This is a genomic window from Gemmatimonadota bacterium (assembly GCA_016719105.1).
GTDB lineage: Bacteria > Gemmatimonadota > Gemmatimonadetes > Gemmatimonadales > Gemmatimonadaceae > SCN-70-22.
Genome location: JADKAQ010000013.1, coordinates 288358 through 345172 on the forward strand (window position 1 = coordinate 288358; position 56815 = coordinate 345172).

The window sequence follows — 56815 nt, forward strand, 5'->3', positions numbered from 1 at the left end:
CGGCGAGCCCCTGGGCCTCGAGGATCGCCTTGAGGGCGACGTCCCACGGCTGGTCCTTGATCTCGGCGGTGACGGTCCCGGTCACTTCCTTGCCGACGACGAGCGTGCGGCCGGAGAAGGTGGCGAAGCCGGCGAGCACGTCGCGGATGTCGGCGTCGGACCAGGTGACCGTGATGCGCGGCTGCTGCGACTGGCGCGGCTGCTGCGTGGCCTTGGGCTGGGCCGGCTGGGCCGGCTCAGCGTCGGGTTGCGGCTGGCGGGCTTCCGGGGCCGGGGCCTCGGGGCGCGCCTGGGCGGAGGCGCGGGCGACCGCGGCCTCGACCGACGACGTGTTGCTGTCGGGGGCGACGGGCTCGGGGAGCGCGCCGGCCGACACTTCCGTCGTCACGGCCTGGGCGCGTGGCGCCGGGGCGGCCGGGGCGGCGATCGCTTCGGCGAGCATCGCGCCTGACGAGTGCCAGGCGGCGAACGACGCGTCACCCTTGATGGCGACGCGAATGACGCCGTCACCGCGGGTCACGCTGTAGGCGCGCGGGCCGTCGATGTCGAGGACGATGCGCACCACGTCGGTGCGATACTGCGAGGTCCGGATGTTCGTGATCCCGCCGCGGGCCACGCGATCGTACGTCGTCCCCTGGGCGCCGAGACGGGCGCCCGTGAGGTCGAGGACGATGCGATGGGGGGTGGGGACCGTGAAGTCCTGAACCGCCACGGGTCCGGAGATCGCGATCACCACTTCCGCCTGCCCCTGGCCCGGCACGAGCGAGAGCGCCGTGACCGCGCTGGCGGCGTCGGTCGCGCGGGCGACCGGCGTATCGATGTGCGCGGCGCCTGCGGGCGACGCGCCGACGAACAGCGCGACGGCCGGCAGTGCGGCCAGCGTCCAAACTCGCCTCATTGCTTCCTCTCTTTGTTGGAATCCCCGAGGGCCAGCGTTTCCTGCCGGCTGTACCCGAACTCTTCGATCGTGAACACGATGGTGCGCGGGGTGATGGACGACACCCGCATCCGGCCTAACGACTGGCCCACACGCACGCGGTACTGGTCCTTGGTCCCGATGTCGCGCAGGACGGCGACGGAATTGCGGCCCGACTCATCGTAGGTCACGCCGACAAGGCGCAGGTCCGAGACGAGGGGGCGGAGTTCGCTCGTGGTCATGAGCGAGACGAACGGGTCGCGGCGGCCGCTGCGGTCGTAGGCGAAGGTCTCGCGCTCGAACGCGGCCCCGGCGGCCCCCTTGGCCGACGGCGCCTCGGAGACGGCCGCCGATCCGCCGGCACTGTCGGTGGAGGTCGCCCGTCCCGTCGGGGACGGGGCGTCGGCCTTGCGCTTGGCGCCGGTGTCGGCCGACTCGGCCGGCAGGGTGGAGTTGGCCTCCACCGCCCGGTTGGTCGCCGCGACCGCGCGAGCGGCCGCCTGCTTCGGCTTCATGATGTTGGGGACCGACTGGCCGGACGCCCCGGGGGCGACCGCCAGCAGCAATCCCATCGCGAATGCGACGCGCTTCATGACTTGCCTCCCTTGGCACTCGCCGACGTCTTGGCCACGTAGGTCTGGATCTCGAACTTGGTGTCGAGCGCCGAGCCGCCCATCGGGCGCGACCGCGCGCCGGAGACGCTGCTGGTCGCCGGCGTCAGCGCCAGGTTGACCGGCGCGATGATCCGGGTGAGCGACCCGACGTTCGTGAGGAACTCGGCCACGTTGTGATAGCCACCTGTGACGGTGATCTTGTAGCGATAGGTGTCGAACTGGTCGCCCTCGATGACCGGCTCCGGCTGCACCGTCGCCAGGTCGAGCCCGACGCGACGCGCGGCCGTGGAGACCTGCTCGAGCAGGGCGGGCACCTCGTTCCCCGTGGGGACGAGCTGCCGCATCACCTCGAGGTCGCGCGCATGACGCGCCGCCTCGGCCTTGAGCGCCTCGACGTTGCCCGTCTTGAGCTCGGCGCGCGCCCGCTGGTTGCGCGACTCGAGCGTGTCGACGCGCTCCGTCATGGTGACGATCTCGGTGCCCTTCGGCGAGTAGACGTAGGTCCAGTAGAGACCGACGAGGGCGAGGGCCACGATGCTCACGAGGAGCATGGCCTGCTCACGTTGGGACTTGGGAGGAAAGGCCATGGCTACCTGACCGAGAGGGAAACGGGGGCGGTGGTGAGCGTGCCCTTCTCGGGGCGCTCGTATTCGGCGTCGAGCTGGAACTCGGTCACTTCCTTGCCGTCGACCATGACCAGCTCCGAGCGCGCCAGCTGCACGTTCTGCACGAACGGCGACGTCTCGAGGACCTTCATGAAGCGCGTGAGCGCCTGGATGTCGACCGTGTTGCCGATGACGCGGAAGCGCAGCGGCTCCGTGCTCGGCTGCGGGTCCTGCTTCGTGTTGGCGGCCCCTTCGGCGGCCGGCTTTCCATCCTTGGCGTCCTTCGGCGCCGCGGCCGCGGGCGGCGCGACGGCGGCCGTCTGGGCGATGGACTTGAGCCAGGTGTACGGCGGGAGGGCGCGCGAGACCTCGTCGAGGATGTGCGGCCAGACGAAGCGGTCGTTGTCGATCGACCGGATGATCTCGAGCTGGCGGACCACCGAGTCACGCTTGGCTTCGGCCTTGCGACGTTCCTTGAGGACGACGGCAAAGCGGGCGGAATCGCGCACCGCACCCTGCTCGCGCTCCTCGAGGGTCGACAGCGTGGAGGCCTGCGAGAGGTGCATGCCGCCGATGCCGGCAGCCGCAATGAGGACGCTCGCGACGGCGGACAGGAGATAGGGATCGCGAATGCGCGCCGAGACACCAGCCGCGGCGGCCTTCAGCGAGAACCCCGATCCGCGCCCCTTATGCTTGTCGGCGCCTGGGAGAAGATTGATTTCGATCATCGTGGGAGATCTGCTCGGGATCGCTCAGGCAGCCTTGCGGAGCGCCAGGCCAATGGGAAGCATGAGGAGCGGGGCGACTTCGTCGGTGACGAGGTTGTCGAGCGCGCCTTCGCGGATGCGGATGTTCGCGAGCGGGTTGGCCTGCTCGACCGGGAGGCGCAAGCGCCTGCCTAACGCGTCGGCGAGCCCCGGGACGCGGGCCCCGCCGCCGCAGAGGTACACGGCGCGCATCTGCCCGCCCGATCGCGACGACGACGCGAGGAAGGCCGCGGCGCGCTCGACCCCGACGGCGATTTCCTCGCCGCGGTTCTCGATCACCGCATCCAGGTGCGTCGACCGATCGTAGCCCTGCAGGAGCGACTCGGCCTCGTCGGCGCCCAGTCCGCGCTCCCGCTGCAGGTCCTCGCGGAAGCGACGCGTCCCGACCGTGAGGTCACGGGTCAGGATCGGCACCCCTTCGTCGAGGATGTTGATGTTGGTGACTTCGTGGCCGATGTTGATCAGCCCGACCACACCGCTCATCGCATCCGGGTGGTTGATCTCGAAGGCGTTATGCAGGGCGAAGGCGTCGACGTCGACGATCGCGGTGTGGAGCCCCGCGTCGGTGAGGAGGCGCATCTTCGTCTCGATGAGGTCGCGCTTGGCCGCGACGAGCAGGACGCTCATCTCCATGCCGTCGCCATCCGGATCGAGGATCTGGAAGTCCAGCTCGACCGACTCCATGTCGAAGGGGACGTGCTGCTCCGCCTCCCATCGCATGAGTTCGCGGGCCTGCTGCTCCTTCACGCGCTCGATCTGGATCTTCTTGATGATGACGTCGCGTCCGCCGACGGCGGTGACGACGTCCTTGGTCTTGAGCCCCGCCTGCTCGATGGCGCTGCGGATGGCATCGGTGACGATGCCCGGATCCATGATCTCGCCTTCGACGATGGCGTCAGCGAGCAGCGGCGTGATCACGACCTTCGTGAGTTCGGGCTCGCCGCGGCCGTGGTCGATGACCGCGACTTTGATGAGCCCCGAGCCGACGTCGAGGCCGATCGTCGTCTTCTTGCGACCGAAGAGCGCCATATCGATTTGGAAGGGTGCGGAGGAGGAGCTAAGGGGCGTCGCGCGGCATGCGCGAGACCGACCTGCAGACACTATGACCGAAGCATCGGTCGATTCTGCCATTCACACGACCGCCCATGGCGCGGGGTAACAGCAGAATGCGCTTGCTGTTGCGTTTTTCCCGCCACGTGCGTCAAATCACCGACGCGAGGTGACTCGCCGTCCCGATCCGGGATCCAAACCGGGCGCAGAGGGGAGACCCGCTGCGCCCTCGATGCGTTGGCCCGCCCGGGTTCGGGGGTGCGGCGAGGCGCCGAGGTAACCCCCGCCTCGGCGACCAGGGCGCGCCCTGCGCGCAGCCACCACCGGCGCGCGGCACGCATCGACCGGCTAGCGAAACGGCGCCCACGCGCGCTGGCGCACCGGGACGAGACGGGCCGACCACTCCAGGGCCAGGTCGACGGCGCAGCGCGAGCGCTGCACGAGCGTCGCGCCATCCAGCCGGGTGTGGTCGCCAGGTGCAACATTGGCGTCGCCCGCCAGCACGGCGCCCAGCACCGTCCCGCCGATGCCCTGCGACTGCACGTCGTCGCGCACGATCACGACCCCTGCGAAGCGCGCGCCGTGGCTCACCATGAGGTCGCCCTCGACGAGGAGCACCCCCTGCCCCACGCCGCCGCGCAGCACCACGTCACCGGTGGCCCAGATGAGCGGCGCGTAGGTGCCGCACGCCCCTACTCCACCAGGATCGCCCCAGTTGTCGATCCGCGTGCGATCGCAGCCCCCCGCGGCAACGACCGGCGAAGGGGTCACGACGCTCCCCGGGGGGAGCACGACGCTGGCGTGCGCCGTGAGCGACGCCCACGTCTCACCCCCAAACACCCGATAGCGGGGGGCGAGCGCCGCGGAGGCGTCGACCAGCAGAGGGGGGAACCCGTGGACCCGCCCCCCGACGCTCCCGGAGCCGCAGGTGCCGTCGCAGAGGCGGGTCGTGTCGGCCATGGCGAGCCCCGCCGCCTGCGTGAGCGAGGGGCAGAGTGCCCCCCACGCGGCAAGCGCCGTGTCGCTCCCCACCACGCGCGCCCCCCCGGCGAGCGTGACGCTGTCCCGAACCACGAGCGCCGCATTGGCCACCACGTCAGGGAGCGCAAGCCGATACGCCATCTGCACGGTGCGTCGCGAGAGGGTGCGCTCGGTCGAGTCGCCAGCGCTCCCGGTGCTGACGGTCCACCAGGTCGTGCGCGAGGCGCGGGTGGTACGCGCCACCGCGCTCGCCCCCGTCAGCTGCAGCGAGTCGGGGGGCAACGTCTGGCCGATCGGCGTCGCCTCGTGAGGCGATGTCGCCCACCGCCGGAGCACATCGTACGCGCCGGCATCGGCCACATTGGCCGCTCGGCGCATGGTCCCCTCGTCGCGGGTCCGACGGAAGTCACCGAGCGCGAGGTGCATGGCCCCGATGGACAGCAGCGCCACCAGCAGGATGGCGACGAGTGCGGTCAGGAGCGCGATCCCTCGCCGCGCGCGTGCGGCGCGACGTCGTCGGGTGGCGGCGACGGTCATGGGGAGTTCCGCAGCGCCACGCGGCCCGTGAGCGAATCGCGCCGAGCCCCGCGCGCCAGTCCGTCCATGCGCACGGCGCGGCGTGTGGTGGCGCCCAGGGTGAACGCCACGAGACGAGGAGCGATCCCCGGCGGGGGCGAGAGCGCGGCCCCCAGCGAATCGAACCAGGCGACGCCGAAGCCGCTCGTCGCACCGCCGGCGGCATACGGAAGCAGCGGACCGGCGACGGGTTGGATCACGTTCCACGCCGAGGCGCCCTGATTCCATTCGGTCCACCCCAGCATCCACTCGCCTGACGAGCGGTAGAGGGCGAAGCGCTCCGGGCGACTGACGCGCACGATGGCACCCGCGACGACGGTGGCCGGGAGTGGGGTCGACGTCGTGAGGCGCCATCCCACCGACCCGGCGTCGGCGAGGGAGTCGAGATACGGGGTGTACAGGCAGGCGTCGGTGCGCCCCGAGACGGCGGCGATCATCGTGTGATGCCAGCGATCGTCGGCGGCGGCGAGCGAGTGCCCCTCGTCGAGGATCGCGAGCGAATCGCCTGGCTGCGGTGCGGTGTTCCACCAGGTGATGGTCGCCCCAGCGCTCAGGCGTTGGTCGGCGACGTCGAGCGTCCCCGCGCCGAGGGCACAGGCGATCGCGCTCCCCACGTTCCCCAGGTAGACGACCGACGAGTCGCTCCCCCCGAGCAGGTCGCCATCGCCAGCCGCAACGCCCTGCAGCGCCCCCTCCAGCGCAAAGCCGGCAACCGCGAGTTGCGCGCGCTGGTCGGCGAGGGTGGCAACGCCGCCGGCAAATCGCTGCGCCCGGTCGAGCAGGCGAACGACTGCCGCTCCGAGGACGGCGGTGATGGCGAGCGCCGCCAGCAGCTCGACGAGCGCAAAGCCGGTCGGCACTCCCCTCGTGGGTGGCCCTTGCCTCTGCCGACCGCGTGATGTGGTGCCTAGTCGCATGGGACGAGGGCCTCCTCGACGACGGGGCGGGCGACACGGGGTGAGGTGGGGGTGAGCACGGCACGCAGTTGCCGGACGCCCACGGGCGCCGCGACCGACCATCGCACCGTCCCCGCCGCGGTGCTGGCGGCGCCGGCGCCGAGCGTGGCGCAGGGGACCGCGCGAAGCGAGTCGACCACGTGGGCGGTACTGCGTGTCGCGAGGGCGAGGGCACGCGCGGTGGCCGCGAGCCGCGCAACGAAGGTGGCCGAGGAGGCGACGCCGAGTGCGGCGACGCTGAGGAGGACGACGGCCACGACCACCTCGACCAGCGAGAAGCCGCGACGGCACGGTGTGCGGCGCGCGGCGGAACGCGGGCGTCGGTCAGGGGAGGAACGCAAACGAGGCATGCCAGACGTTAGGCATGCCTCGCGCGAGGTGCAGGACCGAAATCGTGCGGGTCGTACCGGAATCGCGCAGCGATGGCCCTCGAGCGGTGGGCCCGGTGCGATCGTGCGACGCCGGGGAGTACAAAAACATCGAGGGCGGCGCCGGGGAGCGCCGCCCTCGATGTTCGCAGCCGGGAGGAGGTGGCTGCGAAGCCTTAGCTTAGTTGCACTTCGGCTCGGCTTCGACCGTCGCCGGCGAGACCGCCGCGACACCGACAAAGATGGCGCAGGTGCGGGCCGTGGCCGTGTGGGCCGACGTCGCGCTCCAGCCCGTGCCGCCCGAGGCGGACGCGGTCACCGTCACGCCAGCCGACGGAACGAACCCGTAGAGCGAGCTGGTGCCGCCCGTCGTGTTCGCGGCGCTACCGGCAACGTACACCTGGTTGTCAGCGAAGTACGACTCCTGCGTGGTGGCCATGTTGCGGAGGTCAGACTTCATCGACGCGAGGTACGCCTTCTCCTTCGTGTTGGCGAACTTCGGGATCGCGATCGCGGCCAGGATGCCGATGATGACGACAACGATCAGGAGTTCGATCAGCGTGAAGCCCTTGCGAGTCTTGTTCAGCATTGGTTTGGTCTCCGGGGTTGTCCGACAGGGGTGGTGGATCGTGCTAGAGGAGCGGGCCGTTCTCGAGTCTCAGGTAAGGCAAGCGGCGGACCAGAAGCGGATACTCTGTCGAAGTTGCGTATCGACAACGAGTTGGAAGATTCCTTGGACTGCGTGCAGACCGCGAGCGCTTCAGTGTTTTGCACGCTGTCTTGCAGTCTGCCACACGTCCAACATCGTCGCGCGGCGCCCTGCGTCCACTGCCGCCCTGCCCTTCGATCCCGACGTAGCGACCGTCCGGCAAGACACCCGCTAGACGCGGCGGGGACGATGTTCGTAACACGCACGGGGGGCGCAACCTAGGCCCGTCGCGCCAACCGTGCGCTGCATCACGCGCTAGAACACGTTGAACCGCACAATGTGCCAGAACGCCGCCACCCCGTCCTTCCAGCTGATCTTCTTTCCCTCGGCGTAGGTGCGCCCGGCGTACGTGATCGGCACTTCATAGATTCGCGCCTTGGCCTGCGCAAGGCGAGCGGTGATCTCCGGCTCGAAGCCGAACCGGTCGGCCGTGAGCACGAGCTTCCGCGCCACCTCGCCCCGCACCGCCTTGTAGCACGTCTCCATGTCGGTGAGGTTGAGGTTCGTGAACATGTTGCTGACGGTGGTGAGGAGCGAGTTCCCCACCGAGTGCCAGAAGTAGAGGACGCGGTGCGAGCCGCCGAGGAAGCGCGACCCGAAGCAGGCGTCGGCCTTCCCATCGATGATCGGATCGAGCAGGAGCGGCCAGTCGGCCGGGTCATACTCGAGGTCGGCATCCTGCACGATGACGATGTTCCCCGTGCTGGCCTGCATGGCCGTGCGAATCGCCGCCCCCTTCCCGCGGTTGACCGGCTGGTGGATGAGCTTGTCGATGAGCCCCTCGGCGTACAGCCCGTCGAGGATCTCCCGAGTCCCGTCGGTGGAGCAGTCGTTCACGCAGATGATCTCCTTCTTGACCGGGACGGCGTGCACCTGGTCGAGAATGAGCCGGATGGTACTGCGTTCGTTGTAGACCGGGATGAGCACCGAGAGCACGACGTCTTCACGGGCGATCGGCGTGCGACCGCGCATGTAGGGGGTGCTCCCCTCGATCGTACCGGTGAACGATGGGGTGGGATGGCGAGGAAGCGTCATCGGGCGAGGCGTTGGTAGATCATCACGTGAGGCGTCTCCCCCGCCTGGCGCAGCACGGGCGGGGTGCGGGACGCGAACTGTTTGGCCGTGCGGACGCCGGTGGTGCTGCTGACGATGAACCAGTTCGGCTGGAAGGCGTCGAAGATCTCCTCGACGGCTGCCACGTCTTCGGCGTCGGTGAGCGTGCGGACACGTTGGACCGCGGTGAAGGTCGACGTGGGGACGGCCTTGCGACCGCTGTATAGGTAGATGATAAGGTCGTCCTCGGTCGAGACGACGTCGGTGGGAGCGGTGTGCCGCGCGACCCACTCGACCGTGGGACGCGCGCGCACTCCGGCGGTACGTTGCACCGAGACCCACCACTTCTTGGTGTAGCCGATCCCGTTGTACCACACGTAGCCCACCGTCATGAGCAGGACGGTGGCGGCGACCGCGCCGCGCCACGGCAGCGCGACCGGGCGCGGGAGCGTCACGGTCCAGCACGCGACGATACCGTACCAGACCAGCGGGACGAAGAGCGGCCAGATGGCGAGGAAGAAACGATTGGGTTCAAAGGGCCACAGCATGACCACCAGGATGTAGCAGGCGAGGAAGCCCGCCGTCACCGGCGCATTGCGCGTGTACCGTTTCGTTCCCACCAGCATGAAGAAGAGGAGCGAGACGAAGGCGATGGCGCGCGGCCACGCGGTCGTCACCGGGACGAGCATGTAGCTGACGGTGCTGTCGATGTCCTGCGCGTTGCGGATGACGACGGCCTTGGCGAAGTCCCAGCCGCCGGCCTGGTAGCCTTCCACCAGCCAGGCGCCGTACGAGCCGTACTTCCCCACGAGCGGGTGCGCCATCTCGCCCTGGTAGGCGCCCACCCACAGCTGCCACGGGACGAGGAAGAGCATCGCCCCGACGCCTAACGCGATCAGGGCGCCCCACCGCCGGCGGAGGAGCAGGACGAGCCCGGCCCCCGGAAGGGCGAAGACGCCCAGGGTGCGGACCATCGCCAGCACGCCGATCAGGAGCCCCGCCAGGAATGCGGTGCGCACGTCGCCACGCTCGGCGGCGCGCTCGCACAGGATCAGCGTCGGGAAGAGCAGCGCCAGGAAGAGCGGCTCGGAGAGGACGACGCCGGTCACGAGGAGGACGGTGACCGAGAGGGTGCCGACGATCGCCGTCACCGCTGCCTGCCACGGGCGGAAGTCGAGTCGTTCCCTGGTGAAGAGCCAGGTCCCGGCCGCCGCCGCCGCGAGGAAGAAGGCGTTGGCGAACTTGAAGAGGACGATGTTGTCGGGGAACGCCGGCCAGAGCTTCCACAGGGCGGCGAGGACGAGCGGATAGCCCGGCGGGTAGTGCGTGTTGTGCGGCGAGCCGGGGAGGTTGATGAGGCGGAAGCCCTCGCCGGTGGCGAGCGCCTTGGCGAGGACCGTGTAGATGGCGTCGTCCTGGAAGGCGCCGACCGGCCAGGGGGCGATCGTGAGGACGGCGACGACGAGCACGAGAGCGGTGACGGCGAAGAGCGCGAGGCGCTCCTTGCGGAGGTCGATGTCGGTGGGTTCGGCGGCGGCGCTCATCGCGTCACCCGCGTGTCGGTCGCCTGTGGGCTCGCGGCGGCATCGGCCGACGGCGTCGACCGGCTCCCCTGCACCGGCACAAAGATCGCCCCGGTCGGGAGCCTGCGCACCACACGAAGTTCGGGCGGCGTGGCCCGCACGAGTCCCTGCACCGCGTGCGCCCCGTATCGCGCCGAGGCGAGCACGTAGTCGACCCGGTAGGTGGCGAGGATGGTGCGCAGCGACTGCACGGCGAAGGCGGGCGACTGCTCCACGAGATGCTCCTGCGGCGTGAAGGCTGAATTGGGAATCGCCTTGCGCCCGGTGTACAGGTGCATGAGGACATCGTCATCGGTCGCGAGCACGGCGGTGCTGTCGGTGTTGGCCACGACCCACTCGGCGAGCGGACGCGCGCGATTGGCGACCGAGCCCTGCACCACCCCCCACCAGTCGCGCGTGACGCCGAGGTAGTTGTAGCCGGCGTAGCCGACCGCGAGCGCGGTGAGCGAGGCGAGGGCGAGGGGGCGCAGGATGCGCTGAATCGATGACGGTCGCGCGGAAATGATGATGCGCGCGTCGGTCGCCGAGGCGATCGTGTTGTTGGGGGGGGCCCCCCATGCGGCCGGAGGCGACGCCCCGCCATTCCCACACCGTCACCACCGCCATCGTGTACACCAGCCCCACCAACGGCCACACCCCCCAGGTGAAGCGCGCCGGCGCGAAGGGCCAGATCACGACGATCCCGAGGTAGAACAGGAGGAAGAGGGCCACCGACGGCGCGCGCCGTGCGAACGCCCCCAGCCCCAACCCGAAAAAGAAGGCGAGGGCGATCGACGTCGTGTTGCGCACGTACACGTTCAACGTGTCGGTCGCCGTCGAGGCCCATCCCTGCGCCACCAGGCTCTTGAGGTTGGCCCACGCCACGTCGCGCAGGAAGACGATCCCGTCGCGCTGCACCGCGTCCACCAACCACCCCAGGTACGAGCCGTACTTCCCCAGGAAGATCGACGGCACCTCGGCCGCATGCGCCCCGACCCACAGCTGCCACGGGATCGAGAGCAGGATCGTCACCGCCCCGATCGCGAAAGCCGCGCGCCACTGGCGCCGCCAGGCCAGCACCAGCATCGTCGCCGGCACGCAGAGGATGCCTAACGTGCGCACGAGCGACAGCACCGCGGCCGCCGCGCCGGCGATCGCCGCGTCCTTCACCCGCGCGCTCGACGCCGCCCGTTCGCACAGGATCAGCGTCCCGGCCAACGTGCACAGGAACATCGGCTCCGACAGGACCATCACCGTCAGCAGCACAACCGGCGCGCAGGCGCTGAACGCCGCGACCCCGAGCCCCGCCGCCATGCGTCCCAGCTGCAACCGCTCGCGCGCAAAGGCGTAGAACAGCGCCGCCGCGCCCCCCAGCCACGCCGCGTTGGCGAACTTGAAGAGCGCCACGTTCTGCGGGAACGAGGGGCTCACCTTCCACAGGAGCGCGAGCACGGCGGGAAAGAGCGGCGGATAATGTGTCGCGTTCGGCGTCCCGGGGACGTTGAGGTAGCGGTACCCCTCCCCCGTCGCCAGCGACTTGGCCAGCACCATGTAGATGCCGTCGTCCTGGAAGACGCCGACCGGCCACGGGCCGATCGCCGCGACTGCCGCACCGAAGGCGGCGAGCGCCACCATCCACGGCACCAGGCGCGCCAGCGTCAACGTCTCCGCACCCGACACGAGCGGCGTCCGTTCGATGCCCGGCGCGTGCGCCGATCGCCCGACGCTCGCGTCGCCGCCTCCCGGAGCCACCGTCATCCCGCCCCCGGTCAATTCTCGGTCCCGAATCGCTGCAGCTTGCGATGCAGCGTCGATGGATCGATGCCTAACGCCTCGGCCGCCCGCGTCTTGTTCCCCCCTTCCGACTGCAGCACCCAGAGGATGTAGGCGCGCTCGATCACGTCGAGCGGCGGATTCGGGGTCGCGCGGTCCTCCACCAGGCGCTCCGGCGTGTGCGACGAGAGCTTCTCCGGCAGCGCGGCCAGTTCGATCATCGTCCCCTCGGTGAGGATGCACGCGCGCTCCAGCGCATTCTCCAGCTCGCGCACGTTGCCGGGCCAGTTGTAGCGCATCACCATGTCCAGCGCCCCCTCGCTCAGCTGCTTCACCGCTTGTCCGCGCTGCTGCGCGCTGCGCGCCAGGAAGGCGTCGACCAGGAGCGGGATGTCGTCGCGTCGCTCACGCAGCGGAGGGAGGTGGATGGCGATGACGTTGAGGCGATAGTACAGGTCGCGGCGGAACGTCCCGCGCCGGATCTCCTCCTCGAGATCACGGTTGGTCGCCGCCAGCAATCGCGTGTTGATCGGGATGGCCTCGGTGGCCCCCACCGGGATGATCTGCCGTTGCTGCAACACGCGCAGGAGCTTCACCTGGGTCGCCGGCGTGGTCTCGCCGATTTCGTCGAGGAAGAACGTCCCCTTCTCCGCCGAGGCGAACAGGCCGGTCTTGTCCTTCACGGCGCCGGTGAAGGAGCCCTTCACGTGGCCGAACAGTTCGCTCTCCAGCAGGCTCTCGGGGAGCGCGCCGCAGTTGATCGAGAGAAAGGCCCCGTCGACGCGCAGCGACAGGTCGTGAATGTAGCGGGCAATGACTTCCTTGCCCGTCCCCGACTCGCCCTGGATCAGGACGGTCGAGTCGGTGGGGGCGACGGTCTCCGCCAGGCGCAGCACGTCCTGCCAGGCGCGACTCTTCCCGATGGGACGCGCCCCGGTCGACTTGTCGCGCCGCTTGATCTCCTGCTTGAGCGTCTTGTTCTCCACCCGCAGCACGCGGTGCTCGGTGGCACGCCGCAGGATCGCCAGCAGCTCATCGTTGCGGAACGGCTTCTGGATATAGTAGAACGCCCCCTCGTTGACCGCCTGCATCGCCGACTGCAGCGTCGCCTGCGCGGTCATGAGGATCACCGGCATGTCGGGATCCTTCTGGCGCGCGGCGCTCAGGATCTCGAGCCCCCCGACCGCCGGCATGCGGATGTCGCTCAGCACGACGTCCGGCGCCAGCGACTCGATCTGCTCCAGCCCCTGCCGGCCGCCTAACGCGACGTGTGGGGTGAAGCCCTCGTTCTTGAGCAGGATGCGGAGCGATTCGAGGATCCCCGCCTCGTCGTCCACGACGAGGACGCAGGGTCCGTTGGCAGCACGGTCAATCACGCGGCGACTCCGGGTCGGCCTGGAACGTGGGAAGGAGGACGGTGACGCGCGTCCCGCGCGCATCGCTGTCGACAAAGACGAAACCGCGGTGCGACTCGATGGCGCGGTGCACCACCGAGAGCCCCAGCCCGCTCCCGCCAGGCTTCGTCGTGAAGAACGGATCGAACAACCGGTCGCGAATCTCCGAGGGGATCCCCTCCCCCTCGTCCGAGACGCGCAGCGCCACCCCGCCCTGGTCGAACGAGACGCCGGCCGGCGCATCGTCGGAAGTGAGGGGGGCGATCTCCACCCGCACCGTCCCCGGGCGCGTCGACGCCTGCACGGCGTTGAGCGCGAGGTTGAAGACGGCGCGATAGAGCAGGTCCTCATCGCCCTCCACGATCACCTCGCCCTCGGGGACGACGCATTGCACCTGCACCCCCTCGGGACGGTCGGGGTGCGTCGCCACCAGCGACGTCGCCCCGCGCGCCACCGACGCCAGGTCCACCGGCCCGATGCGCGTCACCCGCACACGGGCGAAGTCGAGGAACTCACTCAACAAGCGCGACAGGCGATCGGACTCGCGCACGATGAGCGACGAGAGCGACCGCTCGTCGTCGTTGGCGCGCGGCGAGCGCCCCAACTGCTCCACCGCCGACCGGATCGAGGCCAGCGGATTCTTGATCTCGTGCGCCAGCGACGCGCTCAGCTCGGCCACCGCCTCCAGCCGCTCGGCGCGCATGTGCAGCGTATCGAGCTTCTTCTGGTCGGAGATGTCCTGGAAGATCACCGTCGCGGTGCCGGCGCCGGGCGCCCCGTCGGTCCCGTTAGGCACGGAGACCGTCGTGTTGAGCCCGATGGGGAACGAACGCGTGGCCGTCGCCACCGTCCCCTCGGCGCGTGTCGTGCGCACGCCGTCCACCGCCGCTCGCTCGATGGCGCGCGCCAGCACCGGGGCCACCGGCTCGATGAGCGCCAGCGCCGACTCGCCGATGTGCCCCTCGAGCGGGAGCCCCAGCAACGTGCTGGCGGTCGGGTTGGCGTACAGCAACGTCCCGCGCGCGTCGATCGTGATGATCCCGCTGCGGATGTTGCGGAGGATGTCGCTCGCTTCGAGGCGCACCTTCACCAGCTCGGCGGCCAGCTCCTCGGTCCCGGCGCGCGCCTCGCGCAGGCGCGCCGCGATGTACCACGAGGAGAGCGCGACGACCGCAAAGACGCCGAGCTGCAGCAGCAGGGCGGCGTCGATCGGCGCTTCGGTCAGGAGGATGACGTCGCCGAAGTAGAGGACGCAGGCCAGCGCCGCCGCCAGCAGCGCCCCGGTCGTCGACAGGAGGACGGCGGAGGTGGCGATCACGAGGATGTAGAGGGCCGCGAACTGCGACGCCCCGCCGCCGGTGATGTGGACGACCGCGGTCACCAGGGCAAGGTCGAAGACCGCCTGGAGCGACAGAAAGGTGCGCCCAAGACTCTTCTTCCCGTCCTCGGAGTAGAGCGCCGAGCCGGCGGTGAAGATCATCGCCACCGTGATCGTGAGCGAGGCGACCAGGGTGTCGCCCCGGTCGGCATCACGCCACGCGAAGACGGCGGCGAGGTAGATCGCCGCCGTCATCGCCAAGCGTCCCATATAGATGGAGCGCAGCAGGCGACGCGGGTCTATGAACGATCGCGGTTCGGGATTGATCGCGGTCACGCCGGTTTCGGGGCTGAACTGCCTTGCATCCTGCAACGAACGGGATGCTCGGCGGACACTCGCAAAGTGCCACCCTCAGGACGACTGGAGGCGGAACGCGTTTCCCCGCATGGCGTTGAGCCTGTGGCGAAAAGCCGCGCCCCGGTTAGCGTTGAAAGGGCGCCGGCCTGATTTCGGGGGCGCTGCCGTCAGGCCCCGGCTCGGGAACCTTCGCTCCTCCGTCTCCCTCGTGCACGCACCTTTCGTCAGCACTCACGCCCGCCGCCCTCGGCTCCTGGTCGCCGCCGCCTCATGGGCGGGCGCCCTCCTCGTGGCGCTCACGATGACCGGCTGTGGGGCGAGCAAGGCGTCGCCGCCGCAGCAGTCGCCGGCCGACTCGCAGTGGACGTCGTTCGCCCGCGGCCTCCCGGCCGACTCCTTCCCGGCCCCAAGCCGCCGCTTTTCGCAAATCGTCGCCCCGCGCTGGACCGACGAAACGACGCGGGATGCCGCCAACGAGGCCGAAACGGTCATGGATGCGCTCCAGCTCGTGCCGGGGATGCGCGTCGCCGACGTGGGGGCCGGCGACGGCTACTATGTCGTGCGCATGGCCCAGCGGGTGGGCGCGACCGGCCGGGTGTACGGACAGGACATCGTGCCCGAGTACCTGGCGCTGCTCGCCGACCGGGTGCGGGAGGAGCAGCTCGCCAACGTCGCGGTGGTGCGAGGTGACCCCCACGACCCACGCCTGCCGCGCGACTCGGTCGATGCGGCGATCATGATCCACATGTACCACGAGATCACGGATCCGTATGCGCTGCTCTGGAACCTGGCGCACGCGCTCAGGGACGGGGCGCAGGTGGGGATTCTCGACATGACCTTCCCGACCGACCAGCACGGGACCCCTCCGTGGCTGCTGGAGTGCGAACTGGGGGTCGTGGGCTATCGTCCCGTTCGCACGGTGGCGACCGGCGACGACGAGTACCTCGCGATCTTCCGCGCCCCGGCGGCCGACTCGCTCCCGTCGCCCACCACGATCCGCGCCCGCGTGGGGGCGGGAGCCTGCCGGCAGCGTTAGGCGCTTGCGCGTCGGCTCCCGCTCGATCGCTTCCCTTGCCCTCCCTTCGTGGAACCGCTTTCGCTGTCATCGCTCGGTAGCCGCCTCGCGGCCGTCGTCGTCCTCGTCCTGCTCAACGGCTTCTTCGTCATGGCGGAGTTTGCCCTGGTGGGGGCGCGTCGCTCGAAGCTGGCGGCGATGGCCGAGGCCGGGGATCGCGGCGCCCGCCGGGCACAACGGGCCCTCGCCGACCTCGATCGCTACATCTCGGGGACGCAGCTGGGCATCACCCTGGCTTCGCTCGCGTTAGGGTGGATCGGCGAGCCGGCGCTGGCCGTGGTGGTCGACCGCATGCTGGCGCAGTTCGGCATCGACGTCCCCCCCGGGATGGCGCACACCGCCGCCGGGACGATCACCGCCTTCGCGATCATCACCTTCCTGCACATCGTCCTTGGTGAGCTGGCCCCCAAGTCGGTGGCGCTGGTGATGCCCGAGCGGATCAGCGGGCTCGTGGCCCTCCCGCTCATGGCCTTCTCGAAGGTCATGTCGCCCTTCATCTGGGTGCTCAACGGGGCCGCCAACTGGTTGTTGCGACTGGCGGGTATCCGCCCGATGTCCGAGGCGCACCACGCGCACTCGCCGGAGGAGATCCGCCTCCTCGTGATGCAGGCCCGCGCCGTCGGGACGCTCAACGAGACCGACTCGGCGATGCTCGCCGGCATCTTCGACTTTGCCGCCAAGCGCGTGCACGACGTGATGCGCCCACGCACCGAGATCGTCGCCCTGCACGTCGACTCGGACGAGGCCGAAATCGCCGGCATCGTGCGCCGCGAGCGCTACTCGCGCTATCCGGTGTACGACGAGTCGCTCGACGACATCGTCGGGGTCTTCCTGTCCAAGGACCTCTGGCTGCGCGAGCCCGGTCGCCCCTTCGTGCTGCGCGAACACCTGCGCGACCCGCTCCTGATCCCCGCGTCACGGTCGGCCGAACGCGTCCTTGACGACCTGCGTCGCACCCGGGCACAGATGGCCGTCGTCCTCGACGAGTTCGGGGGGACGGCGGGGATCATCACGATGGAAGACCTGATCGAAGAGGTGATCGGCGACATCGCCGACGAGTACGACATGGCCTCGCGCGACGTGGTCGAGGTGGACGGCGTCCTCGAGCTCTCCGGCTCGCTGTCGCTCGTGGATGTGCGCTCCGACCATCGCCTCCCCATCCCCGAGGGCGAGTGGACCACACTCGGCGGATACGTCTTCGCGCGCCTGGGGCACGTCCCCAAGCTCGGGGAGCGTGCGTCGTACCCGGGAGGCGAGTTGGAGGTGATGGCCATGGACAAACGACGCGTAGCTGCTGTGCGCGTACACCGCACCCCTACCCCACGCTGACGTCCCCCCCATGCCCGCCGCCAAGTCGCCCCGCGATTCGTCTGCCGCCGCCGCGCGCCCGAAGGCACCGTCGCCAAGGCCGCCCAAGCCGCTCACGCCGCCCAAGTCCCCGAGGCCTGCTGCGCCGCGTGCGCCCCGCCCCGGCGACGACACCCCCGACGGCGACCTGGTCATCGACGCGCGCCACGTGATCCCGCGCCGCGAACTGTCGGCGCGCGCCTCGCGGGCCGGCGGGGCCGGCGGACAGCACGTGAACACCTCGTCCACGCGCGTCGAGGTCCTCTGGAACCCCGCCACGTCGCGTGCCCTGGCCGACGACGAGCGGGCCCGCGTGACCGAGAAGCTGGCCGCGCGTCTCGATGCCGAGGGGCGCGTGCGCGTGGTGGCGAGCGACACCAGGAGCCAGAAGCAGAACCGGGAACTGGCCGAGTTGCGCCTGGCGGAGCTCGTGAAGCGTGCGCTCGCCGTCCCGCGCAAGCGCAAGGCGACGCGCCCGACGCGCGCCTCGGAGGAGCGGCGGCTCGACGACAAGCGGCGCGACTCGCACAAGAAGCAGGAGCGCCGGCAACGGAACTGGGACTGAGGCGACGCGGAGGCACGCGCACATGTGCGGACTCTTCACATCGGCGCCCTTCCACGACGACGCGCTCGGTACGTTCGAGCGGTCGGGAGGGCTCTGGGTGGGAGCAGCTGATGCTCGCCCCGCACGGTCGCGTGACGTTGCGGCTGGCCGGCGATCGCAAGGCGCCCCACCCCGAGGCACTGGCCGCCGCGCGCGCGCTCCCCGCGCGCTACGCGACGGCGCTCCCGGTCATCGCCGCTGCCCTCTTCGAGCATCTCGAACCGTACCGCGACGCTGAGGCCCCTGGCGACGACGCGGACTGTGACCTCTCGGCGATTGCTGCCGCTGCCGATGTGTGGCCCCGCGTCGCGGTTCCGTACGTGACTGTCGACCCCAGCGTTCGCGGCTTCGACGCCGACGTGGCGTACCGTGTGCCGTGGGATGAGGAGCACACGCTGGGGGCGCGCCTGGCAGGGGGCGCATTGGTGGAGCTCTGCGGGAGCGTCTAGGCCGCGTGCCTCACGTCGGGTGACTGCGGATCAGTTCGTCCCCTTCGCACTCCGCGTCGACTGCACGAAGCGCGCGATGTCCCCCTTGAGCTGCTTGAGCAGCGCCGGATGGATGTACATCATGTGCCCCCCTTCGTAGTACGTGAGCGACACGCGCGCCCGGTACGACGGCTCCATCCCCAGGTGGTCGAAGGTGTACTCGGTGGCGGCAAAGGGCGTCGCGAAGTCGTAGTAGCCGTTGGCCACCATCACCTTGAGATACGGATTGCGCGCCATCGCCGAGCGCAGGTCCTCCACCATGTTGAGGTAGCGATTGCTGTACGGCGCGTAATCCCACGGTTGCACCTGGCCGCTGGTGTAGTACGGCAGCTCCGACTCCCACTTCAGCTCGCGGCGCACGTAGTCCAGGAAGAGTGCCGTGTACGGACCGCCTAACGCCTGGTTGGACGGATCGTACTCCTGGTCCTCGCCGGCCGCGTCGGCGTCCACGCCGGTGTAGCGCCCGTCGAGCCGACCGATGTGCACACCGCGGTCACGCAGCAGCTCCTTCCGGAAGCGCTGGTCGCTCACCCGCAGGTTGGCGCGCTCGATGAACGCCGGGTCGAGTCCCGAATAGCGCGCGACCTTCCGCACGATGGCGGCGCGCTCCTCGCCTTGCAGGCGCGTCCCCTTCACCAGCGCCGACAGATACTCGCCAAAGGCGAACGCCCGCGATTCGGCGACCGCCTGCTCGAGCCCCTTGGCCTGCAGGTCGGCTGGCAGCTTCCGGTGATACCACGCCGAGGCGGTGAACGAGGGGAGGAAGTTGGCGTACGGGTAGTCGTTCCCCGGCACGTATCCCTTCGACTGGTAGTCGAGTACCGACGACACGAGGACGATCCCGTTGAGCTCCATCCCGTGCCGGTTCTGCAACTCGGCGGAGAGCCCGGCAGAGCGCATCGTGCCATACGACTCGCCCAGCAGGTACTTGGGCGACGGCCAGCGATTGAACCTGGTGGTGAAGAGCCGGATGAACTCGGCCACCGATTGCACGTCGCCGCGCACGCCGAGGAATGGACGCGGGTCTTCCCCTTCCACGGCGCGCGAGTAGCCCGTCTGCACGGGGTCGATCAGCACGACGTCGGTCACGTCGAGCGGCGACTCTTCGTTGTCGACGAGCGTGTAGGGGGGCGCCGGCTGGAAACCGTCGGTCGCCATCTGCACGCGCTTGGGCCCCATGAGCCCCATGTGCAGCCAGATGGACGGAGAGCCTGGTCCGCCGTTGTAGGTGTACGTGATGGGGCGCGCCTTCATATCCTCGCCGTCCTTGCGATAGTACGTGAAGAAGATCTGGGCGCGCGGTTTGCCCGCCGCCGAGCGCAGCACCAGCCGCCCGACCGTCGCGGTATAGCGGATCTCGGCCCCTCCGATGCGCGCCACGTGCGAGGTCTCGACGAAACGTTCGGCGGTGTCGGCCGCCGCTGGCCGTGCGGGAACGGCGGCGGTCGCGGCGGCCGGCGCCGACGGGCGCGCCTGGGCCCCAAGGCTGCCGGCAAGGAGGAGCGAACAGACGGCGGTGCGCATCATCGTGGGAAGACGAGAGTTTGGGGGGCGAGCCGACGGACGGTGGCTCGTCGAGGGTTACGTGCGGCGCCCGTGCGCTGTTGGAGCCTGTCGACCGGGCAAGAAACGTCAAGCCGCACGACACGGCAGGCGACATATTGGCGGCCATGAAATCCACGCGTGTTCGCTGGCCCGCCGCCCTGGCCGGGGCCATCATCGCCGAGGTCGCACAGGTGGCAGCGGCCTTCGCATGGGTCGCCATCTACAGCTACGCCATCAATCCCGGGCAGCCGGTCGCGACCTACGAACACTACGCGCAGCTGTCGGGGCCTTGGGTCTCCGTCGTGGCGGGGGGGCCGATCTTCTACCTCGCGAGCCGACGGGTGGCGAAGAACACCCCGACCGCGCTCGCCCTCTTCGGCATCTTCTTCGTGCTCGATCTCGGGCTCCTGCTCGCCTCGTCGCAGAACGGCACCGCGGCCCCGTGGGCGATGGCGTCGCTGAGCTACTCCACCAAGCTCGTTGCGTGTTACCTCGGCGGTGCCCACGCGCAGCGCGCAGGTGGGGGCGCGATCGCTTGAGCGTGCGTCGGCGCGATGAAACGCCCGAGCGATCGTCCGGACGATTCGTCGAGCTGCTGCCGTTGCTCGTTCACATCCAGGCGCACCTCGAAGACGATCTCGACCTGACCACGCTCGCACGACACGCGGGGCACTCTCCGTCGCATCTGCATCGGGTATTCAGCGCTGCCGTCGGCGAAACGCCGCGGCAGTACGTGTCGCGCCTTCGACTGGAGCGTGCGGCGTTCCGCCTGCTCGTACACGACGCCAGCATCCTCTCCATCGCGCTGGACTGCGGCTTCGACCGGCACGAGACGTTCACCCGGGCCTTTCGGCGACGATTTCATCGAACGCCGAGCGAGTACCGCACCTGGGCGCAGCGCCACGTCATCGCCCGTGCGGCCGTCGACCGTTCGCCCCCGCAGCGTTCGTCACCGGCGCGCGAGCCGGCGCATCCCGACGCCTTCGCGCTCTCCACCACCACGGTGCGTCGCCTGCGTCCGGTGCACCTCGCGTTCGTGCGGCACCTCGGCCCTTACGAAGCCGTGCCGGACACGATCTTCGAGGCGCTGGAACGGTGGGCCACGCGCGTTCGGCTGCGGGGGCCGCGTATCTGGATGGGGATTGGCCATGACGCCCCCCTCACCACGCGCGCGAGCCAGCGACGCTTCGATGCCGCGCTGGTCGTCCCTGCCCCGTTTGCACCTGACGGCCGCGTCGCCTATCAGGCGCTGCCGGGCGGCGACTTCGCCGTGACGACGCATGCCGGGAGCTTCGACACGCTCCCGGCCGCCTACGCGACGATCTTCCCACGCGTCACGACGCTGCGCGGCTTTGACCTCGTCGGGCTCCCCGCCGTGGAGATCTACCATGCCTCGGCGATCCGGACGCGAGACCGGTTGCCGCACACCGACATCTGCTTGCCGGTGCGTCGCCGCGGAGTGCGTTAGGCCGTCCGCCGGCGTTGATCGAGAGTGAACTGAACCGCCCAGAACGCGGCGGCTCCCCAGCGTCCCCTTGCACGCCAGCGTTCCATCTTGTACACTGAACCATATGGTTCAGTTTCACCAGGCCAACTTCGATGCTGCGTTCGGCGCCCTCTCGGACGCCACCCGACGCGGTGTCCTGGAGCAACTCGGGCGTGCGGACGCGTCGATCTCGGCGCTTGCCCAGCGGTTCCAGATGACCCTCACGGGCATGAAGAAGCATGTCGACGTGCTGGAGCAGGCGGGGCTCGTCACCACGGAGAAGGTCGGACGGGTACGCATCTGCCGGCTCGGCCGATGCGGTTTGCAGGAAGAGGCGGAGTGGATCGAACGGTACCGCCAGCTCTGGAGCGAACGCTTTGACGAGTTGGACCGGGTTGTGGGGAACCTGAAACGAGAGGAACGCGACGATGGACGAACGAAAAGACGGTGACGGCGCCCCAACCCAGGAGCGGCCCACGGTGGAACGAAGGGGCGAGCGCGAACTCGTCGTCACGCGAACCATCAACGGTCCGGCGCGCCTCGTGTTCGAGGCCTTTACCAAGGCCGAACTCTTCAGGCAGTGGTGGGTGCCCAGATCGTTTGGTCTGAGCATGCTGTCCTGCGTGATGGATGTTCGTGTGGGAGGCGAGTACCGAGTGGTCTTTCCCTACGAGGATTCGACCATGGAGTTCTTCGGCACGTACGTGGAAGTGGTCCCCGATTCGCGTCTCGTGTGGACCAACGAGGAAAGCGATGGCGGCGTGACCGTCACGACGGTGACGTTCGATGAAGTCGACGGCAGAACGGTGGTGGCGGTGCACGATCTCTATCCCTCGAAGGACGCGGCCGATGCCGCCGCCGGATCTACCGGCGCGATGCCTGAGGCGCTCGAACAACTCGACGAACTGCTCGTCGGCCTGGGATCGACAAACGCGGAATGAGTGCGCGACGTACACACAGGGCGGTCATACTCGTCGCCGCGGTCTGCGCCGCGGCCGCACACGCCACGATCGCGGGAGCACAAGCCATGCGCACGCCTGACACCAAGGGCCATGCCAAGGTCAACGGCGTCGAGCTGTACTACGAGATCCACGGGGATGGTCCACCCCTCGTGATGCTGCATGGAGGGGTCACGCCGTCCGAGATGTTCGGTGCACCGTTGACCGAGATGGCCAAGACGCACCGCGTCATCGCGCCGCATGCTCGGGGACACGGCTTGAGCAAGGACACGAGCCGCCCGTGGTCGCACGATGTCTTCGCCGACGACGTCGCCGCGCTGCTGCGGCATCTCGGCATCACCAAGGCGAGTGTGATGGGGTACTCGAGTGGTGGAGACGTGGCGCTGCAGGTCGCCATCCGCCATCCCGAACTGGTCGACAAGCTGATCGTGATCGCGGCCGGCTTTCGCTCGGACGGCTACTACCCGGAGGTACTGCAGGCCTTCGCCCAGATGCCCGCGGCGGCACCGATGATTGCGGCCGAGGTGGCCAAGTCGCCGCTTGCCACGCTCTATCCGTCGGTGAACTGGGAGACCGTGTTCAGGAAGACGGGTGAACTGGCGAATCACAGCTACGACTGGTCGGCCTCCGTGGCTGGCATCAAGGCACCGACGCTGCTCGTCTTTGCGGATGCCGACGCGATTCGCCCCGAGCACATGGCGGAGTTCTACAAGCTGTTAGGCGGCGGACAGCGTGACGCGGGCATTGATGGATCGCTGCGATCTGCCAGCCGGTTGGCGATCGTTCCGAACACGACCCACATGAACCTCCTCGGCGCTCCAAGTGTCATGCAGTTCGCCACGGAGTTCCTGAAGTCGCCGTAACGCGCTCCGTACGCCGTGCCCCACGCTCGGCAGATGCATGGGATGTCGAGCGTGACGCGTTTGCCGATCCGCGTACCGCTCCAGCGAGCGCGGATGTGCGCGAAGCCGCCGCCGGCGTCGCGGTGCGCGTTAGGTTTGGGAGCTTCCCCCCTCACTCGCCATGACCACCTACTGCGACGTCGCGCGTGGACACGAGTTCCACGGCCCCTACCACGACCGGGAGTACGGCTTTCCCATTGCCGACGACGACCGCCTGTTCGAGCGCCTGATGCTCGAGATCAACCAGGCCGGACTCTCGTGGCTCACGATCCTCAGGAAACGTGAGCACTTCACCCGCGCGTACCACGGCTTCGAGATTGCCCGCGTTGCGCGCTACACCTCGCGCGACGAGGCACGCCTGCTCGGCGACGCCGGGATCATCCGCAACAGGCTCAAGGTGAAGGCCGCGATCGAGAACGCGACGCGCATCCAGTCGCTGCAGCGGTCGCACGGCTCGTTCGCCGCCTGGCTCGACGCGCACCACCCGCTCGACCGCCCGGCGTGGCAGAAGCTGTTCAAGCAGACCTTCGTCTTCACCGGGGGCGAGATCGTCGGCGAGTTCCTGATGAGCACCGGCTACCTCGCCGGGGCGCACGACGAGTCGTGTCCGGTCTATGCGAAGGTGCTGAAGAAGCGTCCGCCCTGGTCGCGGAGGGTCAGCGTTAGGCGCTAGAGCGCCCGCTCGTCGTCCGTGTCGAGATAGTCGACCAGCTCCCCGGTCGTCTTGCGCAGGAGCTGCGACACGGCCTCGGCGATCATCAGCGCCACCTTGAGCGCGAGATCGGGGCGGTCGTTACACATGGTGTCGAAGTCCTCGCGCGACAGCACGAGGATCTCGGTCGGTTCGGTCGCGACCGCGGTGGCCGAGCGGAACGTGCCGTCGATGAGCGACATCTCACCGACCATCTTCCCCTCGGTGAGCCGCCCCACCACGCGCTGTTGCTGCGACGAGTCTCCCTTCCGGATCTCCAATGCCCCGCTGATGATGATCGCGGCGAAGGCATCGTGGTCCCCTTCCTTGAAGAGGGCGACCCCCTCGCCAAGGCGGAAGCACTCGAGGTACAGGCCGATCCCCTCCTCCTCCTTCCAGGAGAGGCGGTTGCTCCAGCGCGTGCCGTCCAACCGGTTGGCGCGGTCACGTGGTGTCGACGACACCAACGTGGCCCCCCGGTGCACGAGCGTCTGGCGAGCAGGCGGCTTGGGTGGGACAATGCTGATCCGGCTCATCGCCTTTCAGTATCGGCACCACCCCCGGGAGGCTGGAGCGGGCGCCCCCTACTTCACCCGCCCCAGCAGCGCCTCCAGCTCCCGAAGGGTGGCCGTCGCCGCGGCGCGGACCTGGGCCGTCGGCGCGTAGTCGGCCCCGTCCACCACGTCCAGCAGCTGGGTCAACGCCCCGCTCACCCGCGACAGCGACGGTCCTCCACCACGCCCGCCGAAGCCCCCCGCCGCCCCGACCAGTGCGCCAAGTTCGGCGGCGCGCGTGGCGTTTCCTGCGGCGCGCGCCGCCTCTTGCAGCTGCCGAACGCGGGCAATGCCGTCGGCCGCCTTGTCGATCCCGGCGTGCAGGCGCAGCGCCAGCGCGTGCTGCGCCTGGATCCCCGCCGGTGCGGTCTTGACCCGCGGATCCATCCGCACCACGAGTGGCTGCGAATACGTCGTCCCGTCCACCGTCAGGCGCACGGTGTACCGTCCGGGGAGGGCGAACGGCCCCAGCGGCTCCGGGACGGTCTGCCCGGGAATCGCCGAGATCGGGTACGAGAACGAGAGCGCCCTCGGACGCGCGTGGCGCAGGTCCCACACGAAACGATGCATCCCCGGCTCGGCGCTCAGCACCGGCGACGGACGGATCCACCAGTCGGGCCAGTGCCCTTCGGCGCGCGGATCGGGGTCGGCGTTGACCCCCTTCTCATAGCGGCGCACCACCGCACCGCTCGCGTCCACGATCTCGAGCGCCAGCGACGAGGCGGCCCGCTCGAGGGCGTAGTGCAGGATCGCGCCATCCGGCGGATTCTCGGCGCGCGGCTCGTCGACGGGGAGCGGCGTGTCGGTATACATCGAGTAGCGCACGCGCGTGGCGAGTGCCGGCTTGAAGAGGTGCGCCCGCTTCGACGTCGCCCGATCGGCCCACTCGCGCAGCGGCGAGATGTCGTCGAGGATCCAGAAGCCGCGCCCATGCGTCCCGACGACGAGATCGTCGTCCTTGATCACGAGGTCGCGGATCGAGGTGGCCGGCATGTTGACCTGCAACGGTTCCCAGTGGTCGCCGTCATCGAACGAGACCCACACCTTGGTCTCGCTTCCGGCATAGAGCAGTCCTTTGCGCCTGGGATCCTCGCGCACCACGTTGATCGTCGCGCCGGAATCGATCCCCGTCACGATGCGCTGCCACGACTTCCCGCCGTCGTGCGTGCGGAAGATGTGCGGGCGCAGGTCGTCGAGGCGCAGCGTGTTGATCGCCGCGTACGCGGTGAGCGTGTCGAAGTGCCCGGCGTCCATGAGCGACACCTTGGCCCACGGGACCAGCTCGGGCGGCGTGACGTTCTTCCACGTGCGCCCGCCGTTCATCGTGACGTGAATGAGCCCATCGTCCGATCCGGCCCAGATCACGTTCTCGCGACGATAGCTCGGGGCGATCGTGTAGACCACGCCAGGGTGGCGCGCCTTCGCACTGCGCTCGGTGGCGTACTTGCCGACGTTAGGCGGGACGACCGAATCCTGGCGCGTGAGGTCGGGGGAGATCTCGGTCCAGTTGTTCCCGCCGTCGATGGTCTGCCAGATGGTGTTGGCGCCGAAGTACAGCTTGCGCGGGTTGGTCGGCGCAAAGAGGATCGGCGCGGTGCGCAGCATCCGGTAGTTGGCGTCGCGGAACGGCTTGGGGGCCACGTTCTGCGTCTGGCCGGTGCGATAGTCGAACTTCGTCACCTTGCCGCCATACATGATGTTGGGATCGAGCGGGTCGGGGGCGACGTAGCCGTACTCCTCGACCCCGACCGGGCGCCACTCGCGGAAGGTGAGCTGCCCGTCGTTGCCGCGGCTCTGCACGCACGCCGACCCCGACTCCTGCTGTCCGCCGCACACGCGATACGGGAAGGAGTTGTCGGTGGTGACGTGATAGAACTGCGCCGTCGGCTGGTTGTACCACGAGCTCCAGCTCTCACCACCGTTCACGGTGATGATCGCCCCCTGGTCGGCGGCGATGAGGATGATGTCGGGGTTGTCGGGGTTGATCCAGATGCGGTGATAGTCGTCGCCGCCAGGTGCACCGCGGATCATCTTCCACGTCACGCCGGCATCGACCGACTTCCAGGTGACGATGCTCCCGCTGTACACGACGTCGGCGTTCTTCGGGTCGACCTTCACCTCGGCGAAGTCCGACCCGCGGTTGTGCACGCGCTCGTCGGTCGACGTCCTGGCCCACGAGGCGCCAGCGTTGTCGGAACGGTAGATGCCGCTGCGGTCGCCCGCGTCGATGGTGATGTAGAGTCGCTGCGGGCGGCTCGCCGACCTCGCGATCCCGATGCGCCCCAGCCCCTCGGCCGGCGTCGGCAGGCCGTTCATGATCGGCGTCCACGAGTCGCCACCGTCGGTCGACTTGAAGAGCCCCGTCCCCGGTCCCTGCCACACGCCGTTCTCCCACGGCCCCTGTCGCGCCTCCCACAGGGCGGCGTAGAGCGTATTGGGATCGTCCGGCGCCATGACGATGTCGATCGCCCCGGTGTTCTCGTCCTTGCCGAGGATCTTCTTGAAGGTGCGGCCGCCATCGAGCGAGCGGTACAAGCCGCGCTCCTCGTTAGGGCCGTACGGGTGCCCGAGCACGGCGACAAAGAGCCGGTCGGGATTCCGCGGGTCGATCACGATCTGCGGGATCTGCTGTCCGTCGCGCAGCCCCAGGTGCGCCCACGTCTTCCCCGCGTCGGTGCTCTTGTAGATCCCGTCGCCCGTCGAGAGGTCGGGGCGCTGCAACCCCTCACCACTCCCGATGTAGATGATGTTCGGGTCGCTCGGCGCCACCGCCAGCGCCCCAATCGATCCGCTGGGCTGCCCGTCGAAGATCGGCGTCCAGGTGCGCCCGTAGTCGGTCGTGCGCCAAGCCCCGCCGTTGACCGCGGCGATGTAGAAGACGTTGGGCTGCTGCCGCACCCCCGTCGCCGCCTTGGTGCGCCCGGCGCGAAACGGGCCGATGTGGCGCCACCGCAGCTCCGAGAAGAGCGGGCTGGTGGGGGCCTGGGCCTCGAGCGTGGGGACGGCGGTCGCGGCGAGGGCGAGCGCGGCGAGAGCGACTCGCACCGCGGAGTGGCCCGACAGGCGCGACAGGGGGCGCGAGAAGGAGCGAGTCAGGGGGCGAACGAACGAGAACGGCGACATGGGACCGTGGCGACGAGTGGGAGAAACGACGCCCGGGTGACGCGGCGTCGCACCATGGTCATACGCATCACCCGCCGTCACCGCTAGACGGCGCGCCCCCCCACGGTGTCAGGGAGCAGGATCTCGTGGTTCACGGCCCGTCTCGCGCTCGCGAGCCTCCTTGAGGCGTCGCAGCGCCACGCGCGCCCCCTCGGCCTCTCGCGTCCCCGGAAAGCGCTCCGCCAGGCGCCGCAGCTCGACCAGGGCGCGCCCGTCGTCGCCTAACGCCCCCAGGTACAGGTCGGCCAGCCGCTGGGTGGCATACAGCTCCGACTCGCGCGACGCCCCCACGCGGCGCAGCGCGCCGAACAGCTCGGCGGCGCGTCCCGCATTTCCGGCCCGCACGTGCAACTCCGCTGCCTGGCGCAGCGCGCGCGTGTTCTCCGGCTCGGCGACCAGCGTCGCCTCGTACGCCTCGATCGCCCCGGCTACGTCCCCGGCGACTTCGAGCGCATCATGCGCCGAAAAGGTGGCCTCGTACGGGACGCTCGATCCGCTGGGGTGCACGAAGGCGGCGATGGCGGCCGCGCTCCCCTCGGCAAAGCCCGACGAGAACTTCATGACGATGAAGCCGGCCACACCCCCCATCGCCACGGCCGTGACGAGGAGCCAGTAGCCCTTGATCCCCAGGAGGATGCCGAGCGGGATGCCGATCGCGCCGAAGATGACGCCGAGGCTGACCCCGGCGACGAGGGAGCGCGCGCGCGTCGGGTCAGCGCCCGGGCTGCGGCCCATTCCCGTCTCCGTCAGATGCAACCGGCGCTGGCGCCGCGACCATCCCCCGGCGAATGGCGGCCGAGAAGTCCTCGCCGGCACGGACCGCACGCGCCCGCTCGTTGATGCGGAAGCGCGCGCGCACGTCCTCCAGCGTCCCCGTCGCCTCGATGAGCCCGAGCGAGAGCGCCAGTTCGTCGGCGTAGCCCGGGAGAAGCGTGCGAACGCTGGAGGGGATGCGCCCCGGGACCATCCGGTTGACGTGATCGACCAGGTTGGACGTGCAGTTGTTGGTCAGCGTGTTGTAGAACTCGGGCGTCTCCTGCACCGCGTTGGCTCGGCGCATCATCTCCACGAACATCTGCCGCACGCGGGCTGGCGGCGCGGCGATGGGATAGAGGAAGACGTCGTCGCCGTCGAACAGCGCCCGGCGGCCGATGAGGTCGCGCTCCGTCCCCACGATGTACGCGAGTTCGAAGCGGCGCAGCACGCCCGGTACGAGCCCATACTCCTCACCCACCTCTCGGCGCGCCTCCACCGAGACTGCGATGTGTTCGCCATCGCGAAAGCCGAACGAGACGAAGGCGTGCGCCGGCCCGCGCCAGGTGGTGGAGAATGGGGTCAGGATGAACCAGACCGATTCGATCGCCGACAGATCGTACCGCCGATCGCGAAAGCCCGGCGTATACGCGGTACTCGAGGTGTAGGCGAAGTCGCGCACGCCGCGGAGCGTGACGGCGCTATCGCCCTCGAAGTCGGCGCGCGCCAACCGCGCATGATCACCGTCCCAGCTGCGCGCGGCCGACGGGCGCTGCGGGAGCGCCACGATCGCCCAGGCACCGGCGGCGGCGACCAGCAGCACGGCGAGCGACCGGCCGATCCAGGTGAGGATGCGCATGCGGGGTGCCTAACGTTTCGCTTCGGGCGAGCGCCCGAGGACCGAGGCCACCGTCATGTGCCCGGTCACGTTGAGCGTGGTCTTGAAGATGTCGGGGACGGCGTCGAGGGCAATGAGGATCCCGACGCCTTCCACCGGCAGCCCCACCGAGGGAAAGAGCGGCGCAATGATGAACAGCGAGCCGCTCGGGATCCCGGGGACCGAGAAACTCATTACCACGGCCGCGATGTAGAAGGTCGCCAGCGACTGGAAGCCAAACGGAACGCCATACAGCTTGGCGATGAACAGCCCGCCCACGATCCACGAGACCGCCAGGTTGAGCCGGAAGACCGACGCCGACAGCGGGATCACGAATCCCGAGACGTCACGCGGCAATCCCAACGCCTGCTCGGCGGAATCGAGCATCGCCGGAAGGGCGGCCAGCGACGAGCGCGTCCCCATGGCGACGGCCTGCGGCGGGAGCGCGGCGCGGGCGAACACGCGCGGCGACACGCGGCCGAGCACCACGGCCACGGGATAGAGCAGGAGGATCGCCGCCACGAGCAGTGCGACGTGGGTCGCCAGGTAGAAGCCGATCGCGCCGGCCCCCGAGACCCCGAGCTTGGCCCCCAGCGAAACGGCGAGCGCGAAGATGCCTAACGGGGAGGCCCACAGCACGGCCCGCACGAGGACCAGCATCGCATCGCCCGTCGCCTGGAAGACGCCGAGCACCGCGCCCCGCGTCTCCTCTGCCAGGCGGGAGATCGCGAGCGCGAAGGCGACCGTGAAGACGATGAGCGGAAGCATCGCCCCGTCGACCGCCGCGGCGAGCGGGTTCACCGGGACGAGCGAGGTGAGCCAGGCGCTAAACCCCGGGAGCGGGGGGACGGTGGTCGTGACGCCTGCCACGCGCTCGCGCAGCGCCGCCGCCGATGCCGCATCGACGGTGAGGCGCTCGTAGATCGGCGGCGCGACGAGGGCGGTGAAGAGCGCGATCCCCGCCAGCAATCCGACGAACAGGAGGAGGGCGCGGATCCCCAGTCGCCCCACCGAACCCAGGTCGCGCATCCCGGCGATCCCGGTGATCAGGAGCGAGACGACGAGCGGGATCACCGTCATCCGGATCGCGTTCACCCACAGCGTCCCCACCGGGTCGCTCACGGCGAGGAGCAGCGAGGCCGCGTCCGGCGATGCCGACGCGGCCGTGGCACCGACGGCGAAGCCGGTGGCGAGGGCGAGAATGGCTGCGGGGCCGCCGCTGATGCGCATGGCCCCAATGCTACGGGGCGTGCCGGTGATGCTCAACCACCGGCACGCCGGTGGTGCTCAACCACCGGCACGCCGGTGAGGCTCAACCACCGGCACGCCGGTGAGGCTCAACCACCGGCACGCCGGTGAGGCTCAAACAGCAGGGCGCCTCGCGCCGTTGCCCCGGCGTCGTTAGGCCCGCGCGAGGCCGCCCCGTCGCGCTAGAACAGCCCCCACTTGACCCCGAGGCGCCACACCAGCATCGGCGTCTCGCCCTCGTTCACCCGCAGCTGCACGTTGTTGTTCGGGAGGTCGATGATGTCCCCCCGCTTGAGGTAGCGGGTATTCCCGTTGCCGTGCCACCGCGCTCCGATGTCGATCGCCCCCTGCTTCGACTGGCCGACGGGGATCAGGATCCCGGCCCCGCCGGTCCAGGCGAAGATGGCGTCGTCGTAGTTGTTGGTGCTGGCGAACTCCTCGTCGGCGAAGGTCCCCTTCACGCTCGACTCGGTCCAGAAGACGGCGAAGCCCGCCGTGCCGTTCACGTAGGGGCGAATGGGCCCCGACGGCGCGGTGATCTGCGGCCCGAGCCCCATCCAGAAGATGTTGTTGGACGTGGTGAGATCGACGGTGATGCGCCCGCCGATCGTCGAGCTGAGCGGGACACGCTTGGTCTCGCGCCCGTAGCCGAGGAAGCCGAGTTCACCCCCCAGGCTGAAGATGCCCTGGCGGTCCAGCTTGTAGTGCACGTTGCCGTCGAGGCCGAACCCCTGCTTCACGTTCTGCTTGAAGTCCTGCTGCGGCACAGCATACGACAATGAAAGGCCGGCGAAGACGGGGGAGCGCCTGGGCCCCACCCCGGGCTTGTTGGACTCCTTGCCGACCGTGAAGACCTGCGCACCTGCCGCCGCCGGGAGCATCACCAGCGCCAGCCCCGCCATCACTCTCCTCGCGTACCACATACGTTCCTCGAACACTGCGTGGGGGGATCTCGTGCACCTGTTGCACGATGTCTCTGGTACGCCGTTCCCCCCGGCCGTGTTTCATCACGACACGCCGCGCATCCGCGCGACCTCGCTAGCTTGTCCGCATGGAATTCGATGACCCCGAAGAGTTCGACCTCGGCGACGGCACCGCCGACACCGAGACGACCGTTACCTGCCCGCACTGTGGGGAGGAGGTCGAGATCGCCGTCGACCCCGGCAGCGGCGCCGCACAGGAGTACGTCGAGGACTGCCAGGTGTGCTGTCGTCCGTGGAACGTGCACGTCACGTTCGACGACGAGGGGCACGCCGAGGTCGAGGTGTCACCACTCGACGAGTAGGAGCCAGCGCACCAGCGGTGGGCGGCGCACCGGCCGAGGCACGGGCCGGGAGCGGTCGACCGGTTGTGCGTTGGTGTGTAAACGAAGCGCACTTCCACGAGTCGATCGGGGACGGAGGCGATCGCGGCACGAGGCGACGCTGCGCCACCCCTCGCCCGCGACGCTCGTGGCCTCCATCACCGCCCCACTCGCACGCATCGCATGACCTCCCCCTGGCCCATCTCCCTCGACGATGTCCGCGCGGCGCACGCGCGGCTGGCGCCCTACCTGCAACCGTCGCCGTTGTACAACTATCCGCTGCTGGACGCGGCGGTGGGTCACGGCATCCAGGTGCTGGTCAAGCACGAGAACTTCAACCCGACCAATTCCTTCAAGGTGCGGAACGGGCTGTCGTTCATGACGGCACTTCCCGACGCGCAGCGCGCACGCGGGGTGGTCGCCGCCACGCGCGGCAACCACGGGTTGGGGATCGCCTACGCCGGGAAGACGTTCGGCGTGCGCACCGTCATCTGCGTCCCCGTCGGCAACAACCCCGACAAGAACGCCGGGATGCGCGCGTTAGGCGCCCGGGTCATCGAGGAAGGGCGCGACTACGATGAGTCGGTGCAGGTCGCGCAGCGACTCGTCGAGGCCGACGGCCTGGCGCTGGCCCACTCCACCAACGACCGCACCGTGCTGGCCGGCGCCGCGACGCTGTCGCTGGAGATGTTCGAACAGGCGGGGACGCTCGATGCGATCGTCGCGGTGGTGGGCGGTGGCTCGCAGGCGGTGGGGGCGATCACCGTGGCGCGCGCTCTCGCCATCCACCAAGGTCTACGCGGCCCAAGCCACCGGCGCTGCGGCGGCGCACGACTCGTGGCACAGCGGCCAGCGCATCACCCGGGAGCGTGCCGACACCTTTGCCGACGGTCTCGCCACGCGCAGCACCTACGACCTCACCTTTCCCGCGCTGCAGGCGGGGCTCGCCGGCTTCGTCACGGTGAGCGACGCCGAGATCGCCGACGCGGTGCGCCTGCTCATGTCGACCACGCACTCGCTGGTGGAAGGGGCCGGCGCCGGTGGGCTGGCCGCGCTCCGCACGCTGGCCCCGCAGCTGGCGGGACAACGCGTCGGGATCATCGTGAGCGGCGGCAACATCGACGAGGCAACGCTCCGGCGCATCATCCTGCGGGAGCTCTAGGAACGATCGCACGCAGCGAGGGCGAGGCCGCGTGGCCTCGCCTCGGCGTCGTTACGCCGCGCTGGGCGTCTGGTCGAGCAGAAGCCGCACGCGTCCGCGCAGTTCGTCCAGCGTGAACGGCTTGTGCAGGAAGTGCGAGATCCCGCCTCCGGCGCTCAAGTGCGCCTCGCGCTCGTGCGTGTAGCCGGACATGAAGAGGATGCACAGGTCGGGACGCTCGAGCTGGAGCGCCGACGCCAGCTCGCGCCCCCCCATCACCGGCATCACGATGTCGGTGAGCAGGAGATCGACTTGCGTCCCCAGTTCGCGGGCGATGGTCAGCGCCTCCGCGCCGTTGGCCGCTTCGTACACGCGATAGCCGGCGCGCTCGAGCGTGCGGCGCGTCATCGCCCGCACGAGCTGCTCGTCCTCGACCACGAGGATCGTCTCGGAGCCACGGCGCATGTCGCTGTTCGATGGGCGCACCACGGCCGCGCGCGGCACCGTGGCGGTGCGCGGGAGGTAGATCGTGAAGGTCGACCCGCTCCCCGGGGTACTGTCCACCCAGATGAAGCCACCGCTCTGCTTCACCACGCCGTACACCGTCGACAGCCCCATCCCGGTGCCGTGCCCCTTCGCCTTCGTGGTGAAGAACGGCTCGAAGGCGCGCGACAGCGTGATGGCGTCCATGCCCACACCACTGTCCTTCACCGACAGCTGCACGTACTCGCCCGGTGGCATCGGCGGGTGGGCGCGCGCGAAGGCTTCGTCGGCGACCAGGTTCGAGGTCTCCAGCACGAGCGTGCCGCCCCCCGGCATGGCATCGCGGGCGTTGACCACGAGGTTGAGCAGCACCTGCTCCACCTGCACCGGGTCGGCGGTCACGGCGCCTAACGGCTCTCCCTCCAGGAACGTGAGCTGCACCGCCTCGCCCACCAGCCGCTCGAGCAGCTTCCAGACCGCCCCCACCACCTCGTTGAGGTCGATGACCCGCGGCTGCAGGACCTGCTGCCGGCTGAAGGCGAGCAGCTGCCGCGTGAGCGTCGCCGCCCGCTCGGCCGCCTGCCCGATCTCCTCCAGCTCCTCCTGCAGCTCGGTCGGGAGCGCGCCGTTCGCCATGATGAGCTGCGCATTCCCGCGGATGACCGTCAGGAGGTTGTTGAAGTCGTGGGCCACGCCACCGGCCAGGCGCCCCACGGCCTCGATGCGCTGCGACTGCTGCAGCCGGGCCTGCAGCTCCTCCCACGCCGTCACGTCGCGCGAGGTGGCCACGATCCCCTGCACCGCGGGATCGTCCCCCAGGTTGCGCGCCGAGGTCATGAGCGTGCGCCAGCTGCCGTCTGCGTGCCGCACGCGATACTGCGCGCGCTGCCCCCGCGACGGATCCCGCGTCAGCTCCCGGAAGAGCTCGACGATGTGCGCCTGGTCGTCCGGGTGGATGCGCTCCACCGGGTTGCGCCCCAGCACCTCCGACGGCTGCAACCCCAGCACGGCCGACACCGCCGGCGACACGTACCGCACCTTCCCCTCGCCATCGAGGATCGTCACCAGGTCGCTCGCACTCTCGATGATGGTGCGGTACAGCGCCTCGCTGCGCCGCAGCTCATCCTCGGCGTGCTGGCGCGCCGTGATGTCGAGCAGATAGGCGATGACACCGACGATCGCCCCCCCCTCGTCGACGAACGGCTCGAAGCGCGTCATCATCCACGCCGGCGCCCCGTCGGGCGACTGCCAGATGCGCGGCTGGGCCGACTGCACGCGCTCGCCCGCCAGGACGCGGCGCAGCTGGTCGACCACCCCCTCCTCGCGCAGGTACGGGAAGAGTTCCGGCGCCACCCGACCGATCACCGACGCAGCGGCCACGCCGGTGCGCGCCTCCATGAACCGGTTCCACACCCGGTAGCGCAATTCGCGATCGTACACCACGATTCCCTCACCCGCGCTGTCGAGCAGCCGCGAGGCGAAGCGCGCGGGATCCCAGGTGGTGGGATCGCTGGGCATCGGCGGATCGGTGAGTGGTGTACTCAATCGTCGCTGGGGCGAAGAAGACGCAACGACCGGACGCACGCCAGTGCGTGACGCGCACCACCGGCGGCGCCTGAGACGGCGAGAGATCTTGAATACCGAAAACGAGGACCAGAGTCAGTGACTGACGACACAGAGACCGCCGGCAAGGTCCGGCTCGACAAGTGGCTCTGGGCCGCCCGCTTCTTCAAGACGCGTGCGCTCGCGGCCGAGGCCATCGACGGCGGTCGCATCGAAGTGAACGGTGAACGCGCCAAGCGCTCCAAGGCGGTCCAGGTTGGTGACACCGTCCGTGTCAGGCGCCCGCCCTTCGAACAGGTCGTCGTCGTCACCGCCGTTTCGGACAACCGCGGTTCGGCCACGATTGCCGCCGGCCTCTACCGTGAGACCGACGCGTCGGCGCAGGCGCGCGAGTCGCTCGCCGAGCAGATGCGGGCGGTGGGCCCGCCGGCTTTCCGTGACAAGGGGCGCCCCAGCAAGAAGGAACGCCGCGACATCAGTCGCCTGCGCCCCCGCGACTGAGCGCCTAACGCACGTCGGCGAGCGTGGCCAGCGTGCGGCGATCGAGGCGGTGCCCGCCGTCGAACTCGTGTACGCGAAACGGGAGCGCCGAGTCGTCGAGGCGTCGCCGCACCGCCTCCAGGTTGATCCACGGCAGGTACTCGTCGCGGCTGCCGAGCACCAGGTCGAGGCCGTCCGGCGGGAAGCGATGCCGGGTCGCGGCGAGGTCGACGTCGCCCGGGAGTTCGCCGGCCCAGGCGATCACGCGCGACGCCTGGGTCGTCCCGCGCGTGACCCAGCGCAGCAACGTCGGCACCCCCTGCGAAAAGCCGAGCGCGATGATGGGGCGTCCGTCCGCCAGCTGCTCGACGACGCGATCGAGATAGCCGATGTAGTCAGCGATCTCGGCGTCCCGATCCTCGCGCGTCATCCAGGTGGCGCCGACGGGACGCCCGGGGTGACCGCCCCCGGTTTCCTTCCCCGAGTAGAAGCGATTGAGCGCCTCCGGGGCGACGATGGCGCGCGTGTCGTCGGCAATGCCCCCGAAGGGCACCAGGAAGTCGGCGGCGAGTTGCCCGTAGCCATGCAGCACGACCCACACCTCGCGCGCCGTCGCCAGGTTACCTAACGATCGCACGCGCGCCGATCGCGGCGTGACGACGCGATGCTCGCGCTGCTTCTCGTGCTCCAGACGCAGCGCGGCGCGTAGTTCCTCGGTCATGGCACCTCAGGCTTGACGAGCAGGCGGCGTCCCGCGGTGATGCGGGTGGACGTGAGCGCATTCCACGCCACGAGCGAATCGCTCGGGACGCCGTACCGGCGGGCGATGAAGTCCAGGGCCTCGCCGCGCTGCACCAGATGATAGATGGCGCGGCGCGACGCGGCGGCTGTCGCTTCGGTTGCCCGTCGTTCGGCCTCGCTGGCCGCACGAAGCGTCGCCTGCCGCCGGGACAGGACGGCCAGGACGCTATCCACACGCGGCCGGTCGAGAGGCGCGAAGGCGAAGGCATCGCCCCCCGCGCTCCCCGTCAGCCGCACGCCGGTGCGCGTGCCGAGGTACAGTCGCTCGAACTGCACCGACAGCGGGCGATCGTACGGAAGCGAGCGTTCGAGGTACTCCTGCGGCTCGAAGCCACGTTGCAGCAGCGGCTCCGGCGGTACGCCCACGTAGAGCAGGCGCCGGTCCGTCGCCGCGAGCACGCCGTGCGTCACGCGAAACGAGTCCCACCAGTGGCGCTGCAGGACGGGGACGCGCCACTCCACGCGCTCGCCGCGTTCCAGCAACGCCTCGATCTCCGCATTGGCCTTTCGGGCGCTCCCCTCGGCGTCGCCGCGATGGAAGAAGAGCAGCGCCGCGACCCCCGCCAAGGCCGCCAAGCCGACGAACAGCCACGCCGAGGTGACCAGCACGCGCAGCAGGCGGCGGGTCGAGCGCGGGAGGGTCCGCCGCACCGGGCGCGGCGCGGCGGCCGTCGTCACCAGGGACGGGCGGAGACTTCGTTAGGCGCGCCGGCCGGACGACGCCGGTCACGCTCGCCCTCGCGCCGGTTCCGCGGGTCGCGCATGGCGGTGGCCAGCGAGTCGCCCTTGGCGATCTGGCGCGCATCGAGGAGCGTGCGGATCTCGCGTCGCGCACCGTCGTTGTTGAGCCGGATCGAGTCGATCACCGGCGCCGCCAACTGCTGGAAGCGACGGAAGGCCTCCCGATTCTGCTCGTCCACCCGTCGCCGCGCGTTGAGGTCGATCCCGACCACCTCGCGCAACGAGTCGAGCTGTCGCATGAAGGGCGAGTTCTGCAAACGCAGCCGTCGGCGCACGTCGATCAACCCGGTGCGTTGCCCGGGGGTCAATTCCAGCTCGCGCGACAGTTCGAGGTAGAACGACACGGGTTCGCCGTCGGTGAGGTCGAAGGTGAACTCGGGGCGCGGGCCGCCAAACGGCGGGGCGCCGCCACCGCGCTGTGCGCGGGCGACGAGTGGCGTGGCGGCGATGGCGATCGCACAGACGATCGCGTTGACAATCGCGATGAGGGCAAGCAGGCGGCGCATGGAATCGCTCCGAGGCAACCGGAAGAGGCGAGAGGTCGTCTCCGTACGACACGCCATGCACCCTTCTACCCCGTCACCCTCGCGCGGTGACGGGGACGGCGCGTGCGACTAGTGCTTCGCTGCCCCTTCGGCCGCGGGCGCGGCATGATCGCCAGCGGGGGCGCCATGCTCCGCCGCCGGGCCGTGCGACGTGCCACCGTTGGGACGCGACGGATCGGTCGGATGGATGTAGGTGCGCGACTTGATCGTGCCGGCCAGAACGAACGCCCCCACCGCCAGCGCGGTGATGAACGTGGCAATGCCCCAGCCCTGCGAGAAGTTGGCTTCCTTGCGTCCAGCGGCCATGACGTCCTCGTACTCGTGTGCGGTGATCGCGCGAACACCCGTCGCGCGGCGACGCGGAAAACTAGCGATCAACGCTCCGAATGCGGAGTCCGTTCGCGCGAGCAGTTGGGGCCCGCCGGGCGATGCCGATCAGACGACCCCTCCCCCCGCCACCGATTCCCCCACCCCTTCTCCCGCCGAGGCACGCTCGGCGATCCGCAGGATCTCGTCCAGGAGCGTCCGCCCGCGGTCGCGCGCGTACCACTGGCGCACGTGCTTGTAGCGCTCGGTCTTCTCCAGCTGGAGCCCCTCGGCCATGAACCACTCCTGCAGCGGCCCGGGGCGCGGCCCCCACCAGCCGACTTCCTCGAACTGGTCGTCCAGGACGATCACGACCGGAATCGAGCGGGACGTCCCCGTCAGGTGGCTGTCCATCAGGTCGGGGTTGGCATCGCGCCCCATGACCTTCAACTCGAAGTTCGGGAGCTGCTCGACCAGCTTGGAGAGGATCGGGACGACGTTGACCGCGTCCCCGCACCAGTCCTCGGCCAGGGCAATCAGCTTCCACTCCCCGGGAATGGCCCGCGCGCGCTCGACCATCCCCTCGGGGAGGCGCGCGGTCCGGTACACCGCCGGCCAGAGCTCGGTGTTGGCAGCGACCGTCGAGAGGAAGGTGGGAAAGTCCGGGGCTGCAGCGAAACGATCAGGGGTCATGAACATAACCGAATTGGCATCTAGTTAACCTTACTCTGGACCAAGTCTCGTCGCCCCGGATTGGTTCCGGCAGGGGGGAAATGCCCCACCGTGTTGTGCGCTATCCCCTTTCCGCCACGTGAGGGTCTCGGCTAGCTTCGCCCCTCCACGGACCCACCGGAGACCGAAGACATGGACGTGCACGGCTCCCCGCGCTGTTTTCCGGTCCGGACGCTTCGCCTCGCCCGCGCCTTCCTCCTCTTCGCCTGGCCGATGGCCCTCGCCGGACAAAGCCCGACCTATCCCGCCACCCGCCGAGGCGACGTCGTCGAGACGCTGCACGGCACGCCGGTGGCCGATCCCTATCGCTGGCTGGAGTCGCTCAACGCCCCCGAGACCGGGGAGTGGATCGCCGCCCAGAACCTGGTGACCGAACGCTACCTCGCCTCGCTCCCGCAGCGAGCCGTCCTGCGCGATCGCCTCACCGCCCTCTGGAACTACCCGCGAGTCTCCCTCCCCACGCGCCTCGCCAACGGCGTCCTTTTCTATCGTCGCAACAGCGGCCTGCAGAAGCAGTTCGTGGTCCTCGCGCGCTCGTCGCCGAGCACCCCCGCCAAGGTGATTCTCGACCCCAACACCCTCTCCCCGGACGGGTCGGTCGCGCTGTCGCAGTACGAGCCGGCCCCCGACGGGCGGCACGTCGCCTATGCCCTCTCGCCGGGCGGTGCCGACTGGCAGGACGTGAAGATCCGCCAGGTCCGAACGGGGAAGGACCTCGCCGAGACGCTGCAGTGGGTCCGCTTCTCCGGGCTGGCCTGGACCCGCGACGGCAAGGGGTTCTTCTATTCCCGCTACCCCGCGCGCAGCGACGCCGAAAAGCTCAGCGCCGCGCTCGAACACCAGAAGGTCTACTATCATCGCCTCGGGACGCCGCAGGAGCAGGACGTCCTGGTCTATGAACGCCCCGACCTCCCCACCTGGTTCATCAACGCCTCGGTCAGCGAGGACGGACGCTACCTCTTCGTCTACATGGCCAAGGGGGCCGACAGCCGCAATCGCCTCTACGTCGCCGACCTCGGCGACCCCAAGGCGCCTAACGTCGCGGCGGCCCCGGTCCCGGTGGTGGAAGAGGACGACGGCGAGTTTGCCGTCATCGGCAACGTGGGGAGCACGCTCTACGTCAGCACCGACCTCGGCGCCCCGCGGCGCAAGGTCGTCGCCATTTCGCTCGCGGAGCGCGCGCGCAGCAAGTGGCGCACGATCCTCCCCGAGGGGGCGCACACGATCGAGAACGTGCACCTGACCAAGACGCACCTCGTGGTCACGCGGCTGGTCGACGTGCGCGGCGAACTCTCGCTCTACACGCTCGACGGGAAGGGGGCCGGGAAGGTCTCGCTCCCGGGCATCGGCACCGTCGCCGGGGTCAGCACCTCGCGCGACTTCTCGGGCTTCTACTACGCCTTCACCTCCCCGCTCTACCCCACCACCGTCTTCCGCTACGACATCGCCACCCGCGGCAATGTCCCGTTCGACGCGCCCACCATGGCGTTCGATCCCTCGCGCTACGAGACCACGCAGCGCTTCGCCACCTCGAAGGACGGGACGCGCGTCCCGTACTTCGTCACGCATCGCAAGGGGCTCCCGCTCGACGGCGCCAACCCGACGATGCTGTACGCATACGGCGGCTTCTCGGTGAGTCTCCTGCCGTCGTTCTCCCCGTCCAACGTGGCCTGGATGGAACAGGGGGGCGTGTGGGTCACGGCGTCGCTGCGCGGCGGCGGTGAGTACGGCGAGGCGTGGCACCAGGCGGGGATGCGAGACAAGAAGCAGCACGTCTTTGACGATTTCATCGCGGTCGCCGAGCAGCTCATCGCCGACAAGGTCACCTCGAGCGCGCACCTGACGATCGAGGGGGGCTCAAACGGCGGACTGCTGGTGGGCGCCGTGATGACGCAGCGCCCCGAGCTGTTCGCCGTCGCCCTCCCCGCGGTCGGCGTCCTCGACATGCTGCGCTACCACAAGTTCACCGGCGGCGCCGCGTGGGCCACCGAGTACGGCTCGGCCGACGAAGCCGATGCCTTCCCGTATCTGCTCGCCTACTCGCCGCTGCATAACGTGAAGGCGGGGACGTGCCATCCGGCGACGCTCATCACCACCGCCGACCACGACGACCGCGTCGTCCCGTCGCACTCCTTCAAGTTCGCGGCGACGCTGCAGGCAGCGCAGGCCACGCAGGGGTGCGACCGCCCGGTGCTGATTCGTGTCGAGACGCAGGGCTCGCACGGCTACCGCCCCACCGACAAGCTCATCGCCGAAACCGCCGACGTCCTCGCCTTCGCGCTGGCCCGCACGGCGAAGCACTGAGCGTCGCGGCGTTAGGCCTGGGCCGACGTCGCCACCGCTACCGGGGCCGGTCCACGCAACGAGCGCAGCACCGCCGAGACGTGCCCGAGGTGGGTGGCCATCGCCGTCCCCGCCGCCTCGGCGTCCTGCCGCTCGACCGCCGCCACAATCTCGGCGTGGCTCCGGATGGCCCCGCCGATCTCGTCGCGGAACCCCACCATGAAGACCCGCTCCGAGCGCAGCATCGTGAGCAGCGTCCGGCTGACGATCTCCAACACCGGATTGCCGGTCGCGCGCGCCAGCTCGTAGTGGAAGTCGCCGTCGGCGTCGATGAAGGCGCGCGTGAGGTGCTGCTGCGCTTCCATCGTGCGCATGTGGGCGCGCAGTCGCTCGATGTGCTCGGCCGTGCGGTGCTGCGCCGCCAGCCGCGCGATGGGCACCTCGAGGATCTCGCGCGCCTCCTGCAGATGCTCCGGCGTGTTGCGCGCATCGCGCAGCAACAGCGACATCGATTCGACGACGTGATCCGTGGTCAGCGTGGCCACGAACGTCCCGCGCCCCACGTGCACCTCCACCAGCCCCTTCTCGGCGAGCGACTTGATCGCCTCGCGCACCGCCGCGCGGCTCACGCCGAAGTGCGTCGCCAACTCCCGTTCGGCGGGGATGCGGTCGCCGGGCTTGAGTTCACCCGAGAGGATTTGCGCCTGCACGTGCTCCACGATCTCCTGGAACAGGCGCTCCTTGGGGCGGATCGGATCGAACGGGACGGACATGTGCGGTTGGCGAGACGGGCGGCTCACGAGCGGCGTTCGGGGTACCACGCCCCCTCGGGGAATGGCTCGCCCGCAACGTAGCCCGCGCGCCGTCCCCCGGCAAACGATCCCCGCGCGTGGGGCGACTAGATTTCGCCAACCCGATCGCTCCCACTCCGTGCCGCCAGCCGACGCCCTCCCCCGCATCCTCGTCGCCGACCCCGCCGATCCCACCGCCTTTGCCGCGGCCATCGACGAGGGGGCGGCGGTGATTCGCGCGGGTGGTCTGGTCGCCTTTCCCACCGAGACGGTCTACGGGCTCGGTGCCAACGCGCTGAGTGAGACGGCGGTGCAGCGCATCTACGCCGCCAAGGGGCGACCGGCATTCAATCCGCTCATCGTCCACCTCGCCGACGTGTCGCAGCTTCCGACGGTCGCGCGCGCGGTGCCGCCGGTGGCGCACACGCTCGCGCAGGCGTTCTGGCCCGGGCCGCTCACCCTGGTCCTCCCGCGCGTCCTGTCGCTTCCCGATGCGGTCAGTGCGGGGCTCGACACCGTGGGGGTGCGCGTCCCCTCGCACCCGGTGGCCCACGCCCTCATCGCCCGCGCCGGAGTCCCGATCGCCGCGCCGAGTGCGAACGCCTTCACGCGCGTCTCGGCCACCACCGCCGCGCACGTCGTGGCCCAACTGGGCGCAGCGGTCGACCTGGTCCTCGATGGCGGGGCGACCAGCGTGGGGATCGAGTCCACCGTGGTCGACGTCACCGGCGCGCGCCCCGTGCTGTTGCGGCTGGGTGGGGTGACGCGCGAGGCGCTGGAGCGCGTCATCGGCCCGGTCGATGTCGTTAGGCACGCCCCGGCGGGGGAGGCCCCGCGACCGTCGCCGGGGATGATCGACCGGCACTACGCCCCGCGCGCGCGTTTGCACCCCTTCGCCGACGACGACCGCCCGCGGGTCTGGGGGCGCCTGGCCGCACTCGAAGACGCAGGGGTTCGCACCGGCCTCGTCGCCTTCGACGTCGAGGACCATGCCGCGACCGTGGCGATCGAGATGCCGCGCGACGCCTCGGGCTACGCGCGGATGCTCTACGCGGCCTTGCACGCGCTCGACGCCGCCGGCTGTTCGGTGGCGTTCGTCGAGGCGATTCCCGATGGCGACGCGTGGGAGGCGATCGCCGATCGGTTGCGGCGCGCCGGACTCGCCCCTCCGGGCGACACGTGAGCGCCCCCCCTACCGTTCGGCGCGGCGGTCACGTCGCGAGAACGAACCGATGGGGCGCGGCGTTGATCGCCTAGCGCGCTCTTCACTTCCTTCCTGCCGCCGCGTATGCCCTGGCTCAACTACCATCACCTGCTCTACTTCTGGACCGTCGCCCGCACCGGAAGCGTGACCAAGGCGTGCCAGGAGTTGCACCTCACGCAGCCGGCCGTGAGCGCGCAGATCCGGATGCTCGAGCGCGCCTTCGGGGAGAAGCTCTTCGTCAAGCGCGGGCGCAACCTCGCGCTCACCGACGTCGGGCGCCTCGTCTATCGCTACGCCGACGAGATCTTCCTGCTCGGGCGCGAGATGCAGGAGACGCTGGCGGGGCGACCGAGCGGGCGCCCGCAGCGACTGGTGGTCGGTGTCTGCGACCAGGTCCCCAAGCTCATCGCCTTCCGCCTGCTGGAGCCGGTGCTGCGCCAGGGCGACGCCGTGCACCTGGTGCTGCGCGACGACAAGCCGGAACGGCTCTTTGCCGACCTGGCCATCCACTCGCTCGACCTGGTGATCTCCGATACCCCGGTGGGGGCGAGTGCGAAGGTGCGCGCCTTCAACCACTTGTTAGGCGAGACCGACGTCACGATCTACGGCGCGCCGGCGCTGGCCGCCCACTACCGCAAGCGCTTTCCCGAATCGCTGGCGGGGGCGCCCTTCCTCCTCCCCACCGAGGGAACGACGCTGCATCGGTCGCTCGCCGCCTGGTTCGACTCGATCGGGGTGCGTCCGAACATCGTCGCCGAGATCGACGACAGTGCGGTGCTCAAGGTCTTCGGGCAAGGGGGGATCGGGCTCTTCGCCTCGCCGACCGCCATCGAAGCCGACGTGATGCAGCAGTACGGGGTGAAGCCGGTGGGGCGCGTCGAGTCCATCAAGGAGCGCTTTTACGCCATCTCCATCGAGCGCAGGATCACGCACCCGGTGGTCAAGGAAATCACGTCCGAGGCGCGCGTTCACCTCTTCGGGTGAGTGGTCGGCGAGCGCGATGGCTCAGAAGCGCTCGCCCTTGGCCTCGCGCACCGCGCTCCCCACCGCCCGCACGCGCGACCACATCGTGTGGAAGAAGGTCGCGATCCCCATCACCTGCAACGTCCCGGCGACGACCACCGCGGCGCGCAGCAGCGGCGCCTGGCTCCAGATCCGCCCAGATTCCCCCGCCAGACGCAACGCCGTCCCGATCGCCATGCACCAGTAGGCCACCTCGGCCAGGCGCGGATCGTAGCGACGGTCTTCCTTGTCAGGGCGCGGGAAGAGCCAGAGGGCGACCCCTTGGATCATCATCATCACGAAGCCCACCAGGATGGCGTGCGTGTGGGCCGAGACCTGATACGGCGATGGCCACGAGCGCCCGAGCTCGCGCTGCACCAGGCTCACCAGCCCGAGCACGAGGCCAATGGCCAAGAAGCCGATCGCGGTCTTGATGTAGCGACGGACGATGCGGTGCACGGCCCGGGACTCGTCAGGCGCGCACGAGACGAACGGCGGCCACCACCACGCCTAACGCGGCGATGGCCCCGAATCGCGCCAGCAGCACCACGCGCCGGCGAATCGCGGCCCCGTCAGGGCGAGCGTCCAGTTCCCGCGCCCTGGACGGCGAGAGCGCCACGTCGTGCACCAGGCTCAGGACGAGCATCAGCGTCACCAGCCCCAGCTTCCACCCTAACGCCAGCCCCACCCCCGCGCTCCAGAAGGCGCGACTGGAGAGGAGCGACCACGCCAGCCAACCACGATACCAGAGGAGCCACGTCCCGCTGAGCAGGAGGAGGATCACCGCCCCCCACCCTACCGTGCGAAAGCGCAAGCCGATCGCCTCCCACAGCGCGGTGCGCAGCGAGGGCGGCTCCACCGTGCGCAGCGCGGGGGCTCCGACCAGTGCGATGAAGAGCACGCCGCCGATCCAGGTGACGGCCGCCAGGATGTGCAGCGTGACGAGGGTGAAGTAGAGCGTGCGCACCGGACCGTGGCTCGGGCGTCAGTCGGGCTGGATGAGGGGGAGCCCCGAGGGGCGCCGCTGGACGCGCTGCAGCACCCTGGGCCCATCGATGGTGCGCCAGAGGTTGTAGATGAAGAGGTAGGCACCGATGGCCGAGAAGATGCCGCCGGCTCCCTGCACCGGGTAGGCGCGCGCGCCGATGTGGGGGATGAGCGCAAAGCCGATGGACAGCGTCGCCAGGCCGAGGTTGGCCACCCAGAAGTGGATCGCGGCCAGTCGCTTGTCGTGCAGCGGGTGCCCCATGAAGCGCGGGATCACGTGATAGGCAACGCCGAAGATCATCATCGAGACGAAGCCCAGCAGGTTCATGTGGAAGTGGGCCGTGCGGTAGATGGCCGCGTGAGGCCACGACGACATCACCGCCCCCAGGGTGACGCCGATCCCGAACCAAGTGAGGCTCGACTTGAGGAATGCCTTCGAGAACCAGTCCATCGGTCACTCCTGTCGCACGGTCACGGGTCGCGGATTCGTCATTCGGCGCGCAATATCAGAGGAGCCGATCGCCGCTCGCGTGCGGGATCTCCCCACCCAACCGGCGACATTCCCTGAAATGCGGCATAACGCATATATGATTCTCAAGCCCATCGATCCCTCAGACGCGCTTCCCGCTCGCCGACGGCACCGCCAAGGCCCCGAAGGGGCTCCCCACGGGCGACGACCTCAAGCGTCTCCTCTCGGTCGAACAGCAGCGGCTGGGCGAGCTGCAGTCGGCCTTCTATGCAGATCGCCGTCACGCGCTGCTGGTGGTCCTGCAGGGGCGCGATGCCTCGGGGAAGGACGGGACGATCCGCTCCGTCTTCGACGCCTGCAACCCGCAGGGATGCCAGGTCGCCTCGTTCAAGGCCCCCACCGACCTCGAACTCTCCCACGATTTCCTCTGGCGCGTGCACCAGGTGGTGCCACCGAAGGGGATGATCGGGATCTTCAACCGCTCACACTACGAAGACGTCCTCGTGGTGCGCGTGAAGAACTTCGTCCCCAAGAGCGTCTGGAGCCGGCGCTACCGGCAGATCAACGACTTCGAGCAGATGCTCACCGAGAACGGCGTCGTGATCCTCAAGTTCTTCCTGCACATCTCCAAGGAAGAGCAGCGGGAGCAGTTCCTCGAGCGGCTCACCGATCCGACCAAGAACTGGAAGTTCCGCGCCGGCGACCTCGACGACCGCGCGCTCTGGGGTGAGTACACGCGGGCCTACCGGGATGCCCTGCGGAAGTGCAGCACCAAGGCGGCGCCGTGGTACCTCGTGCCGTCGGACAATCGCACGGCGCGCAACTACCTCATCACGCGGGTGATCGCCGAGACGCTCGCCGGGCTCAGGCCGGAGTATCCGCGGGCGTCGAAGGAGATCCTGGCCTTGAAGGGGCAGCTCGGGCGGTAGCGCACGCGAGCCTGGGACCGTTGGCGAGGAGGGTAAGGGCAAAAGCAAGACACGGGGGTTCACGGAGGAGACACGGGGGTTCACGGAGGACGACGCGGCGCGCGCGCGAGCCGTCTCCGTGAACCCCCGTGATACCCCGTGAACCCCCGTGTCGTGCTTTCGGGGACCCCGCCCTCCAGCGCAGGCCTGCCAGCTCAAGCGCCCCAGTGCCGCGCCGATACTCCCTATGATGGAGTATCCCGCCGCGCCCCCCCCGGATGCTGCCGCAACGCGCTCCGCTCGTGCCGGAGTCGCTGGCGCACGCCCGTCAGAGGCGGGGCTGGCCGCGCGCATCGTCTCGCAGGCGGCGCTGACGCTCCTCCTCGCCGCCGTCGCCCTCGCCGCCCAGGTGCCGCAACGGTGGACGCTCGGTGACTCGCGCGAGCGCGTCCGACAGGTGCAAGGCCCCCCCGACCTCATCGAGCGGCTCACGTCGCTCAATCGCGAAGTCTGGAGCTACCGCACCAGCTCCGTGACCTTCGATCCGCGCACGGGGCACGTGGTGGAGTACGTGGACGCCGAGCGCCTCCTCAAGGTGGCCCTCGTCCCCACGGCGCGCCCCGCCGGCAACGCCGCCGCGGTGCGCTTGCGCTCGCCCCTCACCCTCGGCGCCTCGCGCGACGATGTGCTCAGGCGCTACGGTTCCCCCTGGGCCTACACGCGAGATGCCGGCGCGCGACACGCCTTTCTCGCCTACGGCCGCAGCGTCGTGCGCCTCACCGTGGCCGACGACCGGGTCTCGGGGTGGATCGTGCGCGACTCGGCCATCCGCGTCGAGGCGCGCGAACTCGTCGAGGGGGAGCAGGCGATGCTCGTGCGGCGGGGCACCGGCGAGGCGCGCCAGGCGGCCGCGCCCGCGACGCTCCGCGGGAGCGTACGCTGGCGCGACGACGATGGCGATGGTGCGCTGGCGCCCGGCGAAGGGGTGAGCCTCACCCTCGCCGTGACCAACGATGGCCCGGGGGAGGGGCGTGGCGTCAGAGGATCGCTCCGCATCGAGTCGCCGGCGTCGGGGGTCACCGCCTCGATCGCCCCTGCCGCGGTGACCATCGCCAGCGGCATCACGCGCGACTTCACCTTTCGACTCACCGCCGACAGTGCGCAGTCGGCGACCGAGGTCGTCGTGGTGGCGAGCGCCAGCGAGGCCAACGGCTTCGACCTGGCCCCCGCCCTGCGCCTGCGCATCCCGGCGCGTGTCGCCGGGGCGCCGCAGATCGTGGTGCGCGACACGCGCATCGACGACGCGTCGCGCGACGGTCGCCTCGCGCCGCGCGAGATCGCCGACGTCACCATTCGCCTCGCCAACACCGGGACGGCCCCCACCCCGCCGCTGCGCGCGCGGCTCTGGCGCGGGGGCGACCTCTTCCTGGCCGCCGGCGCACGCGACACCTTCTCGTTAGGTGCGCTCCCCGCCGGTGGAGAGTCGACCGTTTCGCTCGCCGTGTACACCAACAGCCGCGCCGCCGACACCGGGCTGCGGCTCGAACTGGCCGATGCGCGGGGACGCGTCCTCGCGCGCCTCCCCATCGACCTCCCTGTGACCGGACGCGCAAGCGGGGTGCTGGACGTCGTCGCCACCCCCGACAGCGCCGCCGCCACCCGGGCCAGCGCACGCACGCCGAGCGCCGACGTGGATCGCGAACTCCCGCGCGCCGCCACCCGACGCCCCGACGCCATCGCCGTCGTCCTGGGGGTCGAGCGATACAAGGCGCTGCCAGACGCCCGCTTCGCCGAGCGCGACGCGGCACTCATGCGTCGGTATGCCGTCGAGGCGTTAGGCATCAACGACGACGTCGAGCACCTGTACGCCCGGACCGGCGCCGACGTCACGGGGGGCGAGCTGCGCAAGCTCTTCGGGGAGACCGGCTGGCTCGCACGTCGGGTGACCGCCAACACCGACCTCGTGATCTACTGGGCCGGGCATGGCGCCCCCGACGCCGCGCGGCGGGCGCCGTACCTCCTCCCGTTCGACGCCGACCCCGCCTTCGTCACCGAGACGGGCTACGCGTTAGGCGACCTGTACGACCGCCTCGCCCGCCTCCCGGCGCGCTCGATCACCATCATCCTCGACGCCTGCTTCAGCGGGCTCACGCGCGCGGGCGAGGCGCTGGCCGCCGGGGCGCGCCCCACCGTGCTCTCCATCGAGCACCCGGCACTCGTCAGGCGCCAGATGGGGGTCATCACCGCCTCCCGCGGCGCCCAGTCCGCCGGCGACCTCCCGGAGGCACGCCACGGCCTGCTCACGTACTGGGTGGCCCGCGGGCTGCGCGGCGAAGCCGACACCGACGCCAACCACATCATCACGATCGCCGAGCTGGGACGCTTCGCCGAGCGGAACGTGCGGGAGACCGCCGCGCGCCTCAACAGAGACCAACGCCCCCTGGTGATCTCCCGCGACAGCACCACGGTGGTCGCCAAACTCGCCCCGTGAGGTCCGCTCCGTGAACCTCCGTGTTCCCTCCGTGAACCTCCGTGTCAGGCTGTTCGCCGTTGGCCTTTGCCTCGCGGCAAGTGCGAGCACGGCGCGCGCGCAGGGCGCCGACACCGTCACGGTCGAGCAGCGCATCCTGATGACCCCCGACCTGACGCCGGCCGACGCCCGTCGCCGCGCCATCGACGCCGCGCTCGCCGACGCCGTGCGGCGGGTGGCCGGGGTGCGCGTGCAGTCGAATGCCCTCAGCACCCTCGACGAACGCGGCACGCGCCTCGACTCGCGCTACACGAGCGTCATCGCCCTCGACGCCGCGGCCCGCGCCGTGGACTACCGGGTCACCGCCGAAGAATGGGAGACGCGGCGCATCGACGGCGCGTCGCAACTCTACCTGCACCTCACCCTGCGCGCCGTGGTCGAGCGGGAAGTCGGGACGTCGGACGCGGCCTTCACTGTCGAGGTCTCGCTCAATGCCCCGCGCTTCGACGTGCGGGACGACGTCGCCAGCCGCAACGACGAGATCATCGCCACGGTGCGCAGCTCACGCTCGGCGCACCTGGCGCTCTTCACCATTGCCGGCGACAGCGCGCAGCGGCTCTTTCCCAATGCCTATCTCCCGGTGGCGACCGCCGACTCCGGGCGCACGAGCGAGTGGCCCGATCCCGAGTGGCGCGAACGCGGCCTGCGGCTGCGGGCCACGCTCCCGCCGCAGGTGGACGAGCGGCGGGAGCTACTGCTGGTGGTCGCCACGCGTGGACCCGTGGCACCACCGGCGGCGTCGCTCTCGGTGATGGAGCTGCAGCGGTGGCTGGTGCGGATTCCGTTGCAGGACCGGGCGATGGGGATGGCGGTGTATGACGTTAGGCGGAGTGCGGCTGGGGGGCGGCGCTGATTGCGACGGGTGATGCACTTGGGAGAAGCTTGACACGGAGGTTCACGGGGGGAACACGGGGGTTCACGGGGGAACGGCTTGACAGCCAGCGACGCCTGACGCCGTGCGCTCTTTGTAGTTCCCCGTGTTCTCGATCCTCCTCTCTGATCTCTGCGGTAGGGGTCTTCAACTGCACTCACCGCAGAGAACACAGAGAAGAAACGAGAACACGGGGATGACCAGCCGCCCCTTCGTTCTCCTCCGTGAACCCCCGTGTTCCCCCCGTGAACCCCCGTGTCGTGCTTTTCGGGGGCCTGCATCACGCCCCCCCCAAGCGCCAGGCTCGTCCGCCGAGCAGGCCGATCAGTCGTCCCCACGCAAAAGCTGCCGATACTAAAGAGGACGCCCTCCCCCAAACTGCCATGTCGACTCGATCCCTCGCCGTCCTCGCGCTCCTCACGGTCGCCTGCCATCGCGCGCCGCGCTCGACCGACCTCGCCCCTGCCGCGAGCCGGGAGACGATCAAGGGGCTCCCCGGCTGGTACCTCAAGCCGCCCACCGACAAGAACTTTCTCTACGCCCCGGCCACCGCCGTCTCGCGCGACGTCCAGGTCGCCATCAACAAGGCCGAGGCCGAGGGGCGCGCCGGACTCGCGCAGCAGCTCGAGGTGAAGTACGGCGCCCTCACCAAGCGCTTCGTGGAGGAGGTGGGGCGCGAAGGGTCGCAGCTCCTCGATCAGTACACCACCGCGTACAAGGCCGTCGTGAGCCAGACGCTCTACGGCACGCGCGCCAAGCAGCAGGCGCTGCGCACCGAGGGCGACGTCTACCGGGCGACCGTCCTCATGGAGCTCCCCGTGGGCGAGGCGAGCAAGAAGCTCCTCGAGCAGCTGCGGCAGCAGGAACAGCTCTACACCCGCTTCCGCGCCAGCGAAGTGTTCAAGGAGCTCGACGCCGAAGTGCAGCGCTACGAGGCGTGGAAGCGCGAGCAGGGGATCCCGCGGTAGAGATCAGCGAGAGACGAATCACCCGCCTCGCGTCCCTGGGCGCCCAGCACCTCTCGTCGTTGGTGGGGGGCGCCACACACCATCCGCTGGACGCCGTTCGGTTCGACACACGTCGTAAACCCTTCGGGAATGCGCGGCGACTAATGTCGCGAGCCCCCGGCTACGGCGTTCCACCCGGGGTTCTCCTGCGCTTCATTTGAGACAGTCGCGCTCGCCGCGCACGTCGCGGCAGGCGTCCCCGTCGATCCCCGTCCATCGGAGACCCCGCACATGGTGGCCCGTCGTCCCTATCTTCTCGCCCTCGCTGTTGGGGGACTTCTCCCCACGCTTGTCAGCGCCCAGGTGGCGCGGCAGCTCACCAAGCCCGACGCGGAATTCGCCGAGCCGTTCACCGCCGTGAGCGGGATCCGCGAACTCAAGGACGGGCGCGTGGTCGCCATCGACTCGCGCGACAAGATCGTGCAGATCGTCGACTTCAAGGCGGGGACCGGGACCAAGGTCGGGCGCGAGGGATCGGGGCCTGGGGAGTACGCCTTCCCCATGCGGCTCGTCCCGCTCCCCGGCGACTCGTCAGGCGTGTACGACATGCTCAACGCGCGCCTGCTCGTCGTCCTCCCCAACGGCAAGCCGGGACCGTTCCTCACCGTCGAGCAGGCGTCGACACAGGGACCCGGCGGTGGCACGGTCCGCATCGGCGGATCGGCCCCGCGTTATGCAGACGCCAAGGGGCGCCTGTACTGGACCGGGCAGCCGTTCAACGCCCCACGCCAGGGCGAGATGCCAAAGTCGGCCGACTCGGTCCCGGTGATGCGCTACGACCGCGACACGAAGAAGACCGACACCCTGGCGTGGACGCGCGTCGCCAAGAACAACGTGCAAACGAGCGGCAACAGCGGGAACATGCAGGTCCGCATCGGCATGTCGAACCCGTTCCAGCCGCGCGACGAGTGGGCAGTGACCCCCGACGGCCGGGTGCTGGTGCTGCGCTCGCCGGAGTACCGGGCGGAGTGGTACGGGCCGAGCGGCAAGGGGGCGACCGCGACCATTGCCTATCCGCCCATCAAGGTCACCGAGAAGCACAAGGAAGAGTGGCGCGAGTCGCGCAAGCAGCAGACGTCGCTCATGGTGACGATGAACAACGGGCAGCGCTCCGTGCGCACCGGCCCGCCGCCGGCCGACGCCCCCGACCCGGGGAACTGGCCGGAGGTGATGCCGCCGTTCCTGGACAACTCGGTCTTCGTCGCGCCTAACGGGCAGGTGTGGGTCAACCGCACGCGTGCCGCCGGCGACGACGCGCCCAGGTTCGACGTGATCGACGCGAGCGGCAAGGTGGCGATGCAGGTGGTGCTGCCGAAGAAGACTCGGCTGGTGGGGCTGGGGAGCGGGACGGCGTATGTCGTGCGTACCGATGATGACGACCTGCAGTATCTGCAGCGGTATCGGGTGCAGTAAACGCTGGGTCGCATTGGAAACGGAGCGCGGGGACGCTGACTAAGTCGGCGTCCCCGCGCTCACTTTTTCGCGCGCTTCACCTTGCGTTGCGCGACCGGGCGCGGCCCGATCTCCTCGCGCACGACCCGCCGCAGCACCGCCTCGAGGGGTTCCACTGTCTCGTGCATCGCGCGACGCAGCGTGTCGTTGATCAGTGTCTGGTAGTTTCCCCCACCAGTCGCATCAACCTGCGCGCGGTACCAATGCAGGATGTCATCGTCGAGACGGATCGTGATCCGCGTCTTGCCTGCGGGCGCAGGGATGACGGCGCCACGTCGCGCGGTGGAGAAGTCGTATTGCCTACGCATCGGTGTCCTCGGCGAACTGCCGCCGTTCTCGGGGGGTAGCGCGGCGCGCTGAGATGAGGCGAATGGACGCTGCGTTCCAGCTCCACACCACAACCAGCACCCGATCGAGGGTGTCGCGCCCGATCGTGACGTATCGTACCTCGCTCGGATAGTCGTCTTCGAGCGTGAGTGCCATGGGGTCTTCGAAGACTCCTACTGCGTCGGCGAGCTCCACCCCATGTTTCCGCCGATTTCCCATCGCCTTCGCCGGATCCCAGTCGAAGCCCATGCTGCAACGTATGTACACCTGTACACCGGTGCAAGCGCTGCGGCGCGCGGCGCGCGAGAACCTACGTTGGTTTTGGCCAACGGAGGGGGGCCTACTCTCCCCGTCTCCGCCCCATCGCTTTCTCCAGGCTCCCGCACATCCCCTCCATCGCCGACCGCACCTTCACCACCAGGTAGACGAGCGGGACGTCGCCTAACGGGCGCACCTGGTGCGCCGCACCGGCGGGGATGCGCACCACGTCGCCGGGCCTCACCGTCACCTCCTCGGGCGTCACCAGCCGAGCCGCGCGCCACTCGCCCCCCGTGTACTTCACCGGCTTCTGAACGCGACTGGAGTGCGACACAACACCCGCCCCCGCGCGCACCACCAGGATGTCGTCCCACTCGCAATGCAGCTCGACCTCACTCGGCGACGTGCGGCGATTCATGAGGTACTGCGCGTTGCGGTCGGCGGCGAGGCGAAACTGCACCCCCTTGGCCCCCGAACGCATCGTGGAGTCGAGGGCGGCGTTGAGCGCCGACGCGGGGATGTGATCGATGGTGCTGGCGGTCGATGGCGGGATGGCCGGCGACGAGGCGCGCATCCCGACGGCGAAGGCGACCGGGGCGACAGCGAGCGGCGTGAGGCGCATGCGGACCTCCGAGGTGTGGCGACCGACGCGGGACGATGCACGCTCGGGGAGATGGGTCGCGCTGTCAAGCATTGATATGCAACCGCTGAGCACGGCGGGCCCTCGCCCGCCGTGCTCACCGTCCGCGGTTACGCCGCCTTCGCCTCCACGGTGCTGGCGTCCACCGCGCCCGTCACCTCCCCTCCCCTCGCCCGCCCCCCGACACGCGCCACCACCGTGGCGGTCCGCCACGCCGCCATCCACTCGGCGTTAGGCGCCTGCCTGGGCACCACCAAAGATTGCACGATGCGCATCTGCCGAAGCGCCTCGCGCGTGACCTCGCGCGCCCCGCTGGTGGCCGCCGTTCGCTTGCCCATCTCCACCCCTCGCGTGTTGATCGCCAGGCGCAGCTCCCCGGCCACCTGGCTCAGCAGCTTGACGTGCCCCGCGGGGAGCCCGTGCTCGCCAAACTGCGCCTCCTGCTGCGCCACCAGCCGCGCCATGCCCTCGGCGGAGGCGATGAGTCCCTCGTAGTCGCTCGCGCGGTGCTTCACGAGCGCACCCTTGATCGCTTCCGCGTCCGGCCCCGACGCGGGGAGGAACGACTTCCCCACGCGGACGATCGGGGCCATCAACTCGGTGCGGAGCCGCACGGCGAGCAGCCGCGAACGCTGCGTCGCCGCGAGGGTGAGACGCCCCCGGTGTTCCTGTTGCGCTGCCAGTTCGGTGAGGCGATCGATCGTCGCCTCGAACCTGGCCAGGCTCTTTTCCACCTCAGGTGCCACAGGTCCCGACCGCAGGAGATCGCGAACGCGGCGGAACATCTGCAGGCGGTTCTTGTCCTTGGCATGCATGGGACACGCTCCTTGGGAAGGTTGGACGCAGGAGAAGGGGAAACGCCGAGCGCTGCGTCCGGCCGTTCGGCGTTCACGTTGGGGCTTCGCTTGCTGGGCGGCGCGAGTGATGCCCTTCAATGAGGGGGACGTCACCACCATCAGCCGGCCATCCCCCGACGTGCCTCGTTAGGTCTGACACGCACACGTTTGGTGCTGCATCGTCGACGGTCCGGACGGACACGGCGACGGTCGGTTGTTGCTCATCGACGGACCACGCGGCGGCGTCGACGTACCACACGGTGTTGTCCACGGCCCGCGTGACCTCGTCGACGGACCGACGTGACACGTGCACGATCCGAGCGACACCGCGGACGATCCACGCTGCAGCGTCGACGATCCGCCCGGTCAGCTGCACGCATCGGACGACATCGTCGACGATCCGGTTGGCCACGTGCACGGTCCGACCGTCGACGTGGACGTGTTCAGTCGCCGGCGCCGGCGTATCGTGCTGCATCTCGCACGTGCCGACCGCACACGCACACGGATCGCGTCGACAGCTGCACGGACCGACCAGCGTCGCCGACGGACGGGTCGACGTCGTCGGCGGACCGGCCGACGCACGACAGGTGCACATCGGCCTCGTGGACGGACCGAGCGTCGGCGTCGACGTTCCGAACGTCGACGTGACGCGCCCGGGCGAACGCGAGGACGGACCAGACCAACAGCTGCACGGACCGAGTGCGCGTGCACACGGACCAACGGCGTGTGGACACGGACCAACCGTTCGCGCACACGGACCGACGGCTCGTGCGCACAGACCGCGACCGATTGCTCGCGGGACTCCAGGCGTTGGGGGGCGATGCGCGGGTGCCGGACACGGTCGACGGCCGCCGGCGCGCGTTCTTTCGCAACGAGCCCCCCTACCCTTTCCCCCGGACCCCCCATTTTTGTCAAGTGGGGTGGGGACAACGAACGGCGGTGTAGGCTTCGAGGCGTTAGGGGCGGGGCGCGCGACGAGTGCGCGGAGGCGCGCGGCGCAGGCGCCTAACTCAGGTCGCGTGAAGCGATTACCAGCGCAGCTGCATCGCGCGCGTCGATCGGTGTGGACGAGCGCGCGTCACGTGCACGCGCGCCGCCAGCGTTGCGGCGGGGGCGCACGCAGTCGCAACGTTGTGCGGCATTGCCTGACAAGTGACGGCGTGCGGCGGCCGGTGGTCGACGCGTCGCCGAGCCAGGAACCACGCCGACCGCATGAGGAGCTGCGCCGGCTGCGCCAGCCGCGGCAGACGCTTCGCGAGCAGCAGCGAACGACGAGCGAGCGCGCCGCCTACCCCCGCCGCCGCGGCTCGTCCATCGGCAGGAACGCCCGCAGGAACGACTTCTCCTGTGCCGTGAGCGACGCGAGCCCTTGGGCCTGGACCTTGTCGACGATGCGGGTGACCGCCTCGCGGTTGACCTCGTGCACCCCGGACATGTCGATCTCGCCGACGCCTTCCACCGTGCGCATAGACGGCGGGGCCGAACGCGCCGGATGCGAGATCGAGGGGCGGAGGTGCTGGTCGCCATCTGCCGGAACTTCCCGCGCCCGCGCTCGAGCCACTTGAGGTAGAGGAACGCCCCCGCGTAGCCGCCCAGGTGGGCAAAGTGCGCGATGCCGTCGCCACCGCCGCTGAATCCGCTGAACAGGGCGAGCACCGTGGTCCCGATCACCAGGACGCGCGCCGGCACCGGGACGATCCCCCAGAGGAGGATCACGTCGTTGGGCCAGAAGAAGGCGAAGGCCAGCATCACGCCAAAGACGCCCCCCGATGCGCCGATGATCGGCGCGCCGGAGAAGAGCATCGACAGCAGCGCTCCGGTGATCCCGCTGGCGAAGTACAGCGTGGCGAAGCGCTGTGACCCCATTCGGTCCTCGATGCGCGGACCGAAGAAGTAGAGCGCCAGCATGTTGAAGCCGATGTGCGACAGGCTGCCGTGCAGGAACATGTAGGTCACCACCGTCCACGGCCGCACCAGCGCGGCGGCGGGGACAAAGGCGAACCAGTTGCCGAGCCCCGGTACCATGGACTGGAGCAGGTACGCGGCGATGTTGACGAGGACGAGGATCAGGACGACTGGGGTCACGTCGGCGACGGATCGGGGGGCGCGGCGAGGTGATGTGCTGGAGCGGCGCGCGATGAAGCGTGGTCGGGTTGCGCTGGTAAGGTAGTACCCGGGGAAGCGCGGGAGGGCGGCCGAGGGGTGAAGCAAGTGTCAGGTGAGAGGGAGCGGTTGGAGGAGCTTGACATATATATGTCTCGTGATGAATCTGCAGACATATGCAACGCACAACCGTTCGACTTCCCGATGAATTGCTGCGCGCCGCCAAACGTCGGGCGCAGCAGACCGGACGCACCCTCACGCAACTGCTCGAGGACTGTCTGCGCGCGGAGTTGCGGCAGCCGACGAAGGCCGCGCGCGTGATGGAGCCGCTCCCGACCTATCACGGAGGGACGCTCAGGCCG

At 69.7% G+C, this 56815-nt stretch carries 58 protein-coding genes and 1 pseudogene (2 of these 59 running past the window's edge); 22 read left to right on the forward strand and 37 right to left on the reverse strand.

The window, feature by feature from the left end:
- The 15 genes from IPN47_14250 to IPN47_14320 all read right to left on the reverse strand — a co-directional run.
- Positions 1–898, reverse strand: the 5' end (the start) of a protein-coding gene (locus IPN47_14250) for an AMIN domain-containing protein (GenBank protein ID MBK9409177.1). Its footprint begins 1154 nt before the window's first position; 898 of the gene's 2052 nt are visible here — the first part of the coding sequence; it begins with the start codon at positions 896–898; its stop codon lies beyond the left edge, outside the window.
- On the reverse strand, positions 895–1509 hold the full coding sequence (locus tag IPN47_14255; GenBank protein MBK9409178.1) for a hypothetical protein: 615 nt from the start codon (positions 1507–1509) through the stop codon (positions 895–897). The genes IPN47_14250 and IPN47_14255 overlap by 4 nt, the downstream gene beginning before the upstream one ends.
- Positions 1506–2117 carry a type 4a pilus biogenesis protein PilO gene (gene pilO / locus IPN47_14260; protein ID MBK9409179.1) on the reverse strand — a complete coding sequence of 204 codons (612 nt, stop codon included), beginning with the start codon at positions 2115–2117 and terminating at the stop codon, positions 1506–1508. The genes IPN47_14255 and pilO overlap by 4 nt, the downstream gene beginning before the upstream one ends.
- 2 nt (positions 2118–2119) lie before the next feature.
- Complete coding sequence (locus IPN47_14265; protein MBK9409180.1) at positions 2120–2863, reverse strand: PilN domain-containing protein; 744 nt, start codon at positions 2861–2863, stop codon at positions 2120–2122.
- A gap of 24 nt (positions 2864–2887) precedes the next feature.
- Positions 2888–3931 carry a type IV pilus assembly protein PilM gene (gene pilM / locus IPN47_14270; protein MBK9409181.1) on the reverse strand — a complete coding sequence of 348 codons (1044 nt, stop codon included), beginning with the start codon at positions 3929–3931 and terminating at the stop codon, positions 2888–2890.
- A gap of 369 nt (positions 3932–4300) precedes the next feature.
- Positions 4301–5470, reverse strand: coding sequence for a hypothetical protein (locus IPN47_14275; protein ID MBK9409182.1), 1170 nt, complete (start codon positions 5468–5470; stop codon positions 4301–4303).
- Positions 5467–6369, reverse strand: coding sequence for a hypothetical protein (locus IPN47_14280; protein ID MBK9409183.1), 903 nt, complete (start codon positions 6367–6369; stop codon positions 5467–5469). Before IPN47_14280 ends, IPN47_14275 begins: the two co-directional genes overlap by 4 nt.
- Positions 6370–6416: 47 nt before the next feature.
- Positions 6417–6815, reverse strand: a complete 399-nt coding sequence (locus IPN47_14285) for a prepilin-type N-terminal cleavage/methylation domain-containing protein (protein ID MBK9409184.1) — start codon at positions 6813–6815, stop codon at positions 6417–6419.
- 199 nt (positions 6816–7014) lie between these two features.
- Positions 7015–7422, reverse strand: coding sequence for a prepilin-type N-terminal cleavage/methylation domain-containing protein (locus IPN47_14290; GenBank protein MBK9409185.1), 408 nt, complete (start codon positions 7420–7422; stop codon positions 7015–7017).
- 375 nt (positions 7423–7797) lie between these two features.
- A complete protein-coding gene (locus tag IPN47_14295) occupies positions 7798–8514 on the reverse strand; it encodes a glycosyltransferase family 2 protein (protein ID MBK9409186.1) in 717 nt (238 codons plus the stop codon).
- A gap of 59 nt (positions 8515–8573) precedes the next feature.
- The gene (locus IPN47_14300) at positions 8574–10139 is read right to left on the reverse strand and encodes a hypothetical protein (protein ID MBK9409187.1); all 1566 of its coding nucleotides are present in this window, start codon (positions 10137–10139) and stop codon (positions 8574–8576) included.
- Positions 10136–10507, reverse strand: coding sequence for a hypothetical protein (locus tag IPN47_14305; GenBank protein MBK9409188.1), 372 nt, complete (start codon positions 10505–10507; stop codon positions 10136–10138). The genes IPN47_14300 and IPN47_14305 overlap by 4 nt, the downstream gene beginning before the upstream one ends.
- Positions 10467–11915 carry a glycosyltransferase family 39 protein gene (locus tag IPN47_14310; protein MBK9409189.1) on the reverse strand — a complete coding sequence of 483 codons (1449 nt, stop codon included), beginning with the start codon at positions 11913–11915 and terminating at the stop codon, positions 10467–10469. Before IPN47_14310 ends, IPN47_14305 begins: the two co-directional genes overlap by 41 nt.
- Before the next feature lie 11 nt (positions 11916–11926).
- Positions 11927–13306, reverse strand: coding sequence for a sigma-54-dependent Fis family transcriptional regulator (locus IPN47_14315; GenBank protein MBK9409190.1), 1380 nt, complete (start codon positions 13304–13306; stop codon positions 11927–11929).
- A complete protein-coding gene (locus IPN47_14320; protein ID MBK9409191.1) occupies positions 13299–14978 on the reverse strand; it encodes a PAS domain-containing protein in 1680 nt (559 codons plus the stop codon). Before IPN47_14320 ends, IPN47_14315 begins: the two co-directional genes overlap by 8 nt.
- Positions 14979–15207: 229 nt before the next feature.
- On the opposite strand from IPN47_14320, the gene IPN47_14325 reads away from it, so the two are divergent.
- The 4 genes from IPN47_14325 (at position 15208) to IPN47_14340 (ending at position 18474) form a co-directional block, all read left to right on the forward strand.
- Positions 15208–16035: a methyltransferase domain-containing protein gene (locus IPN47_14325; protein MBK9409192.1), complete on the forward strand. Its 828-nt coding sequence runs from the start codon at positions 15208–15210 to the stop codon at positions 16033–16035.
- 48 nt (positions 16036–16083) lie between these two features.
- On the forward strand, positions 16084–17403 hold the full coding sequence (locus tag IPN47_14330; protein MBK9409193.1) for an HlyC/CorC family transporter: 1320 nt from the start codon (positions 16084–16086) through the stop codon (positions 17401–17403).
- Positions 17404–17575: 172 nt separating this feature from the next.
- Positions 17576–17986 carry an aminoacyl-tRNA hydrolase gene (gene arfB, locus IPN47_14335; GenBank protein ID MBK9409194.1) on the forward strand — a complete coding sequence of 137 codons (411 nt, stop codon included), beginning with the start codon at positions 17576–17578 and terminating at the stop codon, positions 17984–17986.
- Positions 17987–18096: 110 nt separating this feature from the next.
- Entirely contained in the window at positions 18097–18474 is a 378-nt protein-coding gene (locus tag IPN47_14340; GenBank protein ID MBK9409195.1) for a hypothetical protein, read from the forward strand.
- Between the two features lie 30 nt (positions 18475–18504).
- Here the strand turns inward: IPN47_14340 and IPN47_14345 are convergent, their stop codons facing one another.
- Complete coding sequence (locus tag IPN47_14345) at positions 18505–20037, reverse strand: peptidase S10 (protein ID MBK9409196.1); 1533 nt, start codon at positions 20035–20037, stop codon at positions 18505–18507.
- A 146-nt stretch (positions 20038–20183) separates the two neighbouring features.
- Between IPN47_14345 and IPN47_14350 the strand changes: the two genes are divergently transcribed.
- The 6 genes from IPN47_14350 (at position 20184) to IPN47_14375 (ending at position 24078) form a co-directional block, all read left to right on the forward strand.
- On the forward strand, positions 20184–20597 hold the full coding sequence (locus IPN47_14350) for a hypothetical protein (GenBank protein ID MBK9409197.1): 414 nt from the start codon (positions 20184–20186) through the stop codon (positions 20595–20597).
- A 62-nt stretch (positions 20598–20659) separates the two neighbouring features.
- The gene (locus tag IPN47_14355) at positions 20660–21526 is read left to right on the forward strand and encodes a helix-turn-helix domain-containing protein (GenBank protein ID MBK9409198.1); all 867 of its coding nucleotides are present in this window, start codon (positions 20660–20662) and stop codon (positions 21524–21526) included.
- 103 nt (positions 21527–21629) lie between these two features.
- Positions 21630–21995, forward strand: coding sequence for a helix-turn-helix transcriptional regulator (locus tag IPN47_14360; GenBank protein ID MBK9409199.1), 366 nt, complete (start codon positions 21630–21632; stop codon positions 21993–21995).
- Positions 21973–22485 (forward strand): SRPBCC domain-containing protein, encoded by a 513-nt coding sequence (locus tag IPN47_14365; GenBank protein MBK9409200.1) that lies wholly within the window; start codon positions 21973–21975, stop codon positions 22483–22485. Before IPN47_14360 ends, IPN47_14365 begins: the two co-directional genes overlap by 23 nt.
- A gap of 86 nt (positions 22486–22571) precedes the next feature.
- Positions 22572–23366 (forward strand): alpha/beta hydrolase, encoded by a 795-nt coding sequence (locus IPN47_14370; GenBank protein ID MBK9409201.1) that lies wholly within the window; start codon positions 22572–22574, stop codon positions 23364–23366.
- Between the two features lie 160 nt (positions 23367–23526).
- Positions 23527–24078 (forward strand): DNA-3-methyladenine glycosylase I, encoded by a 552-nt coding sequence (locus tag IPN47_14375; protein ID MBK9409202.1) that lies wholly within the window; start codon positions 23527–23529, stop codon positions 24076–24078.
- Here IPN47_14375 and IPN47_14380 read toward each other — a convergent pair.
- The 6 genes from IPN47_14380 to IPN47_14405 all read right to left on the reverse strand — a co-directional run bounded on the left by IPN47_14380 (position 24075) and on the right by IPN47_14405 (position 31592).
- The gene (locus IPN47_14380) at positions 24075–24632 is read right to left on the reverse strand and encodes a cyclic nucleotide-binding domain-containing protein (protein MBK9409203.1); all 558 of its coding nucleotides are present in this window, start codon (positions 24630–24632) and stop codon (positions 24075–24077) included. The genes IPN47_14375 and IPN47_14380 overlap by 4 nt on opposite strands.
- A gap of 48 nt (positions 24633–24680) precedes the next feature.
- Positions 24681–27695, reverse strand: a complete 3015-nt coding sequence (locus IPN47_14385; protein ID MBK9409204.1) for a glycoside hydrolase — start codon at positions 27693–27695, stop codon at positions 24681–24683.
- 186 nt (positions 27696–27881) lie between these two features.
- Positions 27882–28547, reverse strand: coding sequence for a hypothetical protein (locus tag IPN47_14390; GenBank protein MBK9409205.1), 666 nt, complete (start codon positions 28545–28547; stop codon positions 27882–27884).
- Complete coding sequence (locus tag IPN47_14395; GenBank protein MBK9409206.1) at positions 28525–29424, reverse strand: DUF4105 domain-containing protein; 900 nt, start codon at positions 29422–29424, stop codon at positions 28525–28527. The genes IPN47_14390 and IPN47_14395 overlap by 23 nt, the downstream gene beginning before the upstream one ends.
- Positions 29425–29433: 9 nt before the next feature.
- Positions 29434–30672 (reverse strand): dicarboxylate/amino acid:cation symporter, encoded by a 1239-nt coding sequence (locus IPN47_14400; GenBank protein ID MBK9409207.1) that lies wholly within the window; start codon positions 30670–30672, stop codon positions 29434–29436.
- A gap of 200 nt (positions 30673–30872) precedes the next feature.
- Positions 30873–31592: a hypothetical protein gene (locus IPN47_14405; protein ID MBK9409208.1), complete on the reverse strand. Its 720-nt coding sequence runs from the start codon at positions 31590–31592 to the stop codon at positions 30873–30875.
- A 149-nt stretch (positions 31593–31741) separates the two neighbouring features.
- Between IPN47_14405 and IPN47_14410 the strand changes: the two genes are divergently transcribed.
- Both IPN47_14410 and IPN47_14415 read left to right on the forward strand, forming a co-directional pair.
- A complete protein-coding gene (locus IPN47_14410; protein ID MBK9409209.1) occupies positions 31742–31975 on the forward strand; it encodes a CPXCG motif-containing cysteine-rich protein in 234 nt (77 codons plus the stop codon).
- Between the two features lie 201 nt (positions 31976–32176).
- A pseudogene (locus tag IPN47_14415) lies at positions 32177–33155 on the forward strand (threonine/serine dehydratase).
- A gap of 51 nt (positions 33156–33206) precedes the next feature.
- Here the strand turns inward: IPN47_14415 and IPN47_14420 are convergent.
- A complete protein-coding gene (locus IPN47_14420) occupies positions 33207–35135 on the reverse strand; it encodes a PAS domain S-box protein (protein ID MBK9409210.1) in 1929 nt (642 codons plus the stop codon).
- A 144-nt stretch (positions 35136–35279) separates the two neighbouring features.
- Here IPN47_14420 and IPN47_14425 point away from each other — a divergent pair, with 144 nt between their 5' ends.
- A complete protein-coding gene (locus IPN47_14425) occupies positions 35280–35681 on the forward strand; it encodes an RNA-binding protein (protein MBK9409211.1) in 402 nt (133 codons plus the stop codon).
- A 4-nt stretch (positions 35682–35685) separates the two neighbouring features.
- On the opposite strand, the gene IPN47_14430 is transcribed toward IPN47_14425, so the two are convergent.
- The 5 genes from IPN47_14430 to IPN47_14450 all read right to left on the reverse strand — a co-directional run bounded on the left by IPN47_14430 (position 35686) and on the right by IPN47_14450 (position 38746).
- On the reverse strand, positions 35686–36381 hold the full coding sequence (locus IPN47_14430) for a hypothetical protein (GenBank protein ID MBK9409212.1): 696 nt from the start codon (positions 36379–36381) through the stop codon (positions 35686–35688).
- Entirely contained in the window at positions 36378–37139 is a 762-nt protein-coding gene (locus IPN47_14435; GenBank protein ID MBK9409213.1) for a LysM peptidoglycan-binding domain-containing protein, read from the reverse strand. The genes IPN47_14430 and IPN47_14435 overlap by 4 nt, the downstream gene beginning before the upstream one ends.
- Positions 37136–37708 (reverse strand): hypothetical protein, encoded by a 573-nt coding sequence (locus tag IPN47_14440; protein MBK9409214.1) that lies wholly within the window; start codon positions 37706–37708, stop codon positions 37136–37138. The genes IPN47_14435 and IPN47_14440 overlap by 4 nt, the downstream gene beginning before the upstream one ends.
- Positions 37709–37816: 108 nt before the next feature.
- The gene (locus tag IPN47_14445) at positions 37817–38053 is read right to left on the reverse strand and encodes a hypothetical protein (protein MBK9409215.1); all 237 of its coding nucleotides are present in this window, start codon (positions 38051–38053) and stop codon (positions 37817–37819) included.
- Between the two features lie 129 nt (positions 38054–38182).
- Positions 38183–38746 (reverse strand): thioredoxin family protein, encoded by a 564-nt coding sequence (locus tag IPN47_14450; GenBank protein ID MBK9409216.1) that lies wholly within the window; start codon positions 38744–38746, stop codon positions 38183–38185.
- A gap of 252 nt (positions 38747–38998) precedes the next feature.
- On the opposite strand from IPN47_14450, the gene IPN47_14455 reads away from it, so the two are divergent.
- Positions 38999–41089, forward strand: a complete 2091-nt coding sequence (locus IPN47_14455; GenBank protein MBK9409217.1) for a S9 family peptidase — start codon at positions 38999–39001, stop codon at positions 41087–41089.
- Between the two features lie 11 nt (positions 41090–41100).
- Here IPN47_14455 and IPN47_14460 read toward each other — a convergent pair whose 3' ends face one another.
- Positions 41101–41841 (reverse strand): FadR family transcriptional regulator, encoded by a 741-nt coding sequence (locus tag IPN47_14460; protein ID MBK9409218.1) that lies wholly within the window; start codon positions 41839–41841, stop codon positions 41101–41103.
- Between the two features lie 61 nt (positions 41842–41902).
- On the opposite strand from IPN47_14460, the gene IPN47_14465 reads away from it, so the two are divergent.
- Positions 41903–43042 (forward strand): threonylcarbamoyl-AMP synthase, encoded by a 1140-nt coding sequence (locus IPN47_14465; GenBank protein ID MBK9409219.1) that lies wholly within the window; start codon positions 41903–41905, stop codon positions 43040–43042.
- Positions 43043–43147: 105 nt separating this feature from the next.
- Entirely contained in the window at positions 43148–44047 is a 900-nt protein-coding gene (nhaR, locus tag IPN47_14470; protein MBK9409220.1) for a transcriptional activator NhaR, read from the forward strand.
- Between the two features lie 21 nt (positions 44048–44068).
- Here the strand turns inward: nhaR and IPN47_14475 are convergent, their stop codons facing one another.
- From IPN47_14475 to IPN47_14485, 3 genes are read right to left on the reverse strand one after another with little or no spacing between them, the layout of a single operon-like run.
- Complete coding sequence (locus IPN47_14475; GenBank protein MBK9409221.1) at positions 44069–44524, reverse strand: cbb3-type cytochrome c oxidase subunit I; 456 nt, start codon at positions 44522–44524, stop codon at positions 44069–44071.
- Positions 44525–44537: 13 nt separating this feature from the next.
- Positions 44538–45032 (reverse strand): DUF4149 domain-containing protein, encoded by a 495-nt coding sequence (locus IPN47_14480; GenBank protein MBK9409222.1) that lies wholly within the window; start codon positions 45030–45032, stop codon positions 44538–44540.
- An 18-nt stretch (positions 45033–45050) separates the two neighbouring features.
- Entirely contained in the window at positions 45051–45503 is a 453-nt protein-coding gene (locus IPN47_14485; GenBank protein MBK9409223.1) for a cbb3-type cytochrome c oxidase subunit I, read from the reverse strand.
- A gap of 155 nt (positions 45504–45658) precedes the next feature.
- On the opposite strand from IPN47_14485, the gene IPN47_14490 reads away from it, so the two are divergent.
- From IPN47_14490 to IPN47_14510, 5 genes are all read left to right on the forward strand, one after another.
- Positions 45659–46450: a polyphosphate kinase 2 family protein gene (locus IPN47_14490; protein MBK9409224.1), complete on the forward strand. Its 792-nt coding sequence runs from the start codon at positions 45659–45661 to the stop codon at positions 46448–46450.
- A gap of 226 nt (positions 46451–46676) precedes the next feature.
- Positions 46677–48920, forward strand: coding sequence for a caspase family protein (locus IPN47_14495; GenBank protein ID MBK9409225.1), 2244 nt, complete (start codon positions 46677–46679; stop codon positions 48918–48920).
- A gap of 10 nt (positions 48921–48930) precedes the next feature.
- Positions 48931–49812 (forward strand): hypothetical protein, encoded by an 882-nt coding sequence (locus IPN47_14500; protein MBK9409226.1) that lies wholly within the window; start codon positions 48931–48933, stop codon positions 49810–49812.
- Positions 49813–50213: 401 nt separating this feature from the next.
- On the forward strand, positions 50214–50798 hold the full coding sequence (locus IPN47_14505) for an LPP20 family lipoprotein (protein ID MBK9409227.1): 585 nt from the start codon (positions 50214–50216) through the stop codon (positions 50796–50798).
- A 270-nt stretch (positions 50799–51068) separates the two neighbouring features.
- Positions 51069–52250 (forward strand): hypothetical protein, encoded by a 1182-nt coding sequence (locus IPN47_14510; GenBank protein MBK9409228.1) that lies wholly within the window; start codon positions 51069–51071, stop codon positions 52248–52250.
- A 59-nt stretch (positions 52251–52309) separates the two neighbouring features.
- Here the strand turns inward: IPN47_14510 and IPN47_14515 are convergent, their stop codons facing one another.
- The 5 genes from IPN47_14515 to IPN47_14535 all read right to left on the reverse strand — a co-directional run bounded on the left by IPN47_14515 (position 52310) and on the right by IPN47_14535 (position 56435).
- Complete coding sequence (locus tag IPN47_14515) at positions 52310–52597, reverse strand: BrnA antitoxin family protein (GenBank protein MBK9409229.1); 288 nt, start codon at positions 52595–52597, stop codon at positions 52310–52312.
- On the reverse strand, positions 52590–52865 hold the full coding sequence (locus IPN47_14520) for a BrnT family toxin (GenBank protein MBK9409230.1): 276 nt from the start codon (positions 52863–52865) through the stop codon (positions 52590–52592). The genes IPN47_14515 and IPN47_14520 overlap by 8 nt, the downstream gene beginning before the upstream one ends.
- 91 nt (positions 52866–52956) lie before the next feature.
- A complete protein-coding gene (locus tag IPN47_14525; protein MBK9409231.1) occupies positions 52957–53496 on the reverse strand; it encodes a hypothetical protein in 540 nt (179 codons plus the stop codon).
- Between the two features lie 128 nt (positions 53497–53624).
- Complete coding sequence (locus tag IPN47_14530) at positions 53625–54329, reverse strand: hypothetical protein (protein ID MBK9409232.1); 705 nt, start codon at positions 54327–54329, stop codon at positions 53625–53627.
- Positions 54330–55355: 1026 nt separating this feature from the next.
- Positions 55356–56435, reverse strand: a complete 1080-nt coding sequence (locus tag IPN47_14535) for a rhomboid family intramembrane serine protease (protein MBK9409233.1) — start codon at positions 56433–56435, stop codon at positions 55356–55358.
- A 194-nt stretch (positions 56436–56629) separates the two neighbouring features.
- Here IPN47_14535 and IPN47_14540 point away from each other — a divergent pair, with 194 nt between their 5' ends.
- Positions 56630–56815 carry the 5' portion of a ribbon-helix-helix protein, CopG family gene (locus IPN47_14540; GenBank protein ID MBK9409234.1) on the forward strand. 54 nt of this gene lie beyond the right edge of the window, so the window shows 186 of its 240 coding nt (coding positions 1–186); it begins with the start codon at positions 56630–56632; its stop codon lies beyond the right edge, outside the window.

Bases quoted from the DNA above. Each gene is read 5' to 3' on its own strand.
- IPN47_14255 (MBK9409178.1), bottom strand. From the start codon at position 1,509: ATGAAGCGCGTCGCATTCGCGATGGGATTGCTGCTGGCGGTCGCCCCC.
- pilO (MBK9409179.1), bottom strand. From the start codon at position 2,117: ATGGCCTTTCCTCCCAAGTCCCAACGTGAGCAGGCCATGCTCCTCGTG.
- IPN47_14265 (MBK9409180.1), bottom strand. From the start codon at position 2,863: ATGATCGAAATCAATCTTCTCCCAGGCGCCGACAAGCATAAGGGGCGC.
- pilM (MBK9409181.1), bottom strand. From the start codon at position 3,931: ATGGCGCTCTTCGGTCGCAAGAAGACGACGATCGGCCTCGACGTCGGC.
- IPN47_14275 (MBK9409182.1), bottom strand. From the start codon at position 5,470: ATGACCGTCGCCGCCACCCGACGACGTCGCGCCGCACGCGCGCGGCGA.
- IPN47_14285 (MBK9409184.1), bottom strand. From the start codon at position 6,815: ATGCCTCGTTTGCGTTCCTCCCCTGACCGACGCCCGCGTTCCGCCGCG.
- IPN47_14290 (MBK9409185.1), bottom strand. From the start codon at position 7,422: ATGCTGAACAAGACTCGCAAGGGCTTCACGCTGATCGAACTCCTGATC.
- IPN47_14295 (MBK9409186.1), bottom strand. From the start codon at position 8,514: ATGCGCGGTCGCACGCCGATCGCCCGTGAAGACGTCGTGCTCTCGGTG.
- IPN47_14300 (MBK9409187.1), bottom strand. From the start codon at position 10,139: ATGAGCGCCGCCGCCGAACCCACCGACATCGACCTCCGCAAGGAGCGC.
- IPN47_14310 (MBK9409189.1), bottom strand. From the start codon at position 11,915: ATGACGGTGGCTCCGGGAGGCGGCGACGCGAGCGTCGGGCGATCGGCG.
- IPN47_14340 (MBK9409195.1), top strand. From the start codon at position 18,097: ATGCTCGCCCCGCACGGTCGCGTGACGTTGCGGCTGGCCGGCGATCGC.
- IPN47_14345 (MBK9409196.1), bottom strand. From the start codon at position 20,037: ATGCGCACCGCCGTCTGTTCGCTCCTCCTTGCCGGCAGCCTTGGGGCC.
- IPN47_14350 (MBK9409197.1), top strand. From the start codon at position 20,184: ATGAAATCCACGCGTGTTCGCTGGCCCGCCGCCCTGGCCGGGGCCATC.
- IPN47_14360 (MBK9409199.1), top strand. From the start codon at position 21,630: ATGGTTCAGTTTCACCAGGCCAACTTCGATGCTGCGTTCGGCGCCCTC.
- IPN47_14365 (MBK9409200.1), top strand. From the start codon at position 21,973: ATGGACGAACGAAAAGACGGTGACGGCGCCCCAACCCAGGAGCGGCCC.
- IPN47_14370 (MBK9409201.1), top strand. From the start codon at position 22,572: ATGCGCACGCCTGACACCAAGGGCCATGCCAAGGTCAACGGCGTCGAG.
- IPN47_14375 (MBK9409202.1), top strand. From the start codon at position 23,527: ATGACCACCTACTGCGACGTCGCGCGTGGACACGAGTTCCACGGCCCC.
- IPN47_14380 (MBK9409203.1), bottom strand. From the start codon at position 24,632: ATGAGCCGGATCAGCATTGTCCCACCCAAGCCGCCTGCTCGCCAGACG.
- IPN47_14390 (MBK9409205.1), bottom strand. From the start codon at position 28,547: ATGGGCCGCAGCCCGGGCGCTGACCCGACGCGCGCGCGCTCCCTCGTC.
- IPN47_14395 (MBK9409206.1), bottom strand. From the start codon at position 29,424: ATGCGCATCCTCACCTGGATCGGCCGGTCGCTCGCCGTGCTGCTGGTC.
- IPN47_14400 (MBK9409207.1), bottom strand. From the start codon at position 30,672: ATGCGCATCAGCGGCGGCCCCGCAGCCATTCTCGCCCTCGCCACCGGC.
- IPN47_14405 (MBK9409208.1), bottom strand. From the start codon at position 31,592: ATGGCGGGGCTGGCGCTGGTGATGCTCCCGGCGGCGGCAGGTGCGCAG.
- IPN47_14410 (MBK9409209.1), top strand. From the start codon at position 31,742: ATGGAATTCGATGACCCCGAAGAGTTCGACCTCGGCGACGGCACCGCC.
- IPN47_14420 (MBK9409210.1), bottom strand. From the start codon at position 35,135: ATGCCCAGCGATCCCACCACCTGGGATCCCGCGCGCTTCGCCTCGCGG.
- IPN47_14430 (MBK9409212.1), bottom strand. From the start codon at position 36,381: ATGACCGAGGAACTACGCGCCGCGCTGCGTCTGGAGCACGAGAAGCAG.
- IPN47_14440 (MBK9409214.1), bottom strand. From the start codon at position 37,708: ATGCGCCGCCTGCTTGCCCTCATCGCGATTGTCAACGCGATCGTCTGT.
- IPN47_14445 (MBK9409215.1), bottom strand. From the start codon at position 38,053: ATGGCCGCTGGACGCAAGGAAGCCAACTTCTCGCAGGGCTGGGGCATT.
- IPN47_14450 (MBK9409216.1), bottom strand. From the start codon at position 38,746: ATGACCCCTGATCGTTTCGCTGCAGCCCCGGACTTTCCCACCTTCCTC.
- IPN47_14455 (MBK9409217.1), top strand. From the start codon at position 38,999: ATGGCCCTCGCCGGACAAAGCCCGACCTATCCCGCCACCCGCCGAGGC.
- IPN47_14460 (MBK9409218.1), bottom strand. From the start codon at position 41,841: ATGTCCGTCCCGTTCGATCCGATCCGCCCCAAGGAGCGCCTGTTCCAG.
- IPN47_14465 (MBK9409219.1), top strand. From the start codon at position 41,903: ATGGCTCGCCCGCAACGTAGCCCGCGCGCCGTCCCCCGGCAAACGATC.
- nhaR (MBK9409220.1), top strand. From the start codon at position 43,148: ATGCCCTGGCTCAACTACCATCACCTGCTCTACTTCTGGACCGTCGCC.
- IPN47_14485 (MBK9409223.1), bottom strand. From the start codon at position 45,503: ATGGACTGGTTCTCGAAGGCATTCCTCAAGTCGAGCCTCACTTGGTTC.
- IPN47_14495 (MBK9409225.1), top strand. From the start codon at position 46,677: ATGATGGAGTATCCCGCCGCGCCCCCCCCGGATGCTGCCGCAACGCGC.
- IPN47_14505 (MBK9409227.1), top strand. From the start codon at position 50,214: ATGTCGACTCGATCCCTCGCCGTCCTCGCGCTCCTCACGGTCGCCTGC.
- IPN47_14510 (MBK9409228.1), top strand. From the start codon at position 51,069: ATGGTGGCCCGTCGTCCCTATCTTCTCGCCCTCGCTGTTGGGGGACTT.
- IPN47_14515 (MBK9409229.1), bottom strand. From the start codon at position 52,597: ATGCGTAGGCAATACGACTTCTCCACCGCGCGACGTGGCGCCGTCATC.
- IPN47_14520 (MBK9409230.1), bottom strand. From the start codon at position 52,865: ATGGGCTTCGACTGGGATCCGGCGAAGGCGATGGGAAATCGGCGGAAA.
- IPN47_14525 (MBK9409231.1), bottom strand. From the start codon at position 53,496: ATGCGCCTCACGCCGCTCGCTGTCGCCCCGGTCGCCTTCGCCGTCGGG.
- IPN47_14530 (MBK9409232.1), bottom strand. From the start codon at position 54,329: ATGCATGCCAAGGACAAGAACCGCCTGCAGATGTTCCGCCGCGTTCGC.